50 protein-coding genes, 1 tRNA gene and 3 pseudogenes (2 of these 54 running past the window's edge) are annotated in these 57,302 nt (G+C 61.5%); 22 read left to right on the forward strand and 32 right to left on the reverse strand.

The window, feature by feature from the left end; all coding sequences use genetic code 11:
* Positions 1-41, reverse strand: partial view of a hypothetical protein gene (locus PYR71_RS21485; RefSeq protein ID WP_183914927.1) — the 5' end (the start) only. It extends 178 nt beyond the left edge of the window; only the first 41 of its 219 coding nucleotides appear in the window; the start codon lies at positions 39-41; its stop codon lies off the left edge, out of view.
* A gap of 546 nt (positions 42-587) precedes the next feature.
* Here PYR71_RS21485 and PYR71_RS21490 point away from each other — a divergent pair.
* Complete coding sequence (locus PYR71_RS21490) at positions 588-1,220, forward strand: class I SAM-dependent methyltransferase (RefSeq protein ID WP_183914928.1); 633 nt, start codon at positions 588-590, stop codon at positions 1,218-1,220.
* 82 nt (positions 1,221-1,302) lie between these two features.
* Here the strand turns inward: PYR71_RS21490 and PYR71_RS21495 are convergent.
* The 7 genes from PYR71_RS21495 to bcsN form a co-directional block, all read right to left on the reverse strand.
* Positions 1,303-1,379 (reverse strand) — tRNA-Pro (locus tag PYR71_RS21495).
* A gap of 100 nt (positions 1,380-1,479) precedes the next feature.
* On the reverse strand, positions 1,480-2,148 hold the full coding sequence (locus PYR71_RS21500; protein ID WP_275620757.1) for an HAD family hydrolase: 669 nt from the start codon (positions 2,146-2,148) through the stop codon (positions 1,480-1,482).
* Between the two features lie 66 nt (positions 2,149-2,214).
* Positions 2,215-4,518, reverse strand: a complete 2,304-nt coding sequence (locus PYR71_RS21505; protein ID WP_275620758.1) for a cellulose synthase — start codon at positions 4,516-4,518, stop codon at positions 2,215-2,217.
* Positions 4,515-5,561, reverse strand: a complete 1,047-nt coding sequence (locus tag PYR71_RS21510; protein WP_275620759.1) for a family 8 glycosyl hydrolase — start codon at positions 5,559-5,561, stop codon at positions 4,515-4,517. Before PYR71_RS21510 ends, PYR71_RS21505 begins: the two co-directional genes overlap by 4 nt.
* On the reverse strand, positions 5,558-7,996 hold the full coding sequence (locus tag PYR71_RS21515; RefSeq protein WP_275620760.1) for a cellulose biosynthesis cyclic di-GMP-binding regulatory protein BcsB: 2,439 nt from the start codon (positions 7,994-7,996) through the stop codon (positions 5,558-5,560). The genes PYR71_RS21510 and PYR71_RS21515 overlap by 4 nt, the downstream gene beginning before the upstream one ends.
* Entirely contained in the window at positions 7,993-10,185 is a 2,193-nt protein-coding gene (bcsA, locus tag PYR71_RS21520) for a UDP-forming cellulose synthase catalytic subunit (protein ID WP_275620761.1), read from the reverse strand. The genes PYR71_RS21515 and bcsA overlap by 4 nt, the downstream gene beginning before the upstream one ends.
* Positions 10,186-10,347: 162 nt before the next feature.
* Positions 10,348-11,328 carry a cellulose biosynthesis protein BcsN gene (bcsN, locus tag PYR71_RS21525; protein WP_275620762.1) on the reverse strand — a complete coding sequence of 327 codons (981 nt, stop codon included), beginning with the start codon at positions 11,326-11,328 and terminating at the stop codon, positions 10,348-10,350.
* 316 nt (positions 11,329-11,644) lie between these two features.
* Here bcsN and PYR71_RS21530 point away from each other — a divergent pair, with 316 nt between their 5' ends.
* Entirely contained in the window at positions 11,645-11,959 is a 315-nt protein-coding gene (locus PYR71_RS21530; protein WP_275620763.1) for a DUF1236 domain-containing protein, read from the forward strand.
* A 38-nt stretch (positions 11,960-11,997) separates the two neighbouring features.
* On the opposite strand, the gene PYR71_RS21535 is transcribed toward PYR71_RS21530, so the two are convergent.
* Complete coding sequence (locus tag PYR71_RS21535) at positions 11,998-13,644, reverse strand: ATP-binding protein (RefSeq protein WP_275620764.1); 1,647 nt, start codon at positions 13,642-13,644, stop codon at positions 11,998-12,000.
* Between the two features lie 374 nt (positions 13,645-14,018).
* Here PYR71_RS21535 and PYR71_RS21540 point away from each other — a divergent pair, with 374 nt between their 5' ends.
* Positions 14,019-14,366, forward strand: coding sequence for a response regulator (locus PYR71_RS21540; RefSeq protein WP_097581670.1), 348 nt, complete (start codon positions 14,019-14,021; stop codon positions 14,364-14,366).
* Positions 14,367-14,377: 11 nt separating this feature from the next.
* On the opposite strand, the gene PYR71_RS21545 is transcribed toward PYR71_RS21540, so the two are convergent.
* The 6 genes from PYR71_RS21545 to PYR71_RS21570 all read right to left on the reverse strand — a co-directional run bounded on the left by PYR71_RS21545 (position 14,378) and on the right by PYR71_RS21570 (position 18,824).
* Positions 14,378-14,920, reverse strand: coding sequence for a MerR family transcriptional regulator (locus PYR71_RS21545; protein WP_064682169.1), 543 nt, complete (start codon positions 14,918-14,920; stop codon positions 14,378-14,380).
* A 151-nt stretch (positions 14,921-15,071) separates the two neighbouring features.
* On the reverse strand, positions 15,072-15,410 hold the full coding sequence (locus tag PYR71_RS21550) for an integration host factor subunit alpha (protein WP_064682168.1): 339 nt from the start codon (positions 15,408-15,410) through the stop codon (positions 15,072-15,074).
* A 104-nt stretch (positions 15,411-15,514) separates the two neighbouring features.
* Positions 15,515-16,486, reverse strand: coding sequence for a beta-ketoacyl-ACP synthase III (locus PYR71_RS21555; protein WP_097581726.1), 972 nt, complete (start codon positions 16,484-16,486; stop codon positions 15,515-15,517).
* A 20-nt stretch (positions 16,487-16,506) separates the two neighbouring features.
* Complete coding sequence (gene plsX / locus PYR71_RS21560; RefSeq protein ID WP_275620765.1) at positions 16,507-17,553, reverse strand: phosphate acyltransferase PlsX; 1,047 nt, start codon at positions 17,551-17,553, stop codon at positions 16,507-16,509.
* A gap of 99 nt (positions 17,554-17,652) precedes the next feature.
* Positions 17,653-18,207, reverse strand: a complete 555-nt coding sequence (locus PYR71_RS21565; RefSeq protein WP_275620766.1) for a YceD family protein — start codon at positions 18,205-18,207, stop codon at positions 17,653-17,655.
* Between the two features lie 11 nt (positions 18,208-18,218).
* Entirely contained in the window at positions 18,219-18,824 is a 606-nt protein-coding gene (locus PYR71_RS21570) for a ubiquinol-cytochrome C chaperone family protein (protein ID WP_275620767.1), read from the reverse strand.
* A 185-nt stretch (positions 18,825-19,009) separates the two neighbouring features.
* On the opposite strand from PYR71_RS21570, the gene PYR71_RS21575 reads away from it, so the two are divergent.
* A complete protein-coding gene (locus PYR71_RS21575; protein ID WP_183914954.1) occupies positions 19,010-19,543 on the forward strand; it encodes an outer membrane protein assembly factor BamE in 534 nt (177 codons plus the stop codon).
* Between the two features lie 299 nt (positions 19,544-19,842).
* Here the strand turns inward: PYR71_RS21575 and PYR71_RS21580 are convergent, their stop codons facing one another.
* The 3 genes from PYR71_RS21580 to ribH form a co-directional block, all read right to left on the reverse strand.
* Positions 19,843-21,981, reverse strand: coding sequence for a sodium-translocating pyrophosphatase (locus tag PYR71_RS21580; RefSeq protein WP_183914956.1), 2,139 nt, complete (start codon positions 21,979-21,981; stop codon positions 19,843-19,845).
* Between the two features lie 199 nt (positions 21,982-22,180).
* Positions 22,181-22,663: a transcription antitermination factor NusB gene (gene nusB / locus PYR71_RS21585; RefSeq protein ID WP_183914958.1), complete on the reverse strand. Its 483-nt coding sequence runs from the start codon at positions 22,661-22,663 to the stop codon at positions 22,181-22,183.
* 2 nt (positions 22,664-22,665) lie between these two features.
* Positions 22,666-23,121 (reverse strand): 6,7-dimethyl-8-ribityllumazine synthase, encoded by a 456-nt coding sequence (gene ribH / locus PYR71_RS21590; protein WP_004674116.1) that lies wholly within the window; start codon positions 23,119-23,121, stop codon positions 22,666-22,668.
* A gap of 333 nt (positions 23,122-23,454) precedes the next feature.
* Here ribH and PYR71_RS21595 point away from each other — a divergent pair, with 333 nt between their 5' ends.
* The 5 genes and pseudogenes from PYR71_RS21595 (at position 23,455) to rfbA (ending at position 26,547) form a co-directional block, all read left to right on the forward strand.
* Positions 23,455-23,814 (forward strand): hypothetical protein, encoded by a 360-nt coding sequence (locus PYR71_RS21595; protein WP_275620768.1) that lies wholly within the window; start codon positions 23,455-23,457, stop codon positions 23,812-23,814.
* A gap of 177 nt (positions 23,815-23,991) precedes the next feature.
* A complete protein-coding gene (locus PYR71_RS21600; protein ID WP_275620769.1) occupies positions 23,992-24,495 on the forward strand; it encodes a cupin domain-containing protein in 504 nt (167 codons plus the stop codon).
* Positions 24,496-24,520: 25 nt separating this feature from the next.
* Positions 24,521-25,036, forward strand: coding sequence for a GNAT family N-acetyltransferase (locus PYR71_RS21605; RefSeq protein ID WP_183914961.1), 516 nt, complete (start codon positions 24,521-24,523; stop codon positions 25,034-25,036).
* Between the two features lie 99 nt (positions 25,037-25,135).
* Positions 25,136-25,711, forward strand: a pseudogene (locus PYR71_RS21610) (glycosyltransferase family 1 protein); the annotation flags it as partial.
* 49 nt (positions 25,712-25,760) lie between these two features.
* A pseudogene (rfbA, locus tag PYR71_RS21615) lies at positions 25,761-26,547 on the forward strand (glucose-1-phosphate thymidylyltransferase RfbA).
* Positions 26,548-26,619: 72 nt separating this feature from the next.
* Here rfbA and PYR71_RS21620 read toward each other — a convergent pair.
* From PYR71_RS21620 to PYR71_RS21650, 7 genes are all read right to left on the reverse strand, one after another.
* Positions 26,620-27,231, reverse strand: coding sequence for a riboflavin synthase (locus PYR71_RS21620; RefSeq protein ID WP_183914962.1), 612 nt, complete (start codon positions 27,229-27,231; stop codon positions 26,620-26,622).
* Positions 27,231-28,541 carry a bifunctional diaminohydroxyphosphoribosylaminopyrimidine deaminase/5-amino-6-(5-phosphoribosylamino)uracil reductase RibD gene (ribD, locus tag PYR71_RS21625; protein WP_275620770.1) on the reverse strand — a complete coding sequence of 437 codons (1,311 nt, stop codon included), beginning with the start codon at positions 28,539-28,541 and terminating at the stop codon, positions 27,231-27,233. Before ribD ends, PYR71_RS21620 begins: the two co-directional genes overlap by 1 nt.
* 3 nt (positions 28,542-28,544) lie before the next feature.
* Positions 28,545-29,021 carry a transcriptional regulator NrdR gene (gene nrdR / locus PYR71_RS21630; RefSeq protein ID WP_003547190.1) on the reverse strand — a complete coding sequence of 159 codons (477 nt, stop codon included), beginning with the start codon at positions 29,019-29,021 and terminating at the stop codon, positions 28,545-28,547.
* A gap of 9 nt (positions 29,022-29,030) precedes the next feature.
* Positions 29,031-30,329, reverse strand: coding sequence for a serine hydroxymethyltransferase (glyA, locus tag PYR71_RS21635; RefSeq protein ID WP_183914964.1), 1,299 nt, complete (start codon positions 30,327-30,329; stop codon positions 29,031-29,033).
* A gap of 215 nt (positions 30,330-30,544) precedes the next feature.
* Positions 30,545-31,849 (reverse strand): L,D-transpeptidase family protein, encoded by a 1,305-nt coding sequence (locus tag PYR71_RS21640; RefSeq protein ID WP_275620771.1) that lies wholly within the window; start codon positions 31,847-31,849, stop codon positions 30,545-30,547.
* A gap of 434 nt (positions 31,850-32,283) precedes the next feature.
* Positions 32,284-32,799 (reverse strand): transcriptional regulator LdtR, encoded by a 516-nt coding sequence (ldtR, locus tag PYR71_RS21645; protein ID WP_275620772.1) that lies wholly within the window; start codon positions 32,797-32,799, stop codon positions 32,284-32,286.
* Between the two features lie 129 nt (positions 32,800-32,928).
* The gene (locus PYR71_RS21650) at positions 32,929-33,366 is read right to left on the reverse strand and encodes a DUF6163 family protein (protein WP_183914966.1); all 438 of its coding nucleotides are present in this window, start codon (positions 33,364-33,366) and stop codon (positions 32,929-32,931) included.
* A 130-nt stretch (positions 33,367-33,496) separates the two neighbouring features.
* Here PYR71_RS21650 and hemB point away from each other — a divergent pair, with 130 nt between their 5' ends.
* The 6 genes and pseudogenes from hemB (at position 33,497) to PYR71_RS21680 (ending at position 37,487) form a co-directional block, all read left to right on the forward strand.
* On the forward strand, positions 33,497-34,510 hold the full coding sequence (gene hemB / locus PYR71_RS21655) for a porphobilinogen synthase (RefSeq protein ID WP_183914968.1): 1,014 nt from the start codon (positions 33,497-33,499) through the stop codon (positions 34,508-34,510).
* A 72-nt stretch (positions 34,511-34,582) separates the two neighbouring features.
* On the forward strand, positions 34,583-35,041 hold the full coding sequence (locus PYR71_RS21660; protein WP_009994177.1) for an RDD family protein: 459 nt from the start codon (positions 34,583-34,585) through the stop codon (positions 35,039-35,041).
* 179 nt (positions 35,042-35,220) lie between these two features.
* Positions 35,221-35,994: an arginyltransferase gene (locus PYR71_RS21665; RefSeq protein WP_275620773.1), complete on the forward strand. Its 774-nt coding sequence runs from the start codon at positions 35,221-35,223 to the stop codon at positions 35,992-35,994.
* The gene (locus tag PYR71_RS21670) at positions 35,995-36,879 is read left to right on the forward strand and encodes a DMT family transporter (protein WP_275620774.1); all 885 of its coding nucleotides are present in this window, start codon (positions 35,995-35,997) and stop codon (positions 36,877-36,879) included.
* Positions 36,880-36,889: 10 nt separating this feature from the next.
* Positions 36,890-37,099, forward strand: a complete 210-nt coding sequence (locus tag PYR71_RS21675; RefSeq protein ID WP_275620852.1) for an AbrB/MazE/SpoVT family DNA-binding domain-containing protein — start codon at positions 36,890-36,892, stop codon at positions 37,097-37,099.
* Positions 37,099-37,487, forward strand: a pseudogene (locus PYR71_RS21680) (type II toxin-antitoxin system death-on-curing family toxin). The gene PYR71_RS21675 and the pseudogene PYR71_RS21680 overlap by 1 nt, the downstream one beginning before the upstream one ends.
* Here the strand turns inward: PYR71_RS21680 and PYR71_RS21685 are convergent.
* Entirely contained in the window at positions 37,477-37,935 is a 459-nt protein-coding gene (locus tag PYR71_RS21685) for an SRPBCC family protein (RefSeq protein WP_275620853.1), read from the reverse strand. The pseudogene PYR71_RS21680 and the gene PYR71_RS21685 sit on opposite strands and share 11 nt — an antisense overlap.
* A gap of 240 nt (positions 37,936-38,175) precedes the next feature.
* Complete coding sequence (parC, locus tag PYR71_RS21690) at positions 38,176-40,431, reverse strand: DNA topoisomerase IV subunit A (protein WP_183914976.1); 2,256 nt, start codon at positions 40,429-40,431, stop codon at positions 38,176-38,178.
* 235 nt (positions 40,432-40,666) lie between these two features.
* Here parC and PYR71_RS21695 point away from each other — a divergent pair, with 235 nt between their 5' ends.
* The gene (locus PYR71_RS21695; protein ID WP_275620775.1) at positions 40,667-41,854 is read left to right on the forward strand and encodes a hypothetical protein; all 1,188 of its coding nucleotides are present in this window, start codon (positions 40,667-40,669) and stop codon (positions 41,852-41,854) included.
* 283 nt (positions 41,855-42,137) lie between these two features.
* On the opposite strand, the gene aspS is transcribed toward PYR71_RS21695, so the two are convergent.
* Complete coding sequence (gene aspS, locus PYR71_RS21700; protein WP_097606415.1) at positions 42,138-43,928, reverse strand: aspartate--tRNA ligase; 1,791 nt, start codon at positions 43,926-43,928, stop codon at positions 42,138-42,140.
* 253 nt (positions 43,929-44,181) lie between these two features.
* On the opposite strand from aspS, the gene PYR71_RS21705 reads away from it, so the two are divergent.
* From PYR71_RS21705 to PYR71_RS21720, 4 genes are all read left to right on the forward strand, one after another.
* On the forward strand, positions 44,182-45,573 hold the full coding sequence (locus tag PYR71_RS21705) for a multicopper oxidase family protein (RefSeq protein ID WP_275620776.1): 1,392 nt from the start codon (positions 44,182-44,184) through the stop codon (positions 45,571-45,573).
* Positions 45,574-45,703: 130 nt separating this feature from the next.
* Positions 45,704-46,849, forward strand: a complete 1,146-nt coding sequence (gene rnd, locus PYR71_RS21710) for a ribonuclease D (protein WP_183914984.1) — start codon at positions 45,704-45,706, stop codon at positions 46,847-46,849.
* Between the two features lie 77 nt (positions 46,850-46,926).
* Positions 46,927-47,988 (forward strand): adenylate/guanylate cyclase domain-containing protein, encoded by a 1,062-nt coding sequence (locus tag PYR71_RS21715; protein ID WP_275620777.1) that lies wholly within the window; start codon positions 46,927-46,929, stop codon positions 47,986-47,988.
* Positions 47,989-48,094: 106 nt separating this feature from the next.
* A complete protein-coding gene (locus tag PYR71_RS21720) occupies positions 48,095-49,453 on the forward strand; it encodes an esterase-like activity of phytase family protein (protein ID WP_275620778.1) in 1,359 nt (452 codons plus the stop codon).
* Between the two features lie 315 nt (positions 49,454-49,768).
* Here PYR71_RS21720 and ppx read toward each other — a convergent pair whose 3' ends face one another.
* The 4 genes from ppx to PYR71_RS21740 all read right to left on the reverse strand — a co-directional run bounded on the left by ppx (position 49,769) and on the right by PYR71_RS21740 (position 55,401).
* A complete protein-coding gene (ppx, locus tag PYR71_RS21725) occupies positions 49,769-51,289 on the reverse strand; it encodes an exopolyphosphatase (RefSeq protein ID WP_275620779.1) in 1,521 nt (506 codons plus the stop codon).
* A 12-nt stretch (positions 51,290-51,301) separates the two neighbouring features.
* Positions 51,302-53,506: an RNA degradosome polyphosphate kinase gene (locus tag PYR71_RS21730; RefSeq protein ID WP_275620780.1), complete on the reverse strand. Its 2,205-nt coding sequence runs from the start codon at positions 53,504-53,506 to the stop codon at positions 51,302-51,304.
* 64 nt (positions 53,507-53,570) lie between these two features.
* Positions 53,571-54,284: a DnaA regulatory inactivator HdaA gene (gene hdaA, locus PYR71_RS21735; protein ID WP_275620781.1), complete on the reverse strand. Its 714-nt coding sequence runs from the start codon at positions 54,282-54,284 to the stop codon at positions 53,571-53,573.
* Positions 54,277-55,401: an AI-2E family transporter gene (locus PYR71_RS21740; protein WP_183915014.1), complete on the reverse strand. Its 1,125-nt coding sequence runs from the start codon at positions 55,399-55,401 to the stop codon at positions 54,277-54,279. The genes hdaA and PYR71_RS21740 overlap by 8 nt, the downstream gene beginning before the upstream one ends.
* Before the next feature lie 246 nt (positions 55,402-55,647).
* On the opposite strand from PYR71_RS21740, the gene purM reads away from it, so the two are divergent.
* Both purM and purN read left to right on the forward strand, forming a co-directional pair.
* Positions 55,648-56,721, forward strand: coding sequence for a phosphoribosylformylglycinamidine cyclo-ligase (purM, locus tag PYR71_RS21745; RefSeq protein ID WP_275620782.1), 1,074 nt, complete (start codon positions 55,648-55,650; stop codon positions 56,719-56,721).
* A protein-coding gene (gene purN, locus PYR71_RS21750; RefSeq protein ID WP_275620783.1) for a phosphoribosylglycinamide formyltransferase crosses the window boundary here: on the forward strand, positions 56,718-57,302 show its 5' portion. The gene runs 87 nt beyond the window's last position; 585 of the gene's 672 nt are visible here — the first part of the coding sequence; it begins with the start codon at positions 56,718-56,720; its stop codon lies off the right edge, out of view. Before purM ends, purN begins: the two co-directional genes overlap by 4 nt.

A 57,302-nucleotide genomic window follows, 5' to 3' on the forward strand; every position in this document is an offset into this window, starting at 1 on the left:
AGAGCCTGCCTGCAAGCTAGATTCTGATCCATATCGGGCATGCGTTCGCACCAAGCTGTCGGTAACAAGGGTATTTTCAATCTACACCTATTTGCGGGAACGCGAAGCGTTTTGAGATGTTTTCAGGCCGACTGCAAACTTCTTACCACAAAATCGCGTATAGCCTTAACAAAAACCGAATGGTATCGGCCATTTGCGAATGAATTCCCAAAATGAACCGGAAGAATTATCTCCATCTCGCCATTTAACAGGCATTTTTTCGGATTGTTTACTTTAAGTAGTTAAATTTTAAACCTATAAATTGGACTTTGTTCCGTCTGATGCAAAGCGTTGGGAGTTGATCGTTTCCATAACCTTCCCCGTCCCCTGTCAATCGGCTTTGGGAACTCTCTGGCCCGCGCCTCCATCCATCACATTGTGATGAAGAGGCCGTTAAGAACGCCGGTTGGCCGCCTGGGACAGAAGGGCGCTCGAGTAGCGGCGCGAACGCCTGAGGCGTTAATCACCTTAATACCACAACGGCACCACACTCCCGTCAAACTCCGCCGTACCATTGTCTGGGCGGGCCCACTTTTTCAGGAGGTGAAATGTCTATCGAACTGGACGCGACTACCTATATTCACGCAAAGCCGGCGACTGCTCATTCCTATATCTTGCCGGCCGTCGTCGATGTTCTTGAAAACAGTTTCCATCAAGCAAACGAAACAGCGGTCTTCGACCTCGGTTGCGGCACTGGCGGTGCTGCCTCCGTGCTGGCGGAAAAGGGCTACGATGTCGTCGGCGTCGATCCGTCGGAGGACGGCATCGCGAAGGCGAAAGCGGTCCATCCCGATCTTCCGCTGGAAATCGGCTCCGGATACGAAGATCTTTCCAGCCGCTACGGGACCTTCGATGCGGTCATCAGCCTGGAGGTCGTGGAGCATGTATACGACCCCAAAGCTTTCACGGCGACCATGTACGATCTGGTAAAACCGGGCGGCATCGCCGTCGTCTCAACGCCTTTTCACGGTTATTGGAAAAATCTGGCGCTCGCCGTGAGCGGAAAAATGGATGACCATTTCATGCCGCTGAAGGACCATGGCCATATCAAATTCTGGTCGCCCGAAACGCTCGGCACGCTGCTGCATGAAACAGGTTTCGAAGACGTCGACTTCGAATATGTCGGCAGGATTCCGCTCCTGGCGAAATCAATGATCGCAATCGCACAGAAACCGCACTGACGGCCGACGTTCTCTCGTGCGGCCACGCCCGCGGCGCTCACCTCTAAAACTGATATTCTGACTGGGATTTCAAGGGGATAAATGGTCGGGGCGACTGGACTCGAACCAGCGACCCCTTGACCCCCAGTCAAGTGCGCTACCGGGCTGCGCTACGCCCCGACCTGCCGAAACGGCTTGCTTCGTTTAGTTTTTCGGCGCGTGCAATGCAAGCGGAAAAAACCTGCCTCCCATAAAAACGAAGCAGATCGCCTGGCAACAATCAGATCGCGGCGATCTTCAGCCGGCCTTCGGCGGTCTGGCGGGGCTGCCACGCCTGATAGTTGGCGATCGAGAAATGCGGCGTTTCGAACGGCGTGGTGTGTGTTTCGGTGATCACGGTGACATCGGCGCCAGCCGCCTCACCGGCAAGAATGCCGGCAACGGCGTCTTCGAAAACCAGACATCTCGTCGGATCGACGCCGAGACGGCTTGCGCCGAGCAGATAGCCTTCCGGGCTGGGCTTGCCCGATTTGACCTCTCCACCGCTGACGATGACCTTCGGCATAGGGATACCGGCGGCGGCCATGCGGCGTCTGGCGAGCTCAATCGGCGCCGAAGTGACGATCGCCCATCGGCCGTCGGGGATGGCGTTCAGGAAGCGGACGGCATCGGGGATCTCGACGATGCCGGAGACATCCTCCATCTCCTCGGCGAGCAGCAGATCCGCCTCGTGGGCCGGATCGACGCCCGGCAGGCCGAGCCCGCGGATCACATCGGAGGCGCGGATACCGTGGATCGTCTTCAGGAAGACCTCCGGCTCGAAGCCATGGCGTCTTGCCCATTCGCTCCAGACACGCTCGACGATGGCGATGGAATTCAAGAGCGTTCCGTCCATATCGAAGAGAAAGGCGTCATAAGACCTGTCGAGGATGTCGTGGAGAGCGGACACGGGTGTTTCCTTGCGAGCGCGAGGTGGCAGGCAGGCGAGTAGCGGAGAATGGCGGCGGCGTCAACGTCAGTCGTTGACGTCGGGATGGGTGATCCTACGCAGATCGGCGAGGCCGCGGGTGGCGTCCCGGTTGCCAGTCGCAGCGGCAGCTTCAAAGATGCGGCCCGCATCATCGTACATTTTCAGATTGAGATAGCTGTAGCCGCGCAGAACCATCAGATCGATGCGCTCCTGCTGCAGTTGGGCGCGCTGATCGAGATAGATGAGGGTTTCGCGATAACGGCCGGCGTCGAAGGCCTGCAGCGCCCGATCAGCGAGGATCGCCACCTGCAGTTCGGCGGCGCGCTGGCGGCTTTGCGGTGCCTTGGTTGCCGCGACGGCGGCATTGCTGGAAAGACCGGCGCGCAGATAGGCAAGGCTCTGGCCATAGGCTGCATCTTCGCGGATCTTGCTGACCGGGCTCTGCAATGCCGTCTCGAAAGCCGGGACCGCCTCCATCGGCCGGTTGATCTCCATCAGGCACCAACCGCGCGACAGCGCCTCGGACGGCCCGAGTTGCTCCGCGTCGATGGTCGTTGAGCAGCCCAGCGCCCGGCGCGGACCGCGCTCGACCGCCAGCGTATGCATCGCCGGCTTTGCGACTCGAACGGAGACTTCCGGCTCCGGCTGCGCTGCTGCCGGCTGAACCGGCTGCTGCGGGGCAAGCGGCGGCTTTGCCGGCTGCGCGCCGGCATTCGACACCGGCGTGCCTTCGAGATTGGCGATGCGCGCCGAACGGCCGGCCCAGGCGCGCTGGAGGTCGAGCACGCCCTTGCGGTCGTTCAGCTGCTCCCGGGTGACGGCAAGGCCATAGGCGGATGGTTCGTCGTCCGGTTTCCAGGCAAGCGCGGTTTCGAACCAGCGCGCGGCGGTCTGGAACTGGTTGAGAGAGCGTGCATACCAGCCGAACTGCTGCGCCGTCGGCACATATTTGCGGGCGATCACCTCGGCGGCGACGCGGTGCAACACCTCTTCGGTGAGATCGGCGGGCGGCTGCAGCGCCATCAAATTGGCAGTAGCGGCAAGATAGGTCGATGTCGCATCGTCGGAATCGGCGCGCCAGCGGAACATCACGTCCTCGGCCTCTTGAGGCGCCCTGCGTGCGATCAGCGCCAGCGCCAGGCCTTGCGAAGCGACTGCCGTTTCCTCCTTGGCTCGGGCCGCGCGAAACCACTTCTCGGCATCGGCAGGGTTGTTGCGGCGAAGCTGGTACCAGCCGAGCAGCAGCGCATCGGAGGCGAGACCTTCGCTTTCGGCCAGCCTTTCGAGGCGGGCAAGGTAATTGGGAGCGATGGAAAGCTTCGGATCCTCGTTGCTCTCGGCCACGAAGCGTCGGGCGAGGTTGTCGCGGATCCCGTCAAATTCCTTGCCGCCGTCGGCAGCGGGTTTCTCCAGCGCCAGCAGCGCCTGCATGGGCTGATAGTCCAGCAGCGTCGAGGCCTTTTCGACCGTCGCCCGCCGTTCGGCCGGATCGCCGCAGTTCTTCAGTATATAGGCGTAGGCATCCTGGCCGCGCTGCGATCGCTCCGTGCGAACGAAGGCTTCGGCGACACGCCAGAGAACATCGACCTCGCTGCAGGTCAGCAGGCTTGGCGTCGCAGCGCCAATATCGACCACAGTCGCATATTGCTTGAGATCCGACGCGTTGATGAGACGGGCGCGAGCTTCGGCGACATCAAGCCGATCGAGCAGATCGGTCGGCGGCTGCCAGCCGGCATCGGCGGCCTGCCGATCGGCGATCGCCTTGCGTAGCTCCGCATAGCGTCCATCGGAATAGAGCTTCCACATGGCTTCGAGCTGTTTGTCGCCGTTTTGCGGCACGGCGAGCGGATCAGCCGGCGGAACCCAATTCGGATACAACGCCTGCAGGCGCGAGATTTCAGCCTGAAGGCGCACTTTGTCGCCGCGGCTGGCAAAATAGCGAAGCGCGCTTTCATCGACGTCAGGCTGCGGCGACGCTGCCGCCTGTTGCGGCGCCGGCGGCTGGGTGACGATCGCCGGAGGGACCGGCGCCGGTTCACCGGCTGTCTGAGGCGCCTCAGTTTGCGGTGCTGCCGGCGACTCTTTTGCGGCGTTCGGCTCAGGCGTGTCGGGTGCGGGTGGTTGCGGAGAGGTGATCGCCTCGATCTTGTCGGCGACGGCCTCGGCATTGAAGTCGGGATTGCCGGCAGGAGCGTCGGACGGCTTGATGCGGCCCATCATCATCAGCTCCGGCGCCGGCTTGACGGCGGGGATGCCGAATCTTTCCTGCAGGGCGGCGCGATCCTTTAGCCCGGTGACGAGGGTCGCCACCACGGCTGCCGCTGAAATCGCCACGAGAGAGGATTTCACAGACACTCCGGATGCTTCTCCCCAATATAGGCCAGCCCCAGCAGTTGAAGCGTGGACGGATAATAGAGTGCGGGCGCAAATTGCAGGGCGGAGACCGGCAGCTTGGTCCCGTCGACTACACAGGCCACAACATCGTTAACAATTCTATAACCGGGATCGGACAACACGGTCTTCGGCCGGCCGGTGGTCAGATCGATGGTGACTGGAATGCCTTCCTGCAACATGCCCTTTCGCAGGCGGGTCAGCAGCGCCTTGTCTGTGATGCCGCCGCGCGCGAGATAGAGCGGAATGCGAAGGGAGTTATAGGCGAATTCAGCATCGAAACCCTCTGCCGGCCGCGGCGGGCCGCTAAGGCTGACCCATTCGGCAGGAAGCTTGCGCGGACCGAACTGCATCGTCTTCAACAATGCCACACCATCATCCGACAATTCTTTCCAGGCATCCGACGGGGCAAGCGCCGCCATCACCGGAATTGCCTCATAGATCCAGTAGGAGGGGTTGACGACAGGGCCGTCCTTACGGTCAGCGGCGGTAAAACCCTCGCTGCCCGGCAGCAGCAGCATTTGGCCGGCCGAGCGCGCGACTGTTTTGGCGAGCAGCGCCTGGGCCATGCGGGAGGCCGCCAGGATGTAGTCGTTACGGTTCCACGCAGTGCCGGCAAGCGCCAGAGCATAGGCGATCAGCATGTCGCCATCCGTGGCATTGTTGGTGTCCGTCACGTGCGGCTTGACGTTCGGATCCCATTTCCACACGGCTAGGCCATCGTCGCGCAACAAAAGTTCGGTGCGGGTAAAATACCAGATCTGCTCGAAATCGGCGGGGCTTGCCGAGAGATAGGCGAGCAGCATGCCATACCCCTGCCCCTCGCTGTGGCTGATATTGCCGTTGCCGTTATCGATGATGCGACCGCTCGTATCGAGAAACTTCGCCTTATAGGCGGACCACGCATCGGCATTGATCATCGCCTGCTGCGCGACGGCCGGCGGGCGTGCGGGGGCGAACATGGCCATCGCCGCAACGAGGAGCACGCGCCACAACCTCATTTCGACCGGCCCAGATTTTTCAGCACGCGCGATGTGCTGATGCCGATCAGCAGCACGAAGGCGACGAGCAGGAAGGCATAGGAGAGAATGTTCGTCGACAGCCAATTGGCGGCGATCAAACGATAGTTGGAAATCGACCAGGGTGTAGAGGGCACGAAATCGAATCGGGTGACGGGTACCGTCTCGATCTTGGCCGTCTTGCTCGAATAGGTGGTGATGTGGCCCGATATTTGTGGCCAGTTCATCTGCGTGGTCAGGACCTCCAGTCCCTCGCGCAGATCTTTCGCCGAGGGCGCCGTCACCACGGTCCATGCGCCGGCGCCCGCGGGGCTGGACCCTTGGGCAACCAGCAGCGTGGCCACATTTGGCGGCGTGAAGATCTCTTCGGCGCCGGGGATGAATTGTAGCGAACTGCGGGTAATGTCGAAATTGCGCCCCACCCATTCGCGGAAGGCGGTGATCTGTCCGCGCAACAGGCCGCCGCTGACCTTGGAGTTCCATACCTCGAAGGCCGTACCGGTATCGACGACGCCGGGCTGTACGTCGACCACGGGACGCCACGAGGCCTGGCTCGCCGTGGAGACATTGGCCTGCGACAGCGCGGTCGTCGGCATTTGCGAGATAGAACCGATGAAGATGGCGTCGCGATCGCCGATCGTATTCGGCGAGGCCACGCTCTCGACGGCGATCGGATGGCCAGCCATGATTGCCATCTGCCCGAGCAGGGTGGCGGCGGCCGACAGCGTGTCGGCGTCGATACGGTCGATGAAGAGCGGTGTCGGCTCGGTGGCCCGACCATAGGGATAGGCAGTGCCGGCCATGGCAGCCAGATTCGGAAGCTGACCGACGCGGGCAAAATCCGGGATGTGCAATTCGGAGGTATCGAACAGGGCAAAGCGCGCATTGGCATCGGCACTGCTGCCCGGCGCGCAGGCGGCGTCGTCCTTCGTCATCAGGATCGCCTCGATCGCCACCGTGTTCAAACCGGGCTTGAAGTGACGCATCGTTACCCGGATCGGCAGATGGCGGAGAATCCCGCCTGTCGTCGAGGTGAGCGGTACTGTGGAGGCGATGTTGTCGTTGACGTAGATATCGATGTGGCTGCCCGGCAGAACCTTATCGGTATAGGCGGCGTCGAGCAGCACCTTCGCCTCGCCATAGGCATTGGCATAAAAATCCGCCGGCACGGCGACATTGAAGCTGGTCCGGAACCGGCGGCCGGAGAATTCGGTGGTTTTTACGCCGAGCTCGGACAGCGCAATGCTGGTATCGGAAAAGATCAGCGGCGCGTTCGGTGCGCTCCAGCGTTCGGTGGTCAGCACGTCGCGGCGGACATCGGCGGGCCTGTCCACCGGCGAGACGATCGTATCGATCGCCGAGGAGACCGCCTGCCAGGAAGGACCGCTGATCAGAAGCACGGGCGAGCCGCTGCGCGGATCGATCACGAAAGCGGCGAGCGGCGCACTTTCGGCGCCGGGCGGCAGGTCGGGAAAGAGTGGCCGCAGCTCGGCGGCGGTGCCGACGAGCACGCCGAGCTTGCCTGGACCGGCGGCCGGAAGCGAAGCGGTGTTGAAGGCAAAGATCTGGTTCGGCATGCTGCTCAGCACCGACAGGCCCTGCGTCAGCCGCAGCAGCGGCTCGGTGGTTCCCGGCTGCTCCAGCGCCGGGACGACGATATCGAACTCTGTCCTGCCGGTGCCGTCGACGCCGATGGCGCGGATTGCGTCCGCGCTCGAGAGCTCCGCGGCATTCCCGCCGGCGAAGCTCAGATAGGTTCCGGCCGGATCGATGTTCGACCATAGCTCATAGGTGGATTGAATGCTGCAATCGGTGCGATGGCGCTGATCGGCTTGGAAGGTGACGAGGTTGGCGCCCGGCTGCAGCAGACCGGGGGGAACCTCGAACGTGACAGCCGATGGACCGTCCGGCGAGCCGACGCGCTGCTGGCCGATCGGGCGATTGTTGAGATAGACGGTCAGCGCCGAGGCCTCTGGCGCGACGACGACCGAATTCTGATAGGCGAAGGTGAAACTTGCCCTGGCCGCCGCCTGCTCGGGCGTCAGATAGACGGACCATGAGCGGCGGTCGTATTCGCCGCCGAGGCTGAATTTCGAAAAGGGCACCAGATAATGCCTGATATCGCGGGGCTTTGGCGAAGCGGCATTTGCTGCCGCGCCAGGCTGGGGCGCCGGCTGTGGCTGGACAGTGATCGGCGCGGGAACGGCCGCTGCCGGTGTCGCCGGTGCAGGCCTTACGGACACAGGAGGCGTGACGGGCACCGGTGCCGTCGCCGCGGGCGGAGCGGGCGGCATCGGTCTCGGGGCAACGGATGCACCGGGCGGGCGTTCGCCGGACATGTCGAAGGGTGCGGTCTGCGCCTGGGCGAAGGCGGAAGCGTTTAGCAGGAGTAGCGAGGCAGCGACGATGCTTTTCATCCGGCATTGACCTTTGCCGCCTGCTGCTGTGCCTCCCGTTCCGGCCGCATGCTGCGGAAGAGGTAAACGAGGCCGCGGCTGGTCTGATAGAGCGCCGTGCCGACGAACCAGATTGTGCCGCGGATGAGGCCCGGATTGCGGCGGCGCGAGGCCTGGAATTCGGTCCACTGGCCGGAATTGGCGAACATCAGGTCGGCGATCAGGCGGTGGTCGAGGGCACTTTTCGGCACATACTGGCAACCGACATTGCTGATATCGCCCGACGGCTCGATGTTGCGGACAATCAGCGGCAGGGTTTCCAGCTCGGCGCCGCTATAGGGCCGGAAGCGGATTTCGCCGGGGGCGCCGACCATCATCTCATCCAGCTGTTTATTGAAGATGTGAAGTCTCGCGCCATGGACGGAAACATCCTCGATCGAGGCCGCGTACCATTTGCCGTTGGCGCCGAATTCGCAGCGCCGGTTGACGCGAACGCGGCGGGACAGGGCGCGCTCGCCGCGTTCCGACACGACGCCCAGCGCGCAGCCGGCCATGATCAGGTTGATGACATTCCACCCGCCGACGACCAGCGTGACGTCGGCCTTATAGGGTTCGGCATAAATTCTGTACAAGGTGATGACGAGCGCAATGATCTGCACCGCAAAGATGACGAAGAACGGACGGCTGATCTCCGACAGGCGGCTGACGGCAATCGATTCGTCCTTGGCGGTGACCTTGAAGGTCGGCTTCCTCGGATTGAGCATGACGGAGACGACCGCCGGCAGCAGATGCACCGTCTGGACATATTCGTAGAGTTCGGAAATCCACGGCCAGCGGAACGACCCGTAGAGGTAGTTCTGCATCATCAGATTCACCAGCATATAGGCAAACGTGTAGGCCAGGAACTCGCCGCCGGAGGCGGTGAAGATCTCCAGATCGAAGAACAGGTAGAAGAGCGGTGCAAACAGAAAGATCGTGCGCGGGAACGGGAAGAGCCAGAAAAGCGTCGAGGACATGTAGCAAAGGCGTTGCGGGATCGACAGTCCGCGTTTGAGCAGCGGGAATCGGAAACGCAGTATCTGCATCATGCCTTGCGCCCAGCGGCTGCGCTGGCCGATGAAGCTTGCGAAGGTGGCCGGCTGCAGGCCGGCGATCAGCGGCTTGTCGACATAGATGCTGTTCCAGCCGCTGCCATGCAGCGCTAAGGCCGTCTCGCAATCCTCGGTGATGCTGATGCCGGAAAAGCCGTTCTGCGATTCGAGCGCCCTGCGGCTCAGCACAGCGGCCGAACCGCAGAAGAAGGCGGCATTCCATTTGTCCAGGCCGCGCTGGATGATGCCGTAGAACATCTCGTTCTCGCTCGGCATCTTGTCAAAGGTGCGCAGGTTGCGCTCCAACGGATCCGGATTGATGAAGAAGTGCGGGGTCTGGACGAGGAAGAGCTTCGGATCGTCTTCGAAATAACCGACGGTCTCGAGCAGGAAGTCGCGGGCCGGCGCGTGGTCCGCATCGAAGACGGCGATGAGTTCGCCGGTCGAATGTTTCATGCCGTTGTTGAGATTGCCCGCCTTGGCATGCTCGTTGCGGTCACGCGTGAGATAGGTGACGTCAAGATCCTGGCAAAGCTGCTTTAGTTCGACGTGGCGGGCCGCCGCCGCCTGGGCCTCGAGCAACTTGCCGGAATTGCGTTTTTGCAAGGTACCGCCATCATCGAGCAGCCAGACATGCAGCTTATCGGCCGGATAGTCCATGGCCTTGGCGGCAGCCAGCGTGTTTCCGAGAAGGCCGGAATCCTCGTTGTAGGAGGGCACGAAGACATCGACATGGGGCAAACGCCCGGGATTGGCGGCACGCGAAGGGCGCGGCGGCAACGGCGTGGCGACGATGAAAAGGCTAAGCGCCAGCATCGCGACGCTATACATTTCGGCAAGGTAGAGCAGCAGGCCGGGAATGAAATTCTCAGGCTGGTTCACCGGCGGCAAGGTGTTGGTGGTGCGCCAATAGACGTAGCGCAGCACGATCGACGTGCCGAAAGCGAGTGCCACCAGGCGCCACGTCCCCTCGCCCTTCAGGATCTTGATCAGCGCCATTACCGTGACGACAGTGATGCTGGTGATCAGCTGGGTCTGCAGGTTAACCGGCAGGGTGATCAGCACGATCATGCAGAGCGAAACCAGGGCCCATATGAAGACGCTGCGGGCTTTGCGCATCGACGTTCCTTCGAAATTGCTCGCCGAGGCATCGTCCGACACCCGGGCACTCTTGCTGAAACAGGATGATTTCGGCCAGCTCGCCAAAATCTGAATCCTGTTCTAAATTAAATAGTTAGCATGATGCCGCCCGAAAACCGCTCCCGCTTTCGGCATCATGCTCTATCTCCGGCAGACGGCCGTCATGGCCGCGTCGCCTATGCAGTCTGGTGAGGGCACGGTGACACCGATCGCCCTTGCCGATTGTACCAACGGTGCGCCGGCCGCCTCCGGCGCCGCGCTCGACTGTGGCGCTTCGCCCGGCAGTGGCACCCGCGGGCCGATGGGCGCCGGCAACGGTGCGGCGCCTTGCGCCGGCTGCCCGCTCGGGGCGCTGCCAAGTGGAGCTGTCCGCGGCAGGCGGACGACGGCAGGCGCCGGCTCATAACCGATCGGCATCGGGCTGGCGCGATATCCGCCCTCGTCGGGATAGATCGGATCGCCGGTACGCCCGAGCGCCGCATCGGCGGGCGGCGGGGCCCCATAGGGATTCCAGATCACGCCGTCGAAGGTGCCTGATATGGTGTAGCCGTAGACAATGCCGAGCAGCTGGCGCTCGGATGCGCGCGCGTCGCATAGGCGCAGACGCAGCTGGATCATGCCGAAATTGCGGGCCTGCGTATTGGCGGCCGCGGTCGAGCGTATCTGTTGCCAGGCAAAGATGCAGGCGTCGCCGGCGCGGCTTCGGCCGGAGGCATAGCCGAATGGGCCATAAGCGTTCTGCAGGAAGGTCGCCGAGGTCCCCATCGGCACGCCGGGGGCAGCATGGGCCATTTCGCGGGCAATAGCGCTCTCGTTGATCATGCTGAAACCGGCATTGCCTGTTCCGGGATTGGCGCCGGACGCGCCGAAGAACTGGATCTTCAGAAAATTCTGGCCGGGCACCGAGGAGGACGTAAACAAGGAGACCGTCTGCTCGACACCATTGCCACGCTTGCGCTCGACGACGCTGACGATCGACGGGCCACCTGGCGGCGGCAGAACCAGCGCCTTTTCAGGCGCCACCGTCTCCGGCCCGGAAGGCTGCCGCACACCGCCTGTCGACGTGCAGCCGGCCATCAAGCCCGCCACTGCCACCAGCGATATCGTCTTCCGCAAGCGCATGTCTTAAGCCGCCGCAATCGTCTTTCCAGATATCCATTCGCAAACCGCAGCGCGACGGACCTTCGAATCAACGACCATCCGGCCGCTCACCCGACATAAGTCGCCGACATGGTTAATGAAGAGTAAAGAGCCCGCCCCTGATGCCGGCGGAAGATTCGCACTGAACAATGATTCGGACGGTTCAACCGTATGGTGCACAAAGTCGTTTAGCAACAAACAATCGGCATGCCCGACCCCCGCCAAGGCGGGTCAGGGCGGAACTATGCTGCATGGCCGACGTTGCCTCGATGTCCAGGGTTTAAAAGGAGATCATCCCATGCGCAAGATCATGTTGGCTACGGCTGCCATGCTGACCATCTGCTCGGCCGCCTTCGCACAGAGCACCGTCATCGTCACCGATCCCGCGCCAACCGGCTCCGTCGTCCTACCCGGCGAGGTGCGCACTTATGTCATGGAGCAAAACACACCATCGGTGGTCTATGATGGTGAGATCACGGTCGGCGCGACCCTACCGGATACCGTCGAGGTCCATACCGTGCCTAATGTCGACGGCTATGGCTACACGGTCATCAACGAGCGGCGCGTCATCGTCGAGCCAAAGACGCACCGCGTAATTCAGGTTATTGAATAAGGTAAAGGGGAAACTGAGGACGTGCATCGCGCGCGACCTCAGGTCCCCTCGTCTCCCACCCGCACCGGCATATTCAAGAGTTCGCGGATCTTATGGGCGAGCTGCTCCAGGCTGAAAGGCTTGGCGAGCAGCGAAACGCCGTGATCCAGCACGCCATTGTGGACGATCGCATTGCGAGTGTAACCCGTGGTGTAGAGGATCCGGATTCTCGGCCATTTTTCCTGAACGGCGTCGGCAAGCTGACGCCCGCTCATCTGCGGCATCACAATATCGGTGAAGATCAGGTCGATATCGGAATTCTCCTCGAGAAGGAGAAGTGCCTCTATGCCGCTTCCCGCTTGCAATACGGTGTAACCGAGCTCATGCAGGCTTTCGGCGGTCATGGTGCGGACGTGTTCATCGTCCTCCACCACCAAAATCGTATCGTTGACGCTGCCCTGGGGGATCGGCTGTGCGCCGGCGGCAGCGAGACGCGCATCTGCCTTGCCGACATGGCGTGGCAGATAGATCTTCACCGTCGTTCCGCGGTCGATCTCCGAATAGATCTTGATATGGCCGCCGCTCTGCTTGATATAGCCGTAGACCTGACTTAGGCCGAGGCCCGTCCCCTTGCCGGGTCCCTTGGTAGTGTAAAACGGATCGAAGGCGCGGTCGATCACATCAGGCGACATGCCGGTGCCGGTGTCGGTCATGCTGATCATCACATACTGGCCTGCTTCGACTTCCGAATGCATCCGCGCATAACGCTCATCCAGTTCGGTATTGGCAGTTTCGATTGTAAGATGACCGCCGCCAGGCATGGCGTCGCGTGCATTGACGGCCACATTCAGCATGGCGTTTTCAAGTTGGCTCAAATCGGCAAAGCTCGGCCAGAGGCCGCCGGCGAGCACCGTCTCAATCCGGATATGTTCGCCGAGCGTGCGTCGCAGTAACTCCGACATTCCGCCGACCAGCTTGTTGACGTCGATCACCTCCGGGGCGAGCGGCTGCTGGCGCGAGAAAGCGAGAAGACGCGCGGTCAGCAGCGCGGCCCGCTGAGCCCCGTCTCTGGCATTCTGAAGAGAGTTCAGCAGGCGCGGATCCTCATGTCCGGTCATGCGCCGCTGGGCAAGATCGAGATTACCGATGATGATTGCCAGCATGTTGTTGAAATCGTGGGCGACGCCGCCTGTGAGCTGACCGATCGTCTCCATCTTCTGCAACTGCCGGACCTGCGCCTGGGCGGCGGCATTCTCTTCCATCTCGTGCCTGAGTGCGGCAGTGCGCTCGGCCACCGTCTCCTCCAGGCGCGCATTGAAACCGTTGAGCTCGGCGCGGAGGCGGCTCTGCCTGCCATGGGCGATGATGATCATCTCCATCAGTCCGATGATGATCGCGGCATTGACCAGATAGGTCGAAAGCCCAACCCATTGGCCGGCGCTGACCGGCCAGAATGCGTCATGCGGCTCGACGAAAAACTGCTGAACGACGAAGACCGCGACCATGGCCGCGACAAAGCCCGGTCCTGCGCCGCCGATGAAACTGGCGAGCAAGATCGCCGGGAGGAAACTCAGGAAGGGAAAACCGGAGAGATAATCGCTGGCGGCGAGTCGCAGAAGAAACGTCAGACCAACGAAGGCAACCGCCAGCGGATAGGTATAGCCCGGCCTGTGACGCAGCCAATCCGTGGCACTCAGCAAATCCATTCCTTACCCCTTCTCACAGCGCGCGCGTCCTTTCAGACGCGCGCAAAGGACGCTGCAACGCGTTGAATTACTGCATAATTTTTTCCGTAAAGCGATTCCGATTTCGGGAATTATGCTGTAGCCGTCGCTGAAACTGCATCCCAGCTTTTGCACAACGAATTTCGCCGGGCAATATGCTGTTTCGAAAGCGCGGCGCGATCTTTCAGATTCGCTTGCCGGGCCTTAGGCTTTTATGTTTACACATATCGTGCCGTAGACCGCGGCGCGGCTTTTGCACAACAGGTCTTACCACCGCTGCGTGCGGCATCTTGACGAGCTGCACAAGCGGTCCACATAAACTTCGTGCCCAGCAAGGGGAATGGGTGGACGGGATCATGAAAGATATATTCATCGTCGAAGACGATGCGCTGATCGCTATGCTGCTTGAGGATATGCTGAGCGATCTCGGCTATCGGGTTTGCGCGACTGCGCCCGATCTGGAACGGGCGCTCGCAGCTGCCAAGGACACGGAATTCGACGCCGCCATCCTCGACGTCTCACTTGCCGGCCGAAGTTCGCTGCCGGTCGCAAAGCTGCTCGACGAGCGCGGCAAACCCTATCTCTATGCGACGGGTTATGGCAGTGCACCAGAAGGCAGCACCCCAAGCACGCTGCCGGTGCTGCGCAAACCTTTCCAGCTCAGCGAGCTCGAACAGGCGATGAAGCTGCTTGCTGAAGCCTGAGGAATGTTTCCTCAACGCACCTGATCGAGCAGACGCTTGCATTCGAGGAGGTCGTAAAGCGCCTCCTGCAGCAACGCCCTGTCTTCCTTGCCGATGCTCGACTTACCGATCGAGACTTCCGGCTGATCGTCGTCTCCGGCGACGAAGTTGAAGAACCGGCGGGTGATGGGCGGCTTTGCGCGGCCGACAATCTGGTCCTCCTCGGCCATGCCGACGCGCGGCTCGCCTGATCCCGTCTCCTGCACGCCCGAGGCAAGCGCCTCGACGCTGGCGAGATCGCCATGGCCGACCGATATGACGAACTTGTTACCGTTGGTCTTCAGAAGCTTCTGCACGCCTTTGATCGTATAGCCGTGATCATAGAGCAAATGCCGGATGCCCTTTAGAAGGTCGACATCCTCCGGCCGGTAGTAGCGACGGCCGCCGCCGCGTTTCATCGGCTTTATCTGAGGAAACCGCGTTTCCCAGAAGCGCAGCACATGCTGCGGCAGATCAAGATCGTCTGCAACTTCGCTGATGGTGCGAAAGGCATCGGGGCTCTTGTCCAACGTCATACTGCTACGCAACCTCGCAGGCTCGATCCAACGGCGACTCACCATATTTCAAAGGTTTGGCGCCGACAATTCAAGTCATGTGTCGACGTTGCGCACAGGCGATGGATGATGCGGGAGAAAAAAGCCGTTCCGAGCAGGCGGAAGACCGATATCAGAGAGCCGGATTCTGCGGCTTCAGCTTGACCTTGCGAGCGACATGCGCCTTGAGGATGCGCGTCTTCAGCACGTTCGATGCCTTGAAGGTCATGACCCGGCGGGGAGAGATCGGAACCTCCTCGCCGGTCTTCGGGTTGCGGCCGATCCGCTCGTTCTTGTCGCGAACCTGAAAGGTGGCGAAGGAAGAAAGCTTGACGGTCTCACCACGCACGATGGCGTTGCAGATTTCGTCGATGACGGTTTCGACAAGTTCGGCGGATTCTGTCCGGGAAAGGCCAACCTTTCGGAAAACGGATTCCGCCAGGTCTGCTCGCGTCACTGTTTTTCCGGTCATGGTCCCCGCCCATTACAAATAATTTTGTGAAAGCGATCGAAGAGTATTTGTCTTGCGCCTCACGGTCAAGCTCTTGTTCGCCGCCAGTTTTTTAGGATTTGCGCTTACCAGCGCAGCAGCACGGCGCCCCAGGTGAAGCCGCCGCCCATCGCTTCGAGCATCACCAGGTCACCTTTCTTAATGCGGCCGTCGCCGGCAGCGGTCGCAAGCGCGAGCGGGATCGAGGCGGCCGAGGTATTGCCGTGCAGATCGACCGTGACGACGACCTTTTCCGCATCGATGTTCAGCTTCTTCGCCGAACCGTCGATGATGCGTCGATTGGCCTGGTGCGGCACCAGCCAGTCAAGATCTTCGGCGGTGGTGCCGGTCGAATCGAACGCTGCCTGGATGACATCGGTGATCATGCCGACGGCGTATTTGAAGACCTCGCGGCCTTCCATGCGCAGCTTGCCGACGCTGCCCGTCGTCGACGGTCCGCCGTCGACATAAAGCTTGTCCTTGTGCGAACCGTCGGAGCGCAGATGCGCGGTCAGCACGCCGCGGTCGGCAGACGTCCCCTCGCCTTCGGCCGCCTCCAGCACGATCGCGCCGGCGCCGTCGCCGAAGAGGACGCAGGTTGTGCGGTCGTTCCAGTCGAGAATGCGCGAAAAAGTCTCCGCACCGATCACCAGAACGCGTTTTGCAAGGCCGCCGCGGATATAGGCGTCCGCAGTCGTCACCGCATAGACGAAACCGGTACAGACCGCCTGAACGTCGAAGGCGAAGCCGTGGCGCATGCCGAGACGGTTCTGGATGTTGACCGAGGTCGCCGGAAACGTGTTGTCGGGCGTCGAGGTGGCGCAGATGATGAGATCGATGTCGGCGGGCGTCAGGCCGCCGTTTTCGAGCGCCGCACGCGCGGCCGCCTCGCCGAGCGAGGCCGTCGTCTCGTCGTCACCGGCCACGTAACGCTGGCGGATGCCGGTGCGCTGGACGATCCATTCGTCCGACGTATCGACAATGGCTTCCATATCTCGATTGGTCATCACGCGCTTCGGAAGTGCGGCTCCGAATCCGCGAACCACTGAACGGATCATATTCGATTGAACCCCATCGCTCATGCCGCTTCCGGGCCCATCGGGGGCAGGCGCTTGGCATGATATTTCTTAAGATCGTTTTCTATTTTCTGATTGAGGCCGTTCTTGGCCATGTCGTAGCCGACCTCGATCGCGGCGGCGATGCCTTCGGCATTGGCGCCGCCATGGCTCTTGATGACGATGCCGTTCAGGCCGAGAAACACGCCGCCGTTGACTTTGCTCGGATCGAGTTTCTCGCGAAGCATGTCGAAGGCGCCTTTGGCGAAGAGGTAGCCGATGCGGGCGAGCAGCGTGCGCGACATGGCCGCACGCAGATATTCGGCGATCTGCTTGGCCGTGCCTTCGGCGGTCTTGAGCGCGATATTGCCGGAGAAGCCTTCGGTGACGACGACGTCGACCGTCCCCTTGCCGAGATCGTTACCCTCGACGAAGCCGGAATATTCGAGCGAATCGATATTGGCCTCGCGCAAAAGCCGACCGGCCTCCTTGACCTCTTCCTGGCCTTTCACCTCTTCGACGCCGACGTTCAGAAGGCCGATCGTCGGGCGTTCGATCTCGAAAAGCGCGCGCGCCATGGCGCCGCCCATCAGGGCGAAATCCATCAGCTGCTGCGAATCGGCGCCGATCGTCGCGCCGACATCGAGCACGATGCTCTCACCCTTCAGCGTCGGCCAGATCGCTGCGATCGCCGGGCGTTCGATATTGGCCATGGTGCGAAGACAGAACTTCGCCATCGCCATCAGTGCCCCGGTATTGCCGGCGGAGACCGCCACATCGGCATCTCCCGTCTTCACCGCCTCGATCGAACGCCACATGGTGGAGACATAGCGGCCGCGGCGCAGCGCCTGACTCGGCTTCTCTTCCATGCTGACCGCAAGCTCGCAATCGTGAAAGACGGATTTTTCCTTAAGTTTCGGAAATTTGGCGAGAACAGGATCGCACTGTTCCTTAAGACCGTAAAAAACGAAGGAAATATCCGGATGCCGATCCAGCGCCTTGGCAGCGCCGGGGATGACAACCTGGGGACCAAAGTCGCCACCCATGAGGTCGAGAGATATTCTGATCACGCGTCCCTGATCCTTCTTTCCGCCGAGGGGCGAAATTTCGGCCAAAATACCGGTTTTGGCGTCGCATACAACTGAATTGTGCCAAACGCCAGAGTGGCTTCAGTCCTTTTTCCAGTCCTTGAGAACCGCGAAAGCGGAGGGCTTTTTATCGTTCTCGCCGCTATCCTCGATATGACCTCCGAACTCGACGCCCTCTTTGCGCGGATAGGGATCGATCGCAAGAGCGGCGAATTCCGCGACCACCTCGCCGGCATCGATCGTATCGCCGACAAAGGTCTCGGGCAGATCAGGACCGTCCGGATCGAGCAGCATTTCGCCGGCGTCATTGCCGGGCTGGCGGGCAAGCTTGGAGCCCTCCGGCACGAAAATCTGCTCGAAGTTTTCGTCGACGGCGGCTTCGACCGGCTCCAGCGTCACGACGCAGGACTGGACGATCTTCGCCTGCACGCTGCCCTTGACGCGCACGCCGTCGCGCTTCCAGCGGGCAATCTGCAGATCGGCGCTCAGATCCTCGACGGAGACGACGTTCCAGGCCTCGGCGAGCGCCTTCAATTCGTTGGCGTCGGCCTCGATATGGACCTCGACGGGGTTGGCGGAGATATGGCCGACCTTCACGCGATAGGAGAAGGGAACATCGTCCCGATCGTTTTTCATCGTCTCCTCCTTTAGGCGGCCGGTGGGCAGGCGACCGGTGGCAGCGTTGCCGAGCCGCTGGCAATCATCTCTTCCGAAATGGCGGACAGATGGGCTTCTGCCGCCACCATCCAGCCGGCAAGACCGGACATGTCGGCCGGCGCCGGGCTTTCGGGGTAGATATTGCGCTGTAGCGCCAGCGCAAGCGCTTCGCCCTCGCCGGCATCCATCGCCTTTGAATAGGTTTCGAGCCGGCCGTAGAACATGCCGGCGAGCTTCTTCATCCGTTTCGGCACGCTGTTGTCACCGATGCCGAGTTCGCGGATAGAATAGTCGATGTCCTGGAAAAAGGCGTCAACGATCTCTTGGGCGATCTCCTGGCCGCTGACTGCAGAGGCGCGCGTACGGCGAAAAAACAGAATCATCACGATCGACAGCATTTCGAAACGGCCCATGACCGTATCCGGCACATTGAGCCGCTCATAGAGTTCGGGCATGCGCGCGGCGGCCGTCAGCGCCGCGTATTGCCTGTCGACGATCGCCTGATTGTTGTTTTTCTTGCGGAAGAGCCCGAAGATCATTGTTTTTTCCGGAAATGCCTCATTCTTCACGCCGGCCGGCCTCTGGCCTTGTTGCATGATTTCCAAAGCTGGTTTACCGAAGCAGGCGCGAATTGCAATGCCGATCGTGGCCAGTTTCGGGCCGACGCCTTCGAGGCGTTGGTGAAACAAATTCGGGACATTCGACCCGGAATGGCCACAATGGTTTTGCAGGAGGAAGCGTGCAAGGCCCAAACGGCTGATATCGACACTCAAGGGAGTAGATGTCGTTGAAGAAACGGTATTTCAAGTCTGACATGAAGTTCTTCAGCAGCGCGGCCATTGCCTTCATAATCGCCTCCACATCAGCTCTTTCGGGCTGCCAGACCAGCACCGTGCTCAACGGCGGCTATGTCGTCGATCAGCAGTCGCTCAATCTCGTTCCGGAAGGCTCCAGCCGCGAACAGGTGCTGCTGTCGCTCGGCACGCCGTCGACGACGGCGACCTTCGACGGCGAAGTCTTCTATTATATCTCGCAGCGGCGCACGCGCGCCGTCGCCTTCCAGAAGCTGAAGGTCGTCGACCAGACCGTTCTGGCCATCTATTTCGACAAGGACGGCGTCGTCAGCCGCCGCGCCAATTATACGCTTCAGGACGGCAAGGTGTTCGACACGATCGGACGTGTCACGCCGACCGGCGGCAAGGAACTCACCTTCCTGCAGCAGATGCTTTCCGGCGGCAGCGCCGCGAGCGCTGCCCGCAGCCTGTTCGGCGGCGGCGCCGGCGGCACACCGCAGAATCCGAGCAGCCTGCGCTGATCGGACATGCCTTCAACGAAAAACCCGCCGGAGCGATCCGGCGGTTTTTTTTAGTGGATGTCATCTCGGCCGGGGCACGCATCTCGGCCCTGTAAATTGTCGAGGCCTGCCCCTCATCCGCCTGCCGGCACCTTCTCCCCGTTTTGACGGGGAGAAGGGGATATGCCGCACCCTCTCGATCCCACGCAAACCTCTCGCATGGCACGTCCCCTCTCCCCGTTTTTACGGGGAGAGGGTTAGGGTGAGGGGCAGTGGTTTGGTCAACTATCTAGCCGGTTGCACACATCGCCGTTGCGGCATCAACCCGCGAGAACAGCGAGCAGCAGCAGCGCGACGATGTTGGTGATCTTGATCGCCGGGTTGACGGCGGGGCCGGCGGTGTCCTTGTAGGGATCACCGACGGTATCGCCGGTGACGGAGGCCTTGTGCGCCTCCGAGCCCTTCATGTGACGCACGCCGTCCTTATCGACGAAACCATCCTCGAAGCTCTTCTTGGCATTGTCCCAGGCGCCGCCGCCAGAGGTCATCGAGATGGCGACGAAGAGGCCGTTGATGATGACGCCGAGCAGCGATGCGCCAAGCGCGGCAAAGGCTGAGGCCTTGGAGCCGGAGATCAGAAGCACGCCGAAATAGACGACGATGGGCGCCAGCACCGGCAGCAGCGACGGCACTATCATCTCGCGGATCGCCGCCTTGGTCAGAAGGTCGACAGCCTTGCCGTAATCCGGCTTTTCCGTGCCCTGCATGATGCCCGGCTTCGCCTTGAACTGACGGCGCACCTCCTCGACGATCGAGCCGGCGGCGCGGCCGACGGCTGTCATGGCGATGCCGCCGAAGAGATAGGGGATCAGACCGCCGAACAGCAGGCCGGCGACCACATAGGGGTTCGACAGCTCGAAGGAGATCGTGCCGATATTGGCGAAGTATGGATATTGGTCGCCATGGGCGGCAAAATATTGCAGGTCGTTGGCGTAGGCGGCAAAGAGCACCAGGGCACCGAGACCCGCCGAGCCAATGGCGTAGCCCTTGGTGACGGCCTTGGTGGTGTTGCCGACAGCATCGAGCGCATCGGTCGACTTGCGCACCTCCGGCGGCAGGTGCGACATTTCGGCGATGCCGCCGGCATTGTCGGTGACCGGGCCGAAGGCATCGAGCGCAACGATCATGCCGGCAAGACCGAGCATGGCGGTGACCGCGATGCCGGTGCCGAAAAGGCCGCCGAGCTGATAGGTGGCGAGAATGCCGCCGACGATGACGATGGCCGGCAGGGCGGTCGATTCCAGAGAGACCGCCAGACCCTGGATGACGTTGGTGCCGTGACCGGTCACCGACGACTGGGCTATCGAAACGACCGGACGCTTGCCGGTGCCGGTATAATATTCAGTGATGACGACGATCAGCGCGGTGACGACGAGGCCCGCAAGGCCGCAGACGAAGAGGTTGGTGCCCGTCACGTCGGCGCCGGCAACGGTGCCGAGCGAGCCCCAGCCGACCGTCAGCGACGTGGCGGCGCCAAGACCGACGATCGACAGCAGCCCAGTGACGATGAGGCCCTTGTAGAGGGCGCCCATGATCGAGCCGTTCGAACCGAGCTTGACGAAGAAGGTGCCGATGATCGAGGTGATGATGCAGGCGCCGCAGATCGCCAGCGGATAGACCATCGCGGACTCGAGGATCGGCGCGCCGGCAAAAAAGATCGCGGCGAGAACCATGGTGGCAACGACGGAGACCGCATAGGTCTCGAAAAGGTCGGCGGCCATGCCGGCGCAGTCGCCGACATTGTCGCCGACGTTATCGGCAATCGTCGCCGGGTTGCGCGGATCGTCCTCAGGTATGCCGGCTTCCACCTTGCCGACGAGGTCGCCGCCGACATCGGCGCCCTTGGTGAAGATGCCGCCGCCGAGACGGGCGAAGATCGAGATCAGCGAAGCGCCGAAGCCGAGCGCCACCAGCGAATCGATGACTTCGCGCGAGCCGCTCTCATGGCCGAGACCGACGGTCAGAATAGTGTAGTAGATGGAGACGCCGAGCAGCGCGAGACCCGCCACCAGCATACCGGTGATCGCACCCGACTTGAAGGCGATGTCGAGGCCGGCGGAGAGGCTTGCGGACGCCGCTTGCGCGGTGCGCACATTGGCGCGAACGGAGACATGCATGCCGATGAAACCGGCAGCGCCGGACAAGACGGCGCCAATCAAGAAACCGATGGCGGCCGTGGCGGAAAGAAGCAGCCAGGCTGCGATGAAGACAACGACACCGACGAGGGCAATGGTGCGATACTGGCGCGTCAGATAGGCCTGGGCGCCTTCGCGGATATAGCCCGCGATCTCCTGCATCCGGCTATTGCCCTGATCGGCGGCAAGCACCGACCGGGTTGCCCAGGCGGCATAGACCACCGAGAGCAGACCGCATGCAATTACGCATAAAAGAATGGTCATTTCGCTCTTTCCTCCCATAGGCCGGAGTTCACTCCTCCTCCGGCAGATACGCCGCCGACTCGCCTTCCTCTCCACAGAAATGCCACAGCTAAGCGGTCCGGAGATTGCGTGGTCGATCACGTGGCGTCAAGACCGCAACGGGCGAAAACCACTACGGTACGAAGAAAGACGCAGGGAGATTATTCGGTCGGCTAAGGACTTACTTCTTCGCTTCGCCGCGAACCTGCTTGGCGATGCGGTCGAGCACGGCATTGACGAGCTTCGGCTCGTCGTCATCGAAAAACGCCTGCGCGATCTCGACATATTCGGTGACGATGACCGCCACCGGAACGTCCTTGCGGTCAAGGAGTTCGAAGACGCCGGCGCGGAGGATGGCGCGCACGGTGCTGTCAAGCCGCGACAGGGCCCAATCATCCTGCAGCGCTGCAGCGATGAGCGGATCGAGGCGGACCTGATCGCGCACGACACCGGAGACGATGGAGCGGAACCAGCCGGCATCGGCCTTCAGATAGGTCGCGCCGTCGAGTTCCTGCCCGAGGCGGTGCGCCTCGTATTCGGCGACGATTTCCAGAACGCCCGTGCCACCGACATCCATCTGATAGAGCGCCTGAACGGCAGCAAGACGGGCAGCGCCCCGCTGGTTCGCAATCTTGACCGGCCGTTCCGTCTTGTCGTCACTCATTCTCATGCACCCAGTTTCTGCTTCAGCTCGATCATCGTCAGAGCTGCGCGAGCGGCAAATCCGCCTTTGTCCTTGTCCGAGCGGCGCGCGCGCGCCCAGGCCTGTTCGTCATTTTCCACGGTCAGGATGCCGTTGCCGATGGCAAGGGACTCGCTGACCGCGAGATCCATCAATGCGCGCGAGGATTCGTTCGATACAATATCGAAGTGATAGGTCTCGCCGCGAATGACCATGCCGAGGGCGACATAGCCGTCATAATGTGTGCCGCCATTGTCGTCTCCATCGAGCGACATGGCAATCGCCGCCGGAATTTCCAGCGCGCCGGGAACCGTGACGACCTCAAAGGTGGCGCCGGCCTCTTGCAATGCGAAGGTCGCGCCTTCGAGCAGGGCATCGGCCATGTCGTCGTAGAAGCGGGCCTCAACGATCAAAATATGGGGAGCGGTCTCTCTCGGCATGGTTCACCTTCGGTTTATCGGGCGTTTTCCATTCGGCAGGCCGCGGTCAAAACATGCCTTCATCAGAATGGCAAGCACTTTCGCCCGATGCCGCAACGCCAAAGACGAAATATCGGCAAAGGGATAGCTGCACAGCTGAGCAGGCCTTTCGAACCAGTTTCCCAGGTCGCCTGGAAAACGGCAATTCGAAGGCAATTTTCATGAAGAATTTTTAATGGATTCTCAGTGGCTTAGTCCATTGAATCGCGAAGAGCACGACGCCAATTCCATGTCGTGACGAGACGATCCCCTGCAAAGACAGCCGACCGTCAAAGCAGATGAAAGGATACAATCATGAACCGCATTGTCACAATCACGCTCGCCGCCGCCCTCTCCTCGCTTGCATTTGCCGGCGTCAGTCGGGCCGAAAGCCTTGGGATGAACACCGCCCACGGCATCGAACAGACGCTCAGGACTTTCCAGGGCAATGACTTCAACGTCGAGCAGGTCCATAACTGGCGCAATCTCGACGACGAGACGACGGGTCCGCGCTCGGCGCCGGAACGCTCCAGCCAGGCCATTCGCGGCATCCAGGCCTCGATCGACGCCAACAGGTCGCTTGCCCATCGGCTCAACAATGAAGGCGTCGACGTCCGCAACATCGTCAATGCCGAACAGGCCGCTGACGGAAGCCTGACCTTCTACGTTCGCTGAGGTTCCAGCGCATTGCCAACGATAGAGCGTCCCGGCGCGTTCCGCCGGAAGCGCGGCGCTCGAAGCATGGGCGGCGGTCTCCTCTCCGCCCATGCCGGGGATATCCGGGATCAACGCAGACGGGCATTGAATTCTCCGCCAAAATGATAGCTTCTCTTTCTGCAACAGGAGGACATCATGGCGACGGAATCCAAAGTGGTGATCAATATCGCCGATCTCGCGCTCGACCACTGGAAACAGGGCGAGTTCTACGAAGGCGCCGACGCCTCGTTCGGCGCACGTCTTGGTCTGGCCGGCCTCGGCATCAGCTATAATGAAGTGCCGTCGGGCAAATCGAGCTGCCCCTTCCACAATCACCATGTCGAAGACGAACTCTTCTACGTGATCGCGGGCACCGGCGAATACCGCTTCGGCGACGAGCGCCATGCGATCAAAGCCGGCGACGTGCTCGGCGCGCCGGCCGGCGGGCCTGAAACGGCGCACCAGATCATCAATACCGGAACGGCGACCCTCGTCTATCTCGGCATCTCGACGATGGCGAAGACCGAGATCGTCGAATATCCCGATTCCGGAAAGTTTCTTGCCAAGACCAATAGAGATGGAGCAAGGCCCGGGCGATTCCGCCATATGGGACGCGCGGAAAATCCCCTCGATTACTGGGACGGCGAAGCCGGCGCCTGACCATACAGCTTCCAAGGGAACCGATGTGACCAACATTCCGACGCTCGAAACGCAGCGATTGATACTTCGCCCTCACCACCTCGACGATTTCGAGGCGCATGCGACGTTGTGGGCGAACGAGGATGTTGTCCGCCTCATCAGCGGCGCGCCGTCAACACGCGAGCAGAGCTGGGCTCGTATGCTGCGCATTGCCGGCATGTGGCATCATATGGGCTTCGGTTTTCTTGCGATCGAGGAAAAGGCCAGCCGTCGATTTGTCGGCGAAGCCGGATTTCTCGAAGCCCGCCGCGAAATGGAACCGTCAATCGAGGGAACGATGGAGGTCGGCTGGGCGCTGATGCCTGCGTCCCAGGGCCGCGGTTATGCTACCGAGGCGCTGACAGCCCTGATCGGCTGGGCGGAAGCGCGTTTTCCGGGAAAGGCAATGAGCTGCATCATCAGCCCCGAGAATGCGGCGTCACTCAGGGTCGCAGCCAAGCTCGGCTTCCGCGAGACGGCGCGGGCGCGGTATAATGGCGAAGTCATTCAGTTTTCGCGTTAGGGAATTTCGTCAAGCGGGTTGCCCAGCCCGTCGATATGGGTGGAGACCATTGCGGTCTTGTTGACACCTGCCGATATCACGGGTGGCGACGGCAGGCTTAAGGCGATCGGCCTCGGCGAAGACGTGTTCTGGGGACTGCTGTCCAGCAAATTCGAGGTAAAATCCGTAACAGACTTCCCATCGTTCGTCACCGAGGCGGAAAAGGCCAGGGCGGAAGGTGCGGATGCGTATCTCTACAATCCGCTGATCGGCCACGCCGCCATTTACAGCAACGTCTGGGAGCATTCGCTGCTTGGCGGCCATCCAGGCATGGAGCCGATCTTCTTGCATATCCAGCAGCTTGGCTACCCCATCGCGCCGCCGCAAGACAAAACCGCCTTCATGTTCTGCAACTATTTCTGCGGCAATAGAAAGTTCTGGTCTGGGTATTTCGCCTTCTGCGAACGCATTCTGGAATCGCTGGAAAATGAAGCGCGCCGCGGCACGCCGGCGCGCATTGCCTATGCCGGTTCAGCGCAATATTCACGCGACGCCAACGCGACGATGCGCCCCTTCGTGATCGAGCGCCTGCTCGGACTCTATGTCCAGCAGGCCACTGCCACAGGATTGAAGATCGCCGCCTTCGTGCCGGCGCCTGCCGATTTCGAGTCGGCAGCGGCGAAGCAAGCTGGGCGGACTTCGCCGAAGAGATATTCGCGGCGCTTCTTAAATCCGGCGGCAGTTGATGCCAGTCTGCGACAAGCCGATGATCTACTATCCGATGCGACGCTTATGCTCGCCGGCATCAGGGAGCTGCTGATCATCACCACGCCCCACGACGTCGAAGCCTTCAAGCGCCTTCTCGACCGCGGCTCGCAATGGGGAATTTCGCTGAGCTATGCCGTACAGTCTAGCCCGGACGGCCTCGCCCAGGCCTCCATCATTGGCGCCGACTTCGTGCATGGCGACAACTCGGCACTCGTTCTCGGCGACAACATCTTCTACCGGCACGGACTGCCGGAAATCATGAAATCCGGCACGAGTCGGCGGGAGGGCGCGACGGTGTTCGCCTATCACGTCACCGATCCGGAACGCTATGGCGTCGTCGGCTTTGACGAAAAGATGAATGCGCTGTCAATCGAGGAGAAGCCGAAGGAACCAAAATCGAACTGGGCGGTGACCGGCCTCTATTTCTACGACCAGCAGGTGGTCGATATCGCCGCCAACCTGAAGCCGTCCCCGCGCGGCGAATTGGAAATCACCGATGTCAACCGCACCCATCTCGAGCGCGGCCAGCTTTTCGTGGAGCTGATGGGCCGGGGCTATGCCTGGCTCGACACCGGCACGCCCTGCACGATGCCGCAGGTTTCGTCAGCACGCTGGAGAAACGCCAGGGCTTCAAGATCGCCTGCCCCGAGGAAGTCGCCTGGCGCATGGGTTACATCTCGCAGGACGACTTCGCCAGACTTGCGGAGAAGCACGGCAAGAGTGCCTACGGCCAGTATCTGACGAAGCTATCGCCGGTTTGGTGAGCTGTCTGGACGGCCAGACGCGCTGTCACTTTCAACCCGCGCATAATACGGGAAATCGACAGCAATTTCGTGTTATGCGCTGGGAAATTCCGCCAGCCGGGCGGCGTAGCGCGCCATAGTGTCGACTTCGAAATTGACGAAATCACCGGCCTGGCGCTCGCCCCAGGTGGTGACCTCAAGCGTGTGGCGGATGAGCAGGACGTCGAAATCCGTGCCGTCGACCGCGTTGACCGTCAGCGAGGTGCCATCGAGCGCGATCGACCCCTTTGGGGCGACGAATTTCGCCAGATGTTCGGGTGCGCGCAGGCGGTAACGCGTGGCGTCGCCCTCCGATGTCACCGAGAGGATTTCCGCCTTGCCATCGACATGGCCGGAAACGATATGGCCGCCGAGCTCGTCGCCGATCTTCAGCGACCGCTCAAGGTTGATGCGGCTGCCTTCCCGCCAGGTGCCGATCGTCGTCAGCCGCAGCGCCTCCTCCCAGGCCTCGACCTCAAACCAGCGGTCGTTGCTGCCTTCCTGCGGCAGGCCAGTCACCGTGAGGCAGATGCCGGAATGGGAGATGGAGGCGCCCATATCGATGGTGGCGGGATCGTAACTCGTCGCAACGCGGAGCTTGATGCCCTCCTTTAGCGATGAAACGGACTCGATCATGCCGATATCAGTGACAATTCCGGTGAACATCAACTCTCTCTTTCATATTCATCCAGGCGATCTGCGCCGAATATACGCGTGCCCATATGGGCGAAACCGGATGGTATGTCGGTTGCATCAAGCGGCGATTCAATACCGTCCGCGCCGATGATGACGGGCGCCCGGTAAAGCTGGATGCGGTCGACGAGACCGGCTTCCAGGAAAAGCCGCGCCGTCTTGGCGCCCCCCTCGACCAGAAGGGAAGAAATGCCGCGTGTCGCAAGCGCCGGCAGCAGGATTTCCGGATGATAGGGATTGCAGTAGACGATCTCGACGCCGGCGGCTTCCAGTGCGGCGCGGCGGGAGTCCATGTCGGCGGCGTTGGTGGGTGCGGTACCCCCCTCTGCCCTGCCGGGCATCTCCCCCACAAGGGGGGAGATCGGCTGGGGGCTGGCGCCCTGCCCTACATCTGCTGTTGATCGTGATGACGAGACATCTTGGGAATTCGGATCCCGCTCCTTGCTGATCTCCCCCGTTGTTGGGGAGATGTCCGCCAGGACAGAGGGGGGTAAACCCTCCGCATCCGCCGACAAGGGCCACACTTGCTCGCTCGCCACCAAGATCACCGGCACTTCCCGCGCCGTCGCAACCAACTTGCTCGTCAGCGGCAACGCCAAAGACGGATCGAGTACGATACGGATCGGCGACTGCGCCTCCATGCCGAGTGTGCGCACCGTCAGCAGCGGATCGTCCGATATCGCCGTGCCGATGCCGACCAGGATCGCGTCGGTTTCGGCGCGCAGCGCCTGCACCTCGGCGCGGGCCTCTGCGCCGGTGATCGCCACCTGTCCCTCCCCCGCACGGCCGATCATGCCATCGGCAGAAACGGCAAGCTTGAGAGTCACATAGGGCCGGGACTTCGTCTGGCGGGTGAGATAACCGGCCAGCGAACGCCGGCCCTCGGCTTCCAGCACACCTGCATCGACCTCGATGCCTGCGTCACGCAGCATGGAAATGCCGCGGCCGGAGACCCGCGGATCGGGATCGGTGACGCTGATGACGACGCGGGCGACGCCATAGGCGATCAGCGCCTCGGCACAGGGCGGCGTCTTGCCGTGATGCGAGCAGGGTTCGAGGGTGACATAGGCGGTGGCGCCGCGGGCAGCCTCGCCGGCTTCGGCAAGCGCCTGCGGCTCGGCATGCGGGCGGCCGCCAAGGGCGGTAACCGCCTGGCCGACGATGATGCCATTCTTGACGATCAGGCAGCCAACAGAAGGGTTGGTGGCGGTGCGGCCGAGATGCCGGCGCGACAGCCGGATCGCCGCCGCCATGAAACCTTCGTCATCCGGCGTGACGTTCATGGCTCATCTGTCCAGCGGGTCGCGGGCGATCTTGGCGTTGATTTCGGAAATGACCTTCTCGAAATCCTCGGCAAGCGAAAAATCCCGATAGACGGAGGCGTAGCGCACGAAGCCGACATCGTCGAGGCTCTTCATGGCTTCCAGCACCTGCAGGCCGATCTGCTCGGAGGAGATTTCGGTCTCGCCGGAACTTTCCAGCCGGCGGACGATGCCGGAGACGGCGCGCTCGATACGGTCACGCTCGACCGGGCGTTTGCGCAGCGCCACTTCGAAGGAGCGCACCAGCTTGTCGCGGTCGAAGGGCACCTTGCGGCCGGTCTTCTTGATGACCATCAGCTCGCGCAGCTGCACGCGCTCGAAGGTGGTGAAGCGGCCGCCGCAATCCGGACAAATACGCCGCCGGCGGATGGACGTATTGTCCTCCGCCGGGCGCGAATCCTTGACCTGAGTATCTTCCGAACCGCAATAGGGGCAGCGCATCGCTACTCCTTACCCCATGTAGTCATACATTGGGAAGCGGTCTGTGAGGTTGACCACCTTGCCGCGCACGGCGGCTTCGACGGCGGCATTGCCTTCGTCGGAATTGGCAACCTTCAGGCCGTCGAGAACCTCGACAATCAGGTTGCCGATTTCGCGGAATTCGGCTTCCTTGAAGCCGCGCGTCGTGCCGGCCGGTGCGCCCAAGCGCACGCCCGAGGTGACGAAGGGCTTTTCCGGGTCGAAGGGAATGCCGTTCTTGTTGCAGGTAACGTAGGCGCGGCCGAGCGCTGCCTCGGCGCGCTTGCCGGTGGCATTCTTCTTGCGCAGGTCGACGAGCATCAGGTGGTTGTCGGTACCGCCGGAGACGACATCGAGACCGCCTGAGATCAGCGTTTCGGCAAGCGCCCGGGCGTTTTTGACGACCTGGGCGGCGTATTCCTTGAACTCCGGCTGCAGCGCCTCGCCGAAGGCGACCGCCTTGGCGGCGATGATGTGCATCAGCGGGCCACCCTGCAGACCGGGGAAGACGGCCGAATTGAACTTCTTGGCGAGATCCTCTTCATTGGTGAGGATGACGCCGCCGCGCGGGCCGCGCAGCGACTTGTGCGTCGTCGTCGTCGCGACATGGCAGTGCGGGAACGGCGACGGATGCTGGCCGCCGGCGACAAGACCGGCGATGTGGGCCATATCGACCATCAGATAGGCGCCGACCGAGTCGGCGATCTCGCGGAAGCGCTTCCAGTCCCAGATGCGGGAATAGGCGGTGCCGCCGGCGATGATGAGCTTCGGCTTGTGCTGTTCGGCCTTGCGGGCGACGTCATCCATGTCGAGCAGGTTGTCGCCTTCGCGCACGCCGTAGGAGACGACGTTGAACCACTTGCCGGACATGTTGACCGGCGAACCATGCGTCAGGTGGCCGCCCGAATTGAGATCGAGGCCCATGAAGGTATCGCCGGGCTGCAGCAGCGCCAGGAACACGGCCTGGTTCATCTGCGAGCCGGAATTCGGCTGGACGTTGGCGAAATTGACGCCGAACAGCTTCTTGGCGCGCTCGATCGCCAGTTCCTCGGCAATATCGACGAACTGGCAGCCGCCGTAATACCGCTTGCCCGGATAACCCTCGGCATATTTGTTGGTCATGATGGAGCCCTGAGCTTCCAGCACGGCGCGGGAGACGATGTTCTCGGAAGCGATCAGTTCGATCTCGTGCCGTTGGCGACCGAGTTCCTTTCCGATCGCGCCGAAAATCTCGGGATCGATGTCCGCAAGCGAGCGATTGAAGAAGGATTCGGTGGAAGCATTGGTCATGGGCGGGCTCCTCAACTGGAATGCGCGAAGGTATTATCCTTCCCCTGTGGCAAGGGCAATACGAAGAACGACATTTGCTGAGCAAAGCGCGCGCTCCAGTCATTTTGCGACGCGCGGCGCCGATGAATCGCAGCTCCGGTATAATGCGCCCTCGCCGGAATAAAAAAACCGCGCCGGGAAGGCGCGGTTCGAGGGCGCGATGCAGAGGTCGCCGCTTATTGCACCGGCTGTTCCATGCCAGCCGTGGTATCGAGCGCCAATTCGGCATTGCCGTCCATCTGATAGATGTCGTCACGGAACTGGACGATGCCGTCGGGCATGCCCCAGGCAGAGATATAGACGAAATAGACCGGAACTTCCGCCGCGAGCTTGATCGGCGTGTTGACGCCGCTTGCGATCACCTGCTCCATCTGCTGGCGGCTCCAGCCGGGAGTTTCGCGCAGCAGCCAGTTCGTCAGGTCGCGCACGTTCTGGACACGAACGCAGCCCGAAGATTCGAAGCGCATCAGCTTGTTAAACAGGCCCTGCTGCGGCGTGTCGTGCATGTACTCGCCGTTCTTGTTGTAGAAGTTGATCTTGGTCGACGCCATGGCGTTGATCTTGCCCGGGTCCTGACGGAACATCAGGTTCGGCGCCTCGCCGTTCCAGTCGACGGTTTCCGGGGCGACTTCGTTGCCCTTGCCGTCGATCAGGCGGATGGCGTTCTTTTCGAGATAGGTCGGATCCTTGCGCATCAGCGGCATGATGTCCTTCTCGACGATCGAGCGCGGCGCGGTCCAATAGGGGTTAAGGATGACCTCGTAGATCTTCGAATTGACGAGATGCGTCGGGCGGCTCAAGCGGCCGACGACCGCAGTGTGACGGGTCGCGACGCTGCCGTCTTCAACAGCCTCGACATAGGCGGCCGGAATATTGACCATCACGTGGCGGCGGCCGAGATCTTCCGGGAAGGTCTGCAGGCGGACAAGATTGGTGTTCAGCTGCTGCAGACGGACGTCGGCTGGGATGTTCATCGCCTTCAGCGTGAATTCGCCGAGGACGCCATCGGACGGCAGGCCGTGACGCGCCTGGAAGCGCTTGACGGCGCCGTCGACATAGGAATCGAAGGCGCTCGACATGCCGGCTTCGCGCGGAAGGTCGCCGGTGATCGCCAGACGCTGGCGCAGCGCCTGAACGGCGGGATGGCTGACGCCCAGTTGCAGGCGCTGGTCGCCGGGATTGACTTCAGGCCAGCCGCCGGCAGCCGCGATCTGCTGGTACTGCATGATCGCCTGCTGGGCGCTCGCGACTGACTGGGGGCCAAGGATCGGGGTGTTGGAAACCACGGCGCTTGCCGTGCGCGAAGCCGCCTTGGCGTCGAACTGGTCGTCCCAGTTGCCGCGGCGCGGCGCGTTCAGGAGCCCATCGAGCGCCGATTGCGCCAATGCAGGCCCGGCAGCAAGCGCGCCGGCGCCAACCGTTGCTGCCGACGCCAGGAAAGCGCGGCGCGAAAGAGCTTCAATTCTGTTTTTCTTCGACATAGTCCCAACCACTGAATGCCGCGACAAGGAAAGCCGCGGCTCTTTGCGATATCACTGCGCCTTAACGCAGCTCTCTGTGCATTCGTTGTCCCGGCGCATCAAAAAATTCCGCTAGCCCCATCACAGAAGCGCGATGCAACAAGACTGAACATTCCGATCTGTTCAAGCGCCGGTTGTTAAACCTTCCGCTGCCACACCAATATGGCCAATTCGTGTTACCGGCTCGGAAGACAGACCGCCGCCTGCCGGAGACACGACGCAACGAACTACGACGGGCTAAACGGTGCCGGTTAATAACGGCTAAAAAACGGCTTGAATACAGGCGACAACGCTTGCTTGCCCTGCGTTGCAAAGATGCCACGCGGGCAAACGGCAAAACCGGACGCGCAGGGACACGTCCGGTTTTCTGCAACCCTGAAAGGAGGTCAGGGATTTTAGAGACGATACATGATCGAGTCGTTCCAGAAGCGGTCGAGGCGCTGGAGCAGCTTGTTCATCTGGGTGAACTCGTCAGTGCCGATGCCGCCGACTTTGTCGATCGAGGCGATGTGGCGTTCGTAGAGCTTGGCCACGGTTTCGGCGATGTCCTGGCCGGTTTCGGTCAGGCTGATGCGGACCGAGCGGCGGTCGATGCGCGAGCGCTGGTGGTTGATGAAACCGAGATCGACCAGCTTCTTGACGTTGTAGGAAACGTTGGAGCCGAGGTAGTAGCCGCGGGAGCGCAGCTCGCCGGCGGTCAGCTCGGAATTGCCGATGTTGAAAAGGAGCAGCGCCTGGATGGCGTTGACGTCGCTGCGGCCCTGCCGGTCGAACTCATCCTTGATGACGTCGAGAAGACGACGGTGAAGACGTTCAACAAGATGAAGGGATTCCATGTAAAGATCACGGATGCCCTGATCCTGCTGGTCACGGACGTTCGATACCGCCTGCGGCTTGATTTTCGTGTTCATATTGACTGCCTCACTGTTTGATTGGCGGTGTCGTTTTCTTCCCGCCTTGAGTGAGACCCTATCGAATACAAATAAAATTCGACTTAAACCGCAGGCTTAACGGAGCCTTACTGGAAACCCCACGTTGTCTCAGGGTAAATCAACGCTTACCTGGCGGCGCTGCCGGCGCTTTTCCAGCCACAGCAGCAGGCGGAAAATGCAGTAGACGGCGGCGACCATGAGATGCAGCAGGATGATCAGCTTGTTGGGGCCGAAAATATCCGGCAGCAGGCCATACATCAGGACCTGGCCGCCGGCGGCGAGCACCCAGATGACCGGCCCCCAGGAGACGGTGAGCCATAGGCCGAGGGACGCGACGGGGAAAAGCACGGCAAGGCTGGTGCTTGCCACCTTCCACGGCAGGCTCAACAGATCGAAGCGGCCGGCGCCGACCAGCGAATAGCCGACGAGCATCGCCCAGTATTGCAGGCCGAACCAGAAGCAGGATACGGCGACCAGCCTCAGGAAGAGAATGAAGAGGAGATCCGCCAGTGTGCGTTTCGGGATCGTCGGACTATCGGTTTCCATGGCGCAGACATCGGTTCCGGTTGTATCGTCATAAGGGTGTTTTCCGCCGCGGCCAATCGTCCGGTTTGGATTTTCCGGGCGCCATGATAATGAGCGCTCCGATAAATGGAATGGGCTGGGGATAGATATCATGCAGGACAGAACGCATCTCGTCGACGACATCACCGGCCATCGCCGCATGCGGCGCAACCGCAAGGCGGATTGGACGCGCCGGCTGGTGCAGGAGAACCGGCTGACGGTCGACGACCTGATCTGGCCGATCTTCATCGTGCCGGGTTCCGGCATCGTCGATCCGATCGCGGCCATGCCGGGCGTCAACCGCATGAGCATCGACAAAGCCGTCGAAGCCGCACGCGAAGCGGCCGGCCTCGGTATTCCGGCGCTCGCCACATTTCCGAACATCGAAATGGAACTGCGCGACGAGACCGGCTCGAACAGCCTGGAAGCCAATAACCTGATCAACCAGACGACGGCGGCGATCAAGAAGGCGGTCCCCAATATCGGCGTCATCACGGACGTGGCGCTTGATCCCTTCACCAGCCATGGCCATGACGGGATCCTGAGAGACGGCGAGATCGTCAATGACGAGACGGTCGACCAAGTGGCGCGCGCCGCGGTGATGCAGGCGGATGCCGGCGCCGACATCATCGCGCCGTCGGAGATGATGGATGGGCGGATCGGCGCGATCCGCATGGCGCTCGACGCGGCCGGCCACCAGAACGTCGGCATCATGAGCTATGCGACGAAATTCGCTTCCGCCTTCTATGGCCCCTATCGCGAGGCGATCTCGACCGGCGGACTGCTGAAGGGCGACAAGAAGACCTATTATATCGACCCCGCCAACGGCACCGAGGCGATCCGCGACGCGGCCCTCGACGTCGAGGAAGGCGCCGACATGCTGATGGTCAAGCCGGGCCTGCCCTATCTCGACATCTGCTGGCGGATGAAGGAGGCTTTCGGCCTGCCGACCTTCGCCTACCAGGTCTCCGGCGAATATACGCAGATCAAGGCGGCGGCGATGAATGGCTGGATCGACGGCGAGCGAGCGATGCTGGAAACGCTCTTGTCGTTCAAGCGGGCGGGATGTGACGGCATTCTCACCTATTTCGCGGTCGAGGTGGCGAAAATTCTCGGAAAACGGTGAGTGTAGGACGATTATTGTATTTCGCCCTACCGACACCATATCAGCGGCATCGCTTTTTCCCAGGAGATCGAGATGAGCTACAACCCCAATCCGCTTTTTGCCGCACCGGAGGACTGGCGCGCCTATAGCGGCGTGTTGAGCCGCCGTGTCCTTGCCTTCATCCTCGACTACCTCATCGTGGCGCTGCTGTGGATCCCCGCAGCGATCGTGCTGTTCTTCCTGTCGATTATCACGCTCGGGCTAGGCTTCCTTCTCTACCCTGCCCTCTTCGTCATCGTCGCCGGGATTTACTTCGGCCTGACCGTCGGCGGGCCGAGCCAGGCCTCGCTCGGCATGCGGGCAATGGGGATTGCGATCGTGCGCGTCGATGGGCGGCCGATGGACTTCCTGACGGCGATCGTGCATCTGGCGCTGTTCTGGATCCTCAACTCGGTGCTGACGCCGCTCATCCTGCTTGCCGGCCTGTTTATCGAACGCAGCCGCCTCATCCACGACCTCTTGGTCGGCACGGTGACGGTGCGCACCGCTTGAAACGCTGCGGAGACGAAATAAAGTCTCCGCCTTCCCTTTGCCGCCTGTTGCAGACGCTCCATATTTAACTTTAGAAGACTGAAATGAAGGACGGGAATCGTCCGGCTGTTGACGTTTTCTATTCTTAGGTCATGCTGTCAGAAAACGGCACTGTCTCGACAAGGAAACTTCCGCGACAAATGAATACGCAGACAACGCCATCCCCGCAGTTTTATCTGACGGCTCCGGCTGCGTGTCCGTATCTGCCGCATGAGATGGAGCGCAAGGTCTTCACCCATCTGGTCGGCCCGCGTGCGGCCGAGATGAACGACATCCTGACACAAGGCGGTTTCCGCCGCTCGCAGAACATCGCCTACCGTCCGGCCTGCGAATCCTGTCGCGCCTGTGTTTCCGTGCGGATTCTTGCCCAGGAATTCGAGCCGACGAAATCGATGAAGCGGGTGCTTGCCGCCAATTCCGATGTCATCGCCACCGAATTCACCGCCCAGCCTTCCAGCGAACAATATTCGCTCTTCCGACGCTATCTCGACTACCGCCACCAGCAAGGCGGCATGTCCGATATGACCGTGCTCGACTATGCGATCATGGTGGAAGACACGCATGTGAATACGCGAATCGTCGAATACCGCCGGCGCGAGGAAGGTTCCGGACTGGAAGAGCGGCCGAAGGGCGAGCTGCTTGCCGCTGCTCTGACCGATACGATGAGCGACGGGTTGTCGATGGTCTATTCCTATTTCAATCCGGGGCTCGAGCGGCGTTCGCTCGGCACCTTCATGATTCTCGACCATATCAGGCGCACCAGGGCGCTCGGCCTGCCGCATGTCTACCTCGGCTACTGGGTGCAAGGGTCGCGGAAAATGGACTACAAGACGCGCTTTCAACCGCAAGAACATCTTACCCCGCGCGGCTGGGAACGTTTCGATCCCTCCCTGCGCGAAAGCAACCAGGACTGAATGTCCCCCACCGCTCGTTCCGACCATCGGAAGGGTCTGCTGCTGACGGCGATTGGCGGGCTGGCGCTTTCCATGGATATCCCGCTCGTCCGTCTTGGCGATGGCGATATCTGGTCAATCCTGGGCGTGCGAAGCGCAGCCACGGTTCTCGCCACGTTCCTCATCCTTGGCGCAATGCGCCTTACCTCGGGCAGATGGCCGGTGCTCGTTCCGGGGCGGGCCGGCGTGCTCGCCGGTCTGCTCTATGGCCTCTCCTCCCTCACCTTCGTGCTCGCCGTCTTCAATACGGCCACAGCCAATGTCGTCTTCATCGTCGCCTTCAACCCGATGTTCGGGGCACTTCTTTCCTGGACTTTTCTCAAGGAGAAGCCACAGGCCGCAACGCTGGTCGCCATGCTGTTCATGGTCGTCGGCGTCGGACTGATCGTGAGTGATGGGCTTTCCAGCGGCCATTTCTTTGGCGACGCCATGGCCGTTATCAGCGCGCTTATACTTGCGGCGGCCATCACAATCGGGCGCGCCTCACGCCGGGACATGGGCTTCGTACCGCTGCTTGCCGCCATACTGCCGGCCGCGCTCGGGCTTGCGCAAGCTCTGCCCTTGGGGCTTTCCATCGCCCATCCCGGATGGATCCTCCTCAACGGCGCCATCGTAATGCCGGTCGCCTTTTGGTGCCTGGCGACCGGACCGCGGTACCTCTCTGCCCCAGAGGTCGGCATGTTCTACCTGCTCGAAACCGTACTCGCCCCGATCTGGGTCTGGCTGATCTTTGCGGAAACGCCGGCGACGATGACGCTCCTTGGCGGCGGCATTTTGGTGGCGGCGATCACCGGGCATTGCTTCTGGATGGTGCAGAGAAGGCGCGTCAGGCCATTGGCGGATTAGACGTTGCCGCCTGGTCTATCCCTCATGTTATAACTGCGTTACCATCCCGAAAGAAGTTCTCGACCGTCTTGGATTGAAGACGGGCGACTCGCTGGAATTGGAGATTGAAAGCGGCGGCATCAAAATAAAGCCGGTCGATGAGGATCTGTCTCGTCAACTTGAGGCGGCGCATTATTTTATGGACAAGTATAAGGTTGCCGTGAAAAAGCTGGCCGAATAATGGCTTTCAAATTCCTGACGAGACCCTTGGTGGAAACTCTGCAGAAAATGCAGATCGAGCGCTTCGGTGGTCTCGCCGGCCTGCGTGACGAAAGCGGCTGGAATCCGCTCTCGGGCGGCCGATGCACAAGGCGCATTGTCGCTGCGACGACGCTATTGAACTCGCCGCCGCCTATCTTTTTTTGCCCTGCCCGCAACCACGCTTTTGTCGATAGCAATAAGCGGATCGCAATCGTCGCCGTAGCCGTTTTCCTTCTCGAAAACGACTACGAGATCGAAACGACCGATGCCAATCTCTAAGCCTTCGTTCTTGCCGTCGCCGCCGGCGAGATCGATGAAGAAGGTGCGACCCGCTTCCTCAGAGATTCAGCGTGCCGCTCAACCCGTAGCCTTCATCTGCTGCTGTTCCAGCTCCCTGCCGAGTCCTTCGAGCACATGCGCCCAGCCTTTCCGGGTCTTTTCCTCGTGTTCGGCCCATTCGGCGCACATTTCGTGGGTCAGCGTCAGACGGCTGCCGCCGCCGAGCGGCTCGATGTCGATTTCGACGCGGTCGCAATTGTGGTCGTGGTCCTCAACGGAAAAGCTGAAGACCATGCGCCGCGGACGCTTCAACTCCAGGAACACCCCCTGGTGAAAGGCGTCGCCGGTCGGGCGGCGGTCGACGATGAAAAAACGGCCGCCGACATGCGGATCGATGTCGGCGCGGATGACGTGACCGTCATCGGTGGCAAACAGGAAGCGGCGGGCGATTTCAGGGTTGAGCCAGGCGTCATAGACGACAGCGGGCGGCGCTCTGTAGGTATGGCTGACATGCAATTTGATGGTGCTGGCGGGCATCGATTTTCCTCCGGTAGGGCACGCGCGCCTTTCCCAGGCGCACAGGCCACAGCCGTTCCATCCGCCCACAGAACTGGCCTTCTCTTCTGTTGGGTAACAGCGGTGAAATAGAGAAGTTCCGGCGCCCGCCAAGAGCCGGGCGCGGAATTTTTATGGCTCAGAGCATTTCCGTTGTGTGCGAATCAAGAAAATGCTGCGTCTCTTCGTTTTCATGCAATTCCAGACAGAAAAGGAATTGCTCTACCCGGCGAATTTGCCGCTACGCGGAAAACCCTTCGGCACCGTGCGGCCGGCGCTGGCCCGGTCGCCCAGCCATTCGGCAAGCTCGTCCCTGTTCTTCGTGAAGGTGCGGCCGGCACTGTCTTCCCAGACGAGGCCGTCCGATATCGCAAAGCAGCGGACGTCGGAAATGCCGCCATCCTTGTAACGCTGCAGGCGAACGCCCTTGCCGCGCGACATTTCCGGCACCTGCGCTAAGGGAAAGACCAGCAGCTTGCGGTTTTCGCCGACGACGGCGACATGGTCGCCGCTGACGGGCACCAGCAGCTGCGTCTCCTCAGGCAGCGCGACATTCATGATCTGCTTGCCCTTGCGCGTATTGGCGACCAGCTCGGCCTCGGCAACGACGAAGCCGTTGCCGGCTGTGGAAACGATCAGCTGCTTGCGCGCAGGGTCGTGTACGAAAGCGGTCAGCACGGCCTGGTCGTTGTCCATGTCGACCATGATGCGCAGCGGCTCGCCGTGGCCGCGACCACCCGGCAGCTTGTCGCCGCCGAGCGTGAAGGCCTTGCCGCCTGTCGTGACGATCAGGATCTTGTCCGTCGTCTGCGCCGGGAAGGCTACCTTCAAGCCGTCGCCCTCCTTGAAAGTCAGCGTCGCCGTGTCGGCGATATGGCCTTTCAGCGCGCGGATCCAGCCCTTTTCGGATATGACGACGGTGATCGGTTCCTTCTCGATCATCGCCTGCTGAATGGCTTCCTCGTCGGCTTCGGGCGCGTCGGCGAACTGAGTGCGGCGGCGGCCGACTTCGGTCGCCTTGGCGAACTTCTTCTTCACCTCGCCGATTTCCCAGGCGACCGTCTGCCACTGCTTGTCGTCGGAGGCAAGCAGTGCTTCGATCTCGCCCTTTTCCTTGGTGAGTTCGTCGAACTCCTTGCGGATCTCGAACTCTTCAAGCTTGCGCAGAGAGCGCAGCCGCATATTGAGGATCGCCTCGACCTGATTGTCGGTGAGATCCCAACGCGCCACCATGACCGGCTTCGGCTCATCCTCCTCGCGGATGATCCTGATCACCTCATCGATGTTGAGATAGGCGATCAGCAGGCCGCCAAGGATTTCGAGACGTTTTTCGATCGCCGCCAGACGGAAGCGCGAGCGGCGCTGCAGCACCTCGCGGCGGTGATCCAGCCACTCTTTCAGCACCTCGTTCAGCGCCATGACCTTGGGGATGCGGCCCATCGACAGAACGTTCATGTTGAGCGGGAAGCGGCTTTCGAGCTCCGTCAGCTTGAACATCGATTCCATCAGGATCGTCGGATCGACGCTCCTGGATTTCGGCACCAGGACGACGCGGATGTCCTCGGCCGATTCGTCGCGAATATCTTCGAGCAGCGGCAGCTTTCGCGCGATCAGCAGTTCGGCGATCTTCTCGATCAGCCGCGATTTTTGCACCTGGAAGGGAATTTCGGTGACGACGATCTGGTAGCCGCCGCGGCCGAGATCCTCGGTTTGCCATTTCGCCCGGACACGGAAACCGCCGCGGCCGGTGCGATAGCTCTCGATGATGCTGTCGCGGCTGTCGATAATGATGCCGCCTGTCGGAAAATCCGGGCCGGGAATGAATTCGACGAGCTTTTCGACGGTGGCATCGGGATGCTTGATCAGATGCAGGGCGGCATCGCAAAGCTCATGGGCATTGTGTGACGGGATCGAGGTCGCCATGCCGACGGCGATGCCGGAGGAGCCGTTGGCAAGCAGGTTCGGGAAGGCGCCGGGAAGGACGACCGGCTCGGAATTCGACTCGTCATAGGTATCGCGGAAGTCGACGGCATCCTGGTCGATGCCCTCGAGCAGCAATTCGGAAACTGCCGTCATCTTCGATTCGGTGTAACGCATGGCGGCGGGGCTGTCGCCGTCGATATTGCCGAAATTGCCCTGGCCATTGACCAGCGTGTAGCGCTGCGAAAAATCCTGGGCGAGACGAGCGAGCGCATCGTAGATCGACTGGTCGCCGTGCGGATGGTAATTACCCATCACTTCACCGACTATCTTGGCGCATTTCCTGAAGGCCGACGTCGGCCTCAGCCCCATCTCGTTCATCGCATAGACAATGCGGCGATGAACGGGCTTCAACCCGTCGCGCACGTCGGGCAAAGCGCGATGCATAATGGTCGACAGCGCATAGGCGAGATAACGCTGCTCGAGCGCCGCCTTGAGGTCGACCGGTTGGATATTGTCGTCGTCTCCGCCGGAAGGCGGCAAAATCTCTTGTCCCATGGGTCTTGACTAGCCCAGAAGCGGCCTGCGGGCAAGGAATCCGGGGTATTGCAGCTGTGGATGAAGTCTTGGCACCGACATCAAAGGATGAGACAAACGTTCGGCCGCAAATTTGGACTTCGTTTGCCGTTCCTTTCAACGGAAATTTAGAAGTCCGCAAATACAAAGCGGGCCCAATCCGTAGTAGCGTAACTGCAGATTTCCAACCGCCACCACGCCACCAGAGGAATCACCCATGAAAATTTACCGGACAACGCGGCTGATGCTGTCGGGCGCAGCCTTTTTCTCGCTCGCCGGCTCGGCCTTCGCTCTCGACGGCGCCGATCTCTTGAAGAAGATCAATGCCGCCTATGAAGCGCAGGGCGGAACGATTTCGGCTGACGGCATCAATATCGACGGCACAACCGTTACATTGAAGAATGTTAAGGTTAAGCCGACCGGCGGCGAAAGTCTGCCCATCGGCGAAGTCACCCTTTCCGGCGTCGAAGAAGACGAGGATGGCGGCTATTACATCGAAGAAGCGGCCTTCCCCGACATCAACAAGACGGGAGACGGCGTAACCGTGATGGCGCAGGAGCTGACACTGGGTGGCATTTCCGTCCCCGCAACGCCGGGCGGCGACACACTCGATGGCATGATGCTTTACGAGACTGCCCATACCGGCCCGCTGAAAGTGGTCAAAGACGGCACGGAAGTCTTCTCGGTGCTTCAAAGCGATATGAATTTGACGCTGCGCGAGGACGAATCCGGCTTCGATTTCGACGGCGCCTTCAAGAGCATGAAGGCCGATCTCACCAAGACTGACGATCCCAAGAGCAAGGATGCGATCGAGAAGCTCGCCCTGCAGCACGTCCAGGGCGACATCACCATGAAGGGCGCCTGGGAGCTCGGCCCCGGCACGATCGACGTATCGGAAATCGGCTTCGACTTCACTAATATCGGCAAGCTCAACCTCGGCTTCAAGATCTCCGGCTATACGATGCCGTTTGTGAAGTCGATGCAGGATGCGATGAAGGAGTCCGAAGCCAATCCGAACAAGGAACAGGCGCAGCAGGCACTCGGCCTTGCCATGCTGGGTCTGATGCAGCAGCTGTCCTTCGAAGGCGCACAGGTGCGCTTCGAAGATGCCTCGATCACCAAGCGCGCGCTCGATTATGCCGGTTCGCAACAGAACATGTCGGGCAAGCAGATGGCGGATTCGCTCAAGGCGATGACGCCGATCATGCTGGCGCAGCTCAACATCCCGGAACTGCAGAACGCCGTTTCGGCTGCGGTCAACACCTTCCTCGACGACCCGAAGAGCCTGACCGTCAAGGCCACCCCTGAAAAGCCGGTGCCGTTCCCGATGATCGTCGGCGCTGCCATGGGCGCTCCGAACACGCTGCCGCAGGTGCTCGGCGTCAAGGTTTCTGCCAACGACTGATCGCTTTGATCTGACGACGAAAGGCCCGGCCGTTCGCACCGCCGGGCCTTTTATCTTTCTGAAGGCGACCCTCTCTCCGGCCTCATCCTGAGGTGCCCTGCAGCGACCTTGAAGGACGAGGTTGGCCACCGAGGTTCATCTTGCAGCGTGGATATTGGCGTAGCGTTCAGCCACCCGCCCCCGTCCTTCAAGGTTCCGGCCGTTGGCCTGCATATCTCAGGATGAAGGCTGATCGAGTTGCCGTGCCCTAAGGAGGCCGATCGGCGGTTTGCAGCCTGTTATATCAGTCCTTCTTGACCGGCGGGATCGGCCGAATCGAGAGCTCGCGCAGCTGCGTCGGGGTTGCCGGGGTCGGCGCGCCCATAAGCAGGTCCTGGGCCTGCTGGTTCATCGGGAACAGCGAGATCTCACGCAGGTTCTTGGCGCCGACCAGCAGCATGACGATGCGGTCGATGCCGAAGGCCGCACCGCCATGCGGCGGGGCGCCATACTGGAAGGCGCGGTAGAGGCCGCCGAAACGGTCTTCGACGTCCTGCTGGCTGAGGCCGACCTTCTCGAAGGCCGCGACCATGGTTTCCGGCGACTGGTTGCGGATCGAGCCCGAGGCGATTTCGAAGCCGTTGCAGACGGCATCGTACTGGAAAGCCTTGATCGTTAGCGGATCCTGGTTCTGCAGCGCGTCGAGGCCACCCTGCGGCATCGAGAACGGGTTGTGGGCGAAATCGACCTTCTTCTCCTCGTCGTTCCATTCGAAGAAGGGGAAATCGACGATCCAGCAGAGTTCGAAGCGATCGCGGTCGACGAGGTTCAGTTCTTCGCCGGCCTTGGTGCGGGCCTCACCGGCAAACTTGTAGAACTTTTCCGGCTCGCCGGCGACGAAGAAGCAGGCGTCACCATCACCGAGGCCGAGCTGGGTGCGGATCGCTTCGGTGCGCTCCTCGCCGATATTCTTGGCGAGAGGACCGGCACCTTCGAGCTTGTCGTTTTCGCTGCGCCAGAAGATATAGCCGAGGCCGGGCTGGCCCTGGCTCTGCGCCCAGGCGTTCATCCGGTCGCAGAAAGCACGTGAGCCGCCGGTCTTTGCCGGGATCGCCCATATCTGAACCTTCGGGTTGGAAGCGATCATGCCGGCGAAGACCTTGAAGCCGGAGCCGGCGAAATGCTCGGTCACCGCTTCCATGACGATCGGGTTGCGCAGATCCGGCTTGTCCGTACCATATTTGCGGATCGCCTCGTCATAGGGGATGCGCGGCCATTCCTTGGTGACCGGCTTGCCTTCGGCGAACTCCTCAAAAATCTGGGTCATCAGCGGACCCATGGTGTTCCAGACGTCTTCCTGGGTCACGAAGCTCATTTCGAGGTCGAGCTGGTAGAATTCGCCGGGCAGGCGGTCGGCGCGCGGATCCTCATCGCGGAAGCACGGCGCGATCTGGAAGTAGCGGTCGAAACCGGCAACCATCAGCAGCTGCTTGTACTGCTGCGGCGCCTGCGGCAACGCATAGAAGGTGCCAGGATGAATGCGCGAGGGCACGAGGAAGTCGCGCGCGCCTTCCGGCGAGGAGGCCGTCAGGATCGGCGTCGTATATTCAGTGAAGCCGACAGCGCCCATTTCGCGGCGCATCGCCGATATGACCTGGGTGCGCTTGACGATGTTCCGGTGCAGCGTTTCGCGGCGAAGATCGAGGAAGCGGTATTTGAGGCGGACGTCTTCAGGATATTCAGGCTCGCCGAAAACCGGCAGCGGCAATTCCTTGGCGGCAGAGAGCACCTCGATCTCCTGCGCGTAGAGCTCGATCTCACCGGTCGCCATCGTCTTGTTGACGGTGTCTTCGGTGCGGGCCTTGACGAGGCCGTCGATGCGGATGACCCATTCCCCACGGACGGTCTCGGCCAGCTTGAAGGCCGGGCTGTCGGGATCGGCGACGACCTGGGTGATGCCATAATGGTCGCGAAGGTCGATGAACAGAACGCCGCCATGGTCGCGAACGCGATGGACCCAGCCGGAGATACGGACGGTCGAGCCGACATCCGTCTTGCGGAGGGCGGCGCATGTGTGGCTGCGATAGCGATGCATGATCTCAATTCCTGGCATGTGGCTTAAGACGGCAGCAAGGGTCCAAAGCCATCAAGCGCCGACAAGAAAATCGGGCGGAAAAGCGCATGGACGCTCCGATTTGTCAAGGCTTGGCGCGTGCCCGCCGCGCGATTGGCGCGCGTTTATGGCGAAGCAGCTGCCCGCATGCTGCGGCAGTTTGGTCGCGCCTGCGGTATTGATGAAGATGTCGGTCAACTTTAAAAGGAGGTGCATTTTCATCGTGGAGCCGCGCATGCCTTTGCTGAACCGCCGCAACCTTCTCAAGGCATCCGCCGTCGCGGGCGCCTACGGCGTCGGCATGGGCATTGCCGGCAAATTCGGGCTTGCTGCGGCCGCACCGGCGCCGCAGCTGCTGACTGCTGTGAAGACCGAGGCCATGCTGACCGGGGCGGTACCGACCCGGGATGTCATGAGCTGGGGCCATGACGGCATGCCGCCGGTTCTGAGGATGACTAAAGGGCGGCCCTACGCGGCACGGCTGAACAACCAGCTGGACGAGCCGACGACGATCCACTGGCATGGGCTGCGGATCGACAACCGCATGGACGGCGTGCCCTTCGTGACGCAACCCTATATCTACACCGGCGACAGTTTCGATTATGCTTTCACGCCACCCGATGCCGGCACCTTCTGGTATCACCCGCACTGCAACACGCTGACGCAGTTGGGACACGGCATGACCGGCATGCTCGTGGTCGAGGACCCGGCCGATCCCGATTTCGATGCCGAGGTGCTGCTGAACCTGCGCGACTGGCGGCTTGGCGGCGACGGACAGTTCATCGCCCCCTTCCGGCCGCGCGACGCCGCCAAGAGCGGCACCTACGGCACGGTGCGCACCGCCAACTGGCATCAGGAGCCGCAATATGATGCGCCGGCCGGGGGACTGGTGCGGCTGCGCATCGCCATCACCGACGTGACGCGCATTTTCTCGCTGAAAATGGCGGGCGCCGATGCGACCGTCATCGCCATCGACGGTAATCCGGTGCCGAAACGCTTTCCCCTCGAGCTCCTGCAGACCGGGCCCGGACAGCGGCTCGACCTTGCCGTGCGCATGCCGGACGGCGAAGGCGCCGTCGCGACGCTTGAGGACATCCGCGGCACGACGCCGAAGACGATCGCCAGTCTCCGCGCCGTCGGACAATCGCTCAAACGCAATGTCGGCGATCTCGGCCCGCTTGTCGAAAACCCTGTCCCGAAGGCCGATCTTTCCGCTGCCGAAGAGATCCCACTGGTGCTGAGCGCCACTGCGGAAAATGCCTCTGTCGAGAGTATCTGCGGCACGCTCGGCTACAGTTTCTGGGCAATCAACAAGGTGCCTTGGGCCGGCGACACCCCCGACCCGACGGCGCCGCTAGCGGAACTGAAGCTCGGCAAGAGCTATGTCTTCAATCTGGAGAACACCACGCCGCACGCCCATCCGATCCATCTGCACGGAATGAGCTTCACGGTAATCTCTTCCTCGACGCGGGAGGTGATGCCGCTCGTCTCCGACACCTACCTCGTCCAGCCGGACGAGAAGGTGCAACTGGCCCTCGTCGCCGACAATCCCGGCGACTGGGTGCTGCATTGCCACATCATCGAACATCAGAAGACCGGCATGACCAGCTATGTCAGAGTGAGCTGAAGCATTTGCTTGCCTCAGTTTGGACGTGATTCTTCGCCAGCAATGCGCGAAGCTTATGCTGTTGTATTGACATATCGAAGCGAAAGGAGAAGGAAGGTTCAACCGACCTTTTCCTTGCGAATGAATTGATATGATCGAAACCACCGCCGATTTGGCGGCCGCCTGCAAAGAGCTGGCCAAGTCCGACTTCATTACCATCGACACCGAATTCCTGCGTGAGACGACCTTCTGGCCGGAACTCTGCCTGATCCAGATGGCAAGCCCGACACTGGAGGTTCTCGTCGATCCGCTGGCCAAGGGCATCGACCTCGCCCCCTTCTTCGAGCTGATGGCCGATACGAAGGTGCTGAAGGTCTTTCATGCGGCACGCCAGGACATCGAAATCATCTTCAATCGCGGCAATCTCATTCCACATCCGATCTTCGACACTCAGGTCGCCGCCATGGTCTGCGGCTTCGGCGACAGCGTCTCCTACGATCAGCTGGTCAGCCGCATCAAGAACGTCCACATCGACAAGTCGTCGCGCTTCACCGACTGGAGCCGCCGGCCGCTTTCCGAAAAGCAGCTGGAATATGCGCTGGCCGACGTCACCCACCTGCGCGACGTCTATCTGTCGCTGAGTTCACAGCTCGACCGCGAAGGCCGCACGTCGTGGCTCCGCGAGGAAATGGACATTCTCGAGGCCCGCGAAACCTACGACATGCATCCTGATGACGCCTGGCAGCGGCTGAAGATGCGACTGCGCAAGCCGCAGGAGCTGGCGATCCTGAAATATGTCGCCGCCTGGCGCGAGCGCGAGGCGCGGGCGCGTAACGTGCCACGTTCGCGCGTATTGAAGGACGACGCGATCTATGAGATCGCCCAGCAGCAGCCCAAGGATGCCGAAGCGCTCGGCCGATTGCGCACCATTCCGAAGGGCTGGGAGCGCTCCGCCTCCGGCACGGCCGTCGTCGAAGCCGTCAATGCGGCACTCGCTCTTCCGAAGGCAGATATGCCGCATGTGCCGCGGCAGACGCAGGCGCCGGAGGGCGCAGCTGCCGCAGTCGAGCTGTTGAAGGTGCTGTTGAAGCTGATCTCGGAAAAACACGGCGTCGCGCCGAAGGTGATCGCCAACAGCGAGGATCTCGACAAGATCGCCGCCGATGGCGAGAAGGCTGACGTCGCTGCTCTGCACGGCTGGCGGCGCGATCTTTTCGGCGAGCCGGCGCTGCAGCTGATCCAGGGCCAGATCGGACTGCGATTCGCGGGCCGGAAGGTTGAAACCGTCGCGCTCTGACACCAAATCGAATTCGCTTGACGCTGTTTTCCCAGCTGAAACAATGGCCGGGTGAAACTGCGAAGCGAAGGGGCGGCATGCGGGAAATATCTCCGACGCAGAACTGGATCCTGATCGTCCTCGTCCTCGCGGTGAGCGGCGTCGTCTATGATTCGATGTTCTACTCCGATCAGACGCCGGTCATCGGGGCGATCTTCGCGCTGTTCATCGGCATTCCGATCATCGCCTTCGAGCGCAAGGTGCTGTTCCGCGGGCTCTACCGGCGCGTCCAGAAGCTGCCGACCTTCGCCTTCATCATCACCGAACTGGTGATCTACGAAATCCTGATGAGCATCGGTTTCGCCTTCGCCGGCCTGTTGCTTCGCTCGCTCGGCGTGCTGAAGCCGTCGTCGCTCCTCGATCTCGTCATCATGCCGTTCGACGTCTTCCTCTATGCGCTTGCCGTCTGCTCGGCGCTGATCTTCATCCTGCGCGTGCGGGAGCTGCTCGGTCGCGAAGTATTCATCAGCATGCTCATCAGCCGCTATCGCAATCCGGTCAAGGAAGAGCGTGTCTTTCTGTTCATCGATCTCGTCGATTCGACAGCTTTTGCCGAAAAGCACGGCGACCTCCGTGCGCAGCAACTGCTGAGCTCGCTGTTTGCGACCTTCGCCGAGCCGGTCCGGCGCCACAAGGGCATGATCAACGACTATGTCGGCGATGCGGCGATCATTACCTGGCCGCTTGCCCGCGGCGTCAAGGATGCGCGCTGCGTGCGCTGCATCTTCGATATCATTGCCGATATCGAAGCCAATGCCGCCGGCTGGCGGAAAAATTACGGACAGGTGCCGAAGCTTCGCGCCGCTCTTCATGGCGGCGAGATCATCACCGCAGAAGTCGGCGTCGATCACCACAAGATCAGCTATTTCGGCGATACGGTTAATACGACCGCCCGGCTGGAGACGCTCTGCCGCAGCCTGAACCGGCAGGTGCTGATCTCCGCGGAGCTTGCGCGGCGCATGACCTTTCCCGACGACATCTCCTGCGACGATCTCGGCATCCATGCCGTCAAGGGACGCGGCCAGGCGCTCGGCGTCATGGCGCTTTCCTCGCGGGCGGTGACCGTGCTCAACACACCCGCGGTCGTTTTGCACGGCTGAGCAACGCTCTTATCACCAGTCACCAAAGCTTCACCCAACCGTCAATTTCGCTGACACGGAAGCCCCGCTAAGCGGAAGCCATTCGCATCCGTTCCATGGGGATATTATGAAGAACGTCCTTTTTGCTTCCGTATCGCTTTTCATTCTAATTGCCGGTCCCGTTTCGGCCGATCAGCAACAATTCCCGTCCAAGCTCGCCGGCCAAGCGATCCTGCCTGGCAACACCATGGTTGCGGCTCCGGCCGACGCCCCCAATTTCCTCAAGCATTCCGGCAAGTTCACGACGCCGGACCGCAGGCGCACCGAAGCGCTCGGCACCGTTCTCGGCAAGGACGGCGCACGTGTGACCGACCTGAAGCTTCCGTTCGACGGCCAGCCGATCCAGGGTTTCTCGGGCATCAAGACCATGGCCGACGGAACCTTCTGGACACTCTCCGACAACGGCTTCGGCTCCAAGGCCAATTCTTCCGACTCCATGCTGTTCCTGCATGAGATGAAGTTCGACTGGGCCGCCAACAAGGCTGAAGTCGTCAAGAACCTCTTCCTCTCCGATCCGAACAAGATCGCTCCGTTCCCGATCGTGCTCGAAGGCACCGACACGCGCTACCTCACCGGCGCCGACTTCGACATCGAATCGATCCAGCCGGTTGCCGATGGTTTCTGGCTCGGCGACGAGTTCGGCCCCTACATCCTGAAATTTGACACGGGGGGCCGCCTGACCGATGTCATTGCGACCACGCTCGACGGCAAGCCGGTGCTGTCGCCCGACAATCCGCTGATTCAGCTGCCGGGCAATCCGGCCGCGAAGATGCCGGTCTTCAATCTGAAGCGCTCCGGCGGCTTCGAAGGCCTTGCCATGTCGAAGGACGGCGCCAAGCTCTACGGCCTGCTCGAAGGCGCCATTTACAAGGATGACGGCACGATGGAAACGGCCGACGGCCACACCGCCATCCGCATCATCGAATTCGACGTCGCCGCCAAGAAGTGGACCGGCCGCAGCTGGCTCTATCCGTTCGAGGACAAGGGCGTGTCGATCGGCGACTTCAACATGCTCGACGATACGACCGCCCTCGTCATCGAGCGCGACAGCGGTGCCGGCACCAAGGACAAGGCCTGCGCCGACCCCAAGCAGCCGAAGCCGGATTGCTTCGAGGCGCCGGCCGAACTGAAGCGCGTCTACAAGATCGAATTCAACGATGCCAATGCCGGCAAGGCCGTCCGCAAGATCGCCTATATCGACCTCTTGAACATCCAGGACCCCGATAACAAGAAGAAGGCCGGAGCCAAGGAGGGCGTCTACGATATGCCGTTCGTGACGATCGAGAACGTCGACCGCGTCGACGCCACGCACATCATCATCGGCAACGACAACAACCTGCCCTTCTCGGCCGGGCGCGCCCTGGACAAGGCCGACAATAACGAGTTCAGCCTGCTTGAGGTCGGGGAGTTTTTGAACGCGAAGTAAGTTGGAGTTTGATGTGAGATAGAGAGGGCGGTGCGTGAGCGCCGCCTTTTGTTTTGGACAACCTACGTGAGGAAGTAAGCAGCCGCCTTGTTCGTCCCCCGGGCTTCTGAGGGGTGAAAGAGGAATTCGGCGCTGCCACATTCCCCTTCTCCCCAGCGGGGAGAAGATGCCGGCAGGCAGATGAGGGGGGAGCGGCAAAGCCGCGAATGCGCTGAGTGAAACGAAGGCAATAATGCACGGTGTGCCAGGTGGCCCCCTCATCCGACCCTTCGGGCCACCTTCTCCCCGCTGGGGAGAAGAGCGAGTATGACTGCCCTACTCGAACCGAAACGCCAGCCTCTTGTTCGTCAGCCGCGACAGCTGCTGCAGGCGGCCGTCCAGCCGTTCGCCGGCGAAATCGCGATATTCGGAGGGGACGACGAATTCGAGGTCGAAGTCCGGGTTCGATGATCTGCGGAAGGTCAGGTTCTTGACGATGCCGGGCATCGAGGCCGAGAAGAGGTAGACGACCCGGAGCATGCCGCCGAGCAGCTTGGCGCGATCGATAAAGGGTGGCGTGGCGATCTGCGCCAGCGGGCCGGTGGCGCCGTCGTCGTGCAGACCCTCGAACCGGTAATAATTGGTCAGCGCGATGAAGGCGCGGCCGGGATGGCTGATGCCGACGAAGGAAGAGTGGGCGATGACGTTCAGCGCCTGCAATCCGCGATAGTCGGGGTGGGCGCGCCAGCTGATATCGGCGAGCAGACAGGCGGCCTGGCGATAGCGGCTTTCCTCTTCGGTTTCCTGGACGTCGAAGAAGGGCATCATCCGGCCGGTCCATTCCGCCAGTTCGCGGGCATGCTCGGGCGAACGGGCACGCAGGATCGCCAATTCACCGGCGGCGGCCAGCAGCGGATCGAGGCGTCGCTCACCCTCAGACAGCAGCGAGTAGAGATACCCCTCGCGCACGCCCTGCGCCGAGAAGGAAATCATCGACGGCCTCATCGCGCTCAGCACTTCCTTCATGGCGACGGCGCCGAAGGGCAGCAGCGACCGGCGGTGCTTGGACACGGCTTGCAGCGCCGGCTCTCTGGAATCGCGTGCGGTCACCACCTGTTCGAGGAACAGCATCATCGCCTCGAGCGAGACCTCATACCCCTGCATCATGTGCAGCGGATAATGGGTGATTTCCATGTGCAGCTTGGCGATGTTTCGCCAGGTGCCGCCGACGGCGTAGAAGGTGCGCCCCTCGCCTTTCGACAAGAGCTTTGCCGTCTTCACCTGCTTGCGGGCGAAGGCTCTAGCCTTGGAAAGCGAACCGCCGGCATATTCCGACAGGCGCAGGCCGCCGAGTGGCAGTGTGATGCCCTTGCCGACTTCCTTGCCCTTGATGTCGATCAGCTCCAGCGAGCCGCCGCCGAGGTCGCCGGCGATACCGTCGGGATCGTAGAAGCCGCTGATGATGCCGAGCGAGGCGAATTTCGCCTCTTCCTCGCCCGACAGCACGCGAACCTTGCGGCCGAGGATGGTTTCCGCCTGATGGATGAAATCGGGACCGTTGCTCGCCTCGCGCGCCGCGGCCGTCGCCAGCACATACATGGTGGCGGCGCGCGCCTGATCGGACAGGGCCTTGAAACGGTGCAGCGCCGCCAGAGCCCTGATGACGCTCTCTTCATCCATCTTGCCGGTGACGGCTATGCCCTTGCCGAGGCCGCAGAGGACCTTTTCGTTGAAAAGGATGGTCGGCGAGCGGGACAGGCCCTCGTAGACGACGAGACGGATGGAATTCGATCCGATGTCGACAACGGAGACCGGAGCGATCCCCGGAAGGCGCCCCTGGGCTTCAGATTCAACCATTTAGGTCCAGTATTACTTGTTGTTGCGGCCTTCGAGCAGGCCGGCGATGAGCTTCGGCGCGCTGGACTTCAAAGCTTCACCACGGCCCGAAAGGCTCGGATTGGTCATGAAATACTGCTGCGCATTGAACGGTTCCTCGCCCCTGCGCACTTCCATGCGGCGCGACGTACCGTCGGGCAATATCTCGTAGCTTTGTTGATTGTCAATCACGTTGCCGAGCATAATCTGTGACAAGACTTGCTCGTGAACGGTTGGATTCGTCAGCGGGACCATCGTTTCGACGCGGCGGTCGAGATTTCTCGGCATCATGTCGGCCGAACCGATGTAGACCAGCGCCTTGTCGGACGGCAGGCCGTGGCCATTGCCGAAGCAGAAGATGCGGCTGTGCTCGAGGAAGCGGCCGACGATCGACTTGACGCGGATCTTCTCCGAGAGACCGGGCACCTGCGGACGCAGGCAGCAGATGCCGCGCACGACGAGATCGATCTCCACGCCGGCGTGGCTGGCGCGATAGAGCGCGTCGATGATATCGGGATCGACAAGCGAATTCATCTTCATCCAGATCGCCGCCGGCGCGCCGTTGCGGGCATGCAGGATCTCTTCCTCGATGTGGCGCAGGATGCGCGGGCGCATCGTGTAGGGCGAAATCGCCAGCTGCATACCCTGTTCCGGCTCGCCATAGCCGGTGATGAAGTTGAAGATGTTCGCCATGTCGTGGGCGATAACGGGATTGCAGGTGAAATAGGAGAGATCAGTATAGATCTTGGCGGTGATCGGGTGGTAGTTGCCGGTCCCGAGGTGGCAATAGGTCCTGAGCTTGCCCTCCTCACGGCGGACGACCATCGACATCTTGGCGTGGGTCTTGAGTTCGATGAAGCCGAAGACGACCTGCACACCGGCGCGTTCGAGGTCTCGCGCCCAGCGGATGTTCGCCTCTTCGTCGAAGCGCGCCTTGAGCTCGACCAGCGCCGTCACCGATTTGCCGGCTTCGGCGGCGTCGATCAGCGCACGCACGATCGGGCTGTCGTTTGAGGTACGGTACAGCGTCTGCTTTATCGCCAGGACGTCAGGATCGCGCGCAGCCTGGAGAAGAAACTGGACGACCACGTCGAAAGACTCATAAGGGTGATGGACGACCATGTCCTTCTCGCGGATGGCGGCGAAGCAGTCGCCGGCATGTTCGCGGACGCGCTCGGGAAATCGCGCATTGTAGGGCTGAAACCTGAGATCGTCGCGCGGCGCCTTGGTGATCTCCGACAGAGTGTTCAGCGCCAGGAGTCCCGGCAGAACGGCGACGCGATTGTCGGGGATGCTGAGTGCGTGCACGACGAACTGGCGCAGCGAGGCCGGCATTTCAGAATCGGTCTCGATGCGGATGACCTTGCCGCGGCGCCGCCGCTTCAGCGCCGTTTCGAAGAAGCGGACAAGATCCTCGGCCTCTTCCTCGACTTCGATATCGCTGTCGCGGATGACGCGGAAAGTACCCGAGCCCTGCACCTCGTAGCCCGGATAGAGCCGGTGGATGAAGATGTTGGCGACATCTTCGAGCGTGATGTAGCGGATCGTATTCGCATCATCCGGCAGGCGGACGAAGCGGTCGAGCGCCGGCGGCAGGCGCAGGAGCGCCGTCATCGGCTCGCGGCCGTTCTTGCTGACGAGCTGCAGGCCGATCGAGAAGCCGAGATTGGGAATGAACGGGAACGGATGGGCCGGGTCGATCGACAGCGGCGTCAAGACCGGGAAAATCGCCTGTTCGAATTCGGCGGCCAGCCACTGGCGGTCGGCATCGCTGAGCGCACCGGGGCGCACGATCAGGATGTCTTCCTTGGCGAGGTATTGCTGCAGCACGGCGAGCGAGGCCTGCTGCTCCATCTGTAGGTGGTCGATCTCCTGCAGGATCGAGTCGAGCTGCTCGGCCGGCGTCTTGCCGTCAGGGCTGCGGATGGCGATATTCTGGCGCACCTGGCCTTCGAGACCGGCGACGCGCACCATGAAGAACTCGTCGAGGTTGGCGGCCGAGATCGACAGAAAACGGACGCGCTCGAGCAGCGGGTGCTCGGTATTCAGCGTCTCTTCCAGCACGCGGCGATTGAATTGCAGCCAGGAGAATTCGCGGTTGATGAAGCGCTCCGGGCTGGTTAGCAGCTCTTCCAGCGGTGGGGTGTTGTCGTTGGTTTCCGGAGTGAGTTCCTGATGTTCTGCGACTGCGCTATCCATGGTCCACTACCCCGTTTTCAATCGCGACGGCAATTATATCAGTTTCACGACGGAACTGTGACAGTCAATCGGCCGGTTCCGAATTTCCCAATTCATTCAATACTTCGGCAGCAAGAGACCGGGTGATCTTCGTGCCCCGGGACAGGGCCAGCCGGTCGAGCCTTTCCACGATCGTCTGGGCCGCGTTCAGCGATCGCTCCATACGGTTAACGATATAGAGCACGAGTTTGTCATCTATATAAAGCTGCCGGTCGGCGAAGAGCTTGACGATAACCTGCGACAGCAGCGCTTCGTCGGGTTCGCCGATCTCGACGATCGTCGCAGCCTTCAGGCGCGAACGCAGATCGGGCAGAGAGACCGGCCAGGAGATCGGCCAGAGGCGGCTGGTCATCAACAGGCTGGTGCCATGTTCGCGAACGCTGTTGATGACGTGGAAGAGCGCATTGTCGTCAAAGCCGAGGCGGTCGGCATCCTCGAACAGCACCGGGCCGGCGGCGGCGGCGACGGCGGCGTCCGAGCCAAGCTCGGGATGAATGCTGACGGCGCCGCTTAGTTCCCGCCAGATGCGGGCGAGATGCGATTTCCCCGAACCGACCGGACCGGCAAGCACGACGACCGGCGATGGCCATCCCGGCCAGGCATCGACGATCGACACGGCGGCGGCAAGACGTTCCGAGATCAGGAGATCGTCGCGGCCGCTGGCGGAATCGTGCGAAAAGACCAGCGGCAGCTGCTCTCCGGCCTTGCGCTTCGGATCAGCGTTCTTCACGTCATTCATTGGGAACTGATTTCGTCTTCTGAGCGCGGCCACTCGGCGACCCGCCAAAATAAAGATCGCTCTGAAGGTAGCGCGAAAGCGCGAAACGAACAAGGACGCCGACGGCGGCGGCTGCCGGCACCGCGACCAGAAGCCCGACGAAGCCGAAGAGCGCGCCGAAGGCAAACAGCGCAAACATAAGCCAGACCGGATGCAGGCCGACGCTGGAGCCGACGAGCTTCGGCTGCAGAATGTTGCCTTCCAGGAATTGGCCGCTGAAGAAGACGACGAGCACCAGCCCGATCCAGGGATAATCCGGCCAGAACTGCACGATCGCCACCCCGACGGAAAGAACGAGGCCGACCAGCGAGCCGACATAGGGGATGAAACTGATCATGCCGGCAAAGAGGCCGATCAGCAGGCCGAAATTCAAGCCGACGAGCGAGAGGCCGGCGGCATAATAGATGCCGAGGATGAGGCAGAGCGAACCCTGGCCGCGAATGAAGCCGGCGATCGCCTGATCGATCTCCTTGGCGATCTGGCGGACATCGGCGACGTAATCGCGCGGAATCCACTGATCGACCTTGGCGATCATGCGGTCCCAATCGAGCAGAATATAGAAGGCGACGACCGGGGTGACGACGAGCAGCGATATGACGTCGACGATCGCCTTGCCGGAATTCCAGATCTGCGCGAAGAGCCCGGTCAGGAAGCCCATGCCCTCGGAGAGGATGCCGGAGAAATTATCCTTGATCGTGCCGGCCTGACTCCGGACCCATTCCGGCAGCAGCGAGTTTTTGGAGGTGTCAATGAACTGCTGCAACTGGCTGATATAGCCCGGCAGCCGCTCGGCGAAATCGTTGAACTGGCTGACGAGCACCGGAATAAGGATCATCAGCGCCAGCGTGAAGGTGATCACGAAGGCGATCAGGATGACGATAGTCGCCATCATGCGGCTCAGGCCAAGTCGCTGCAGCCTGTCTGCCACCGGATCGAGGAAATAGGCGATCGCCATACCGGCGATGAAAGGCAGAAGGATCGAGCTGAAGACATAAAGAAAGGCGATGAAGAAGACGAGCACGGCCAGCCAGAAGAATATCTGGCGCTTGAGACTGTTGCCGCTGACATGCTGTGGCATCGCTTCCCCGCTGATCGCTCGCCGCCGCTAAACGCCGCGTCTTCCCGGACGCGGTCATTCAGCACATAGGATGCAGGCGTAAAGATGGTCAACCCTGTCGCGGTAATTCCGGAAAATGCCGGCTGAAGACGCGGGAAATTGGGGGCTTTTCCCATGCAGCGCTTGCATAAACGGCCCTGTCATGCAATTGCGACCGGCAGATGACGCGGCGTGTCGGCCGCCTGAAAACAGCCTTCGGAGACCAGCATGAGCCAGTCTGGGAAAAACGGCCTGACCTACAGCGATGCGGGCGTCGATATCGATGCCGGCAACCTCCTTGTCGAGAAGATCAAGCCGGCGGTACGCTCGACGCGCCGTCCCGGCGCCGACGGCGAGATCGGCGGCTTCGGCGGGCTCTTCGACCTCAAGGCCGCGGGCTTTACCGACCCGGTGCTCGTCGCCGCCAATGACGGCGTCGGCACCAAACTGAAGATCGCCATCGAAGCCGATTACCACGACACCGTCGGCATCGACCTCGTCGCCATGTGCGTCAACGATCTGGTGGTCCAGGGCGCCGAACCGCTGTTCTTCCTCGATTATTTCGCCACCGGCAAGCTCGACCCCGACCAGGGTGCTGCGATCGTCGGCGGCATTGCCGCCGGCTGCCGCGAGGCCGGCTGTGCGCTCATCGGCGGCGAGACGGCTGAAATGCCGGGCATGTATTCCTCCGGCGATTACGATCTTGCCGGCTTTGCCGTCGGCGCTGCCGAACGCGGCAAGCTGCTCCCTTCCGGTGACATCGCCGAGGGCGACGTGATCCTCGGCCTCGCCTCCTCCGGCATTCATTCCAACGGCTTCTCGCTGGTTCGCAAGATCGTGGAACTGTCCGGCCTCGGCTGGGACGCGCCGGCGCCGTTCGCCAAAGGTAAGAAGCTCGGCGAAGCCCTGCTCGAGCCGACCCGCATCTATGTAAAACCGCTGTTGAAGGCGATCCGCGAGACCGGTGCGCTGAAGGCGCTCGCCCATATCACCGGCGGCGGCTTCCCGGAGAATATTCCGCGCGTGCTGCCGAAGCACCTGTCGGCCGAGATCGACCTTGCGGCCGTCAAGGTACCGCCGGTGTTTTCGTGGCTCGCCAGGACGGGCGGCGTCGAAGCCAAGGAGATGCTGCGCACCTTCAACTGCGGCATCGGCATGATCGTCGTCGTCGCCGAGGAGAATGTCGCCGCAGTATCGGACGCGCTCGAGGCCGAAGGCGAAAAGGTCGTCACGCTCGGCAGCATGATTGCCCGCGCCGAAGGCGCTGCCGGCACGGTCTACAAGGGTACGCTTGCCATATGAGCACGCCGCGCAAACGCGTCGTCGTCTTCATATCGGGTGGCGGCTCCAACATGATGGCGCTGGTCGCGGCTGCGAAGGCCGCCGATTATCCAGCCGAGATCGTCGGGGTGATTTCCGACAAGGCGGAGGCCGGCGGGCTTGCCAAGGCGGCAGCCGAGGGCATCGCCACCTTCGCCTTTCCCCGCAAGGATTATGCCAGCAAGGACGCGCACGAGGCGGCGATCTTCTCGGCGCTCGACGAGCTCTCGCCCGACATCCTCTGCCTGGCCGGCTATATGCGGCTGCTGACGCCGACTTTCATCCAGCGTTATGAAGGACGGATGCTCAACATCCACCCTTCCCTGCTGCCGCTCTTCCCCGGCCTGCATACCCATCAGCGCGCCATTGACGCCGGCATGCGCATTGCCGGCTGCACCGTACATTTCGTTACCGAAGGCATGGACGAGGGACCGGTGATCGGCCAGGCCGCCGTTCCGGTACTTTTCGGCGACACGGCCGAAAGCCTTGCCGCACGGGTGCTGACCGTCGAACACCAGATCTATCCGCAGGCGCTGCGGCTGTTTGCCGAAGGCCGCGTGACG

This window comes from Rhizobium mulingense (assembly GCF_029194105.1).
Classification (GTDB): domain Bacteria; phylum Pseudomonadota; class Alphaproteobacteria; order Rhizobiales; family Rhizobiaceae; genus Rhizobium; species Rhizobium mulingense.

What these genes read in the sequence shown, in the direction of transcription:
- PYR71_RS21490 (WP_183914928.1), top strand. Translation starts at nt 588, where the DNA reads ATGTCTATCGAACTGGACGCGACTACCTATATTCACGCAAAGCCGGCG.
- PYR71_RS21510 (WP_275620759.1), bottom strand. Translation starts at nt 5,561, where the DNA reads ATGAGGTTGTGGCGCGTGCTCCTCGTTGCGGCGATGGCCATGTTCGCC.
- PYR71_RS21515 (WP_275620760.1), bottom strand. Translation starts at nt 7,996, where the DNA reads ATGAAAAGCATCGTCGCTGCCTCGCTACTCCTGCTAAACGCTTCCGCC.
- bcsA (WP_275620761.1), bottom strand. Translation starts at nt 10,185, where the DNA reads ATGCGCAAAGCCCGCAGCGTCTTCATATGGGCCCTGGTTTCGCTCTGC.
- bcsN (WP_275620762.1), bottom strand. Translation starts at nt 11,328, where the DNA reads ATGCGCTTGCGGAAGACGATATCGCTGGTGGCAGTGGCGGGCTTGATG.
- PYR71_RS21530 (WP_275620763.1), top strand. Translation starts at nt 11,645, where the DNA reads ATGCGCAAGATCATGTTGGCTACGGCTGCCATGCTGACCATCTGCTCG.
- PYR71_RS21535 (WP_275620764.1), bottom strand. Translation starts at nt 13,644, where the DNA reads ATGGATTTGCTGAGTGCCACGGATTGGCTGCGTCACAGGCCGGGCTAT.
- PYR71_RS21540 (WP_097581670.1), top strand. Translation starts at nt 14,019, where the DNA reads ATGAAAGATATATTCATCGTCGAAGACGATGCGCTGATCGCTATGCTG.
- PYR71_RS21545 (WP_064682169.1), bottom strand. Translation starts at nt 14,920, where the DNA reads ATGACGTTGGACAAGAGCCCCGATGCCTTTCGCACCATCAGCGAAGTT.
- PYR71_RS21550 (WP_064682168.1), bottom strand. Translation starts at nt 15,410, where the DNA reads ATGACCGGAAAAACAGTGACGCGAGCAGACCTGGCGGAATCCGTTTTC.
- PYR71_RS21555 (WP_097581726.1), bottom strand. Translation starts at nt 16,486, where the DNA reads ATGATCCGTTCAGTGGTTCGCGGATTCGGAGCCGCACTTCCGAAGCGC.
- PYR71_RS21565 (WP_275620766.1), bottom strand. Translation starts at nt 18,207, where the DNA reads ATGAAAAACGATCGGGACGATGTTCCCTTCTCCTATCGCGTGAAGGTC.
- PYR71_RS21570 (WP_275620767.1), bottom strand. Translation starts at nt 18,824, where the DNA reads ATGCAACAAGGCCAGAGGCCGGCCGGCGTGAAGAATGAGGCATTTCCG.
- PYR71_RS21575 (WP_183914954.1), top strand. Translation starts at nt 19,010, where the DNA reads ATGTCGTTGAAGAAACGGTATTTCAAGTCTGACATGAAGTTCTTCAGC.
- PYR71_RS21580 (WP_183914956.1), bottom strand. Translation starts at nt 21,981, where the DNA reads ATGACCATTCTTTTATGCGTAATTGCATGCGGTCTGCTCTCGGTGGTC.
- nusB (WP_183914958.1), bottom strand. Translation starts at nt 22,663, where the DNA reads ATGAGTGACGACAAGACGGAACGGCCGGTCAAGATTGCGAACCAGCGG.
- ribH (WP_004674116.1), bottom strand. Translation starts at nt 23,121, where the DNA reads ATGCCGAGAGAGACCGCTCCCCATATTTTGATCGTTGAGGCCCGCTTC.
- PYR71_RS21595 (WP_275620768.1), top strand. Translation starts at nt 23,455, where the DNA reads ATGAACCGCATTGTCACAATCACGCTCGCCGCCGCCCTCTCCTCGCTT.
- PYR71_RS21600 (WP_275620769.1), top strand. Translation starts at nt 23,992, where the DNA reads ATGGCGACGGAATCCAAAGTGGTGATCAATATCGCCGATCTCGCGCTC.
- PYR71_RS21620 (WP_183914962.1), bottom strand. Translation starts at nt 27,231, where the DNA reads ATGTTCACCGGAATTGTCACTGATATCGGCATGATCGAGTCCGTTTCA.
- ribD (WP_275620770.1), bottom strand. Translation starts at nt 28,541, where the DNA reads ATGAACGTCACGCCGGATGACGAAGGTTTCATGGCGGCGGCGATCCGG.
- nrdR (WP_003547190.1), bottom strand. Translation starts at nt 29,021, where the DNA reads ATGCGCTGCCCCTATTGCGGTTCGGAAGATACTCAGGTCAAGGATTCG.
- glyA (WP_183914964.1), bottom strand. Translation starts at nt 30,329, where the DNA reads ATGACCAATGCTTCCACCGAATCCTTCTTCAATCGCTCGCTTGCGGAC.
- PYR71_RS21640 (WP_275620771.1), bottom strand. Translation starts at nt 31,849, where the DNA reads ATGTCGAAGAAAAACAGAATTGAAGCTCTTTCGCGCCGCGCTTTCCTG.
- ldtR (WP_275620772.1), bottom strand. Translation starts at nt 32,799, where the DNA reads ATGAACACGAAAATCAAGCCGCAGGCGGTATCGAACGTCCGTGACCAG.
- PYR71_RS21650 (WP_183914966.1), bottom strand. Translation starts at nt 33,366, where the DNA reads ATGGAAACCGATAGTCCGACGATCCCGAAACGCACACTGGCGGATCTC.
- hemB (WP_183914968.1), top strand. Translation starts at nt 33,497, where the DNA reads ATGCAGGACAGAACGCATCTCGTCGACGACATCACCGGCCATCGCCGC.
- PYR71_RS21660 (WP_009994177.1), top strand. Translation starts at nt 34,583, where the DNA reads ATGAGCTACAACCCCAATCCGCTTTTTGCCGCACCGGAGGACTGGCGC.
- PYR71_RS21665 (WP_275620773.1), top strand. Translation starts at nt 35,221, where the DNA reads ATGAATACGCAGACAACGCCATCCCCGCAGTTTTATCTGACGGCTCCG.
- PYR71_RS21670 (WP_275620774.1), top strand. Translation starts at nt 35,995, where the DNA reads ATGTCCCCCACCGCTCGTTCCGACCATCGGAAGGGTCTGCTGCTGACG.
- PYR71_RS21685 (WP_275620853.1), bottom strand. Translation starts at nt 37,935, where the DNA reads ATGCCCGCCAGCACCATCAAATTGCATGTCAGCCATACCTACAGAGCG.
- parC (WP_183914976.1), bottom strand. Translation starts at nt 40,431, where the DNA reads ATGGGACAAGAGATTTTGCCGCCTTCCGGCGGAGACGACGACAATATC.
- PYR71_RS21695 (WP_275620775.1), top strand. Translation starts at nt 40,667, where the DNA reads ATGAAAATTTACCGGACAACGCGGCTGATGCTGTCGGGCGCAGCCTTT.
- aspS (WP_097606415.1), bottom strand. Translation starts at nt 43,928, where the DNA reads ATGCATCGCTATCGCAGCCACACATGCGCCGCCCTCCGCAAGACGGAT.
- PYR71_RS21705 (WP_275620776.1), top strand. Translation starts at nt 44,182, where the DNA reads ATGCCTTTGCTGAACCGCCGCAACCTTCTCAAGGCATCCGCCGTCGCG.
- rnd (WP_183914984.1), top strand. Translation starts at nt 45,704, where the DNA reads ATGATCGAAACCACCGCCGATTTGGCGGCCGCCTGCAAAGAGCTGGCC.
- PYR71_RS21715 (WP_275620777.1), top strand. Translation starts at nt 46,927, where the DNA reads ATGCGGGAAATATCTCCGACGCAGAACTGGATCCTGATCGTCCTCGTC.
- PYR71_RS21720 (WP_275620778.1), top strand. Translation starts at nt 48,095, where the DNA reads ATGAAGAACGTCCTTTTTGCTTCCGTATCGCTTTTCATTCTAATTGCC.
- ppx (WP_275620779.1), bottom strand. Translation starts at nt 51,289, where the DNA reads ATGGTTGAATCTGAAGCCCAGGGGCGCCTTCCGGGGATCGCTCCGGTC.
- PYR71_RS21730 (WP_275620780.1), bottom strand. Translation starts at nt 53,506, where the DNA reads ATGGATAGCGCAGTCGCAGAACATCAGGAACTCACTCCGGAAACCAAC.
- hdaA (WP_275620781.1), bottom strand. Translation starts at nt 54,284, where the DNA reads ATGAATGACGTGAAGAACGCTGATCCGAAGCGCAAGGCCGGAGAGCAG.
- PYR71_RS21740 (WP_183915014.1), bottom strand. Translation starts at nt 55,401, where the DNA reads ATGCCACAGCATGTCAGCGGCAACAGTCTCAAGCGCCAGATATTCTTC.
- purM (WP_275620782.1), top strand. Translation starts at nt 55,648, where the DNA reads ATGAGCCAGTCTGGGAAAAACGGCCTGACCTACAGCGATGCGGGCGTC.